Annotated in this window: 61 protein-coding genes and 1 tRNA gene (1 of these 62 running past the window's edge); 29 read left to right on the top strand and 33 right to left on the bottom strand. The window is 64.7% G+C overall.

All coding sequences use genetic code 11. The features are described 5' to 3' along the window. Positions 1–206: 206 nt before the first annotated feature. The 3 genes from M1248_RS25380 to M1248_RS25390 form a co-directional block, all read right to left on the bottom strand. The gene (locus M1248_RS25380) at positions 207–773 is read right to left on the bottom strand and encodes a recombinase family protein (RefSeq protein ID WP_317150157.1); all 567 of its coding nucleotides are present in this window, start codon (positions 771–773) and stop codon (positions 207–209) included. Positions 774–1,034: 261 nt separating this feature from the next. Beyond that, on the bottom strand, positions 1,035–1,559 hold the full coding sequence (locus M1248_RS25385; protein ID WP_317150082.1) for a hypothetical protein: 525 nt from the start codon (positions 1,557–1,559) through the stop codon (positions 1,035–1,037). A 100-nt stretch (positions 1,560–1,659) separates the two neighbouring features. Continuing rightward, the gene (locus M1248_RS25390; protein WP_317150083.1) at positions 1,660–2,022 is read right to left on the bottom strand and encodes a hypothetical protein; all 363 of its coding nucleotides are present in this window, start codon (positions 2,020–2,022) and stop codon (positions 1,660–1,662) included. A gap of 324 nt (positions 2,023–2,346) precedes the next feature. Here M1248_RS25390 and M1248_RS25395 point away from each other — a divergent pair, with 324 nt between their 5' ends. After that, positions 2,347–2,751 (top strand): hypothetical protein, encoded by a 405-nt coding sequence (locus M1248_RS25395; protein ID WP_317150084.1) that lies wholly within the window; start codon positions 2,347–2,349, stop codon positions 2,749–2,751. 88 nt (positions 2,752–2,839) lie between these two features. On the opposite strand, the gene M1248_RS25400 is transcribed toward M1248_RS25395, so the two are convergent. The 7 genes from M1248_RS25400 to M1248_RS33430 all read right to left on the bottom strand — a co-directional run bounded on the left by M1248_RS25400 (position 2,840) and on the right by M1248_RS33430 (position 6,254). Then, positions 2,840–3,355, bottom strand: coding sequence for a hypothetical protein (locus M1248_RS25400; RefSeq protein ID WP_317150085.1), 516 nt, complete (start codon positions 3,353–3,355; stop codon positions 2,840–2,842). 323 nt (positions 3,356–3,678) lie between these two features. Beyond that, entirely contained in the window at positions 3,679–3,870 is a 192-nt protein-coding gene (locus tag M1248_RS25405; protein ID WP_317150086.1) for a DUF2510 domain-containing protein, read from the bottom strand. A 20-nt stretch (positions 3,871–3,890) separates the two neighbouring features. Beyond that, positions 3,891–4,190, bottom strand: coding sequence for a hypothetical protein (locus M1248_RS25410; RefSeq protein WP_317150087.1), 300 nt, complete (start codon positions 4,188–4,190; stop codon positions 3,891–3,893). 19 nt (positions 4,191–4,209) lie between these two features. Beyond that, positions 4,210–4,752 (bottom strand): hypothetical protein, encoded by a 543-nt coding sequence (locus tag M1248_RS25415; RefSeq protein WP_317150088.1) that lies wholly within the window; start codon positions 4,750–4,752, stop codon positions 4,210–4,212. 358 nt (positions 4,753–5,110) lie between these two features. Next, on the bottom strand, positions 5,111–5,389 hold the full coding sequence (locus M1248_RS25420) for a hypothetical protein (protein WP_317150089.1): 279 nt from the start codon (positions 5,387–5,389) through the stop codon (positions 5,111–5,113). A gap of 2 nt (positions 5,390–5,391) precedes the next feature. Then, a complete protein-coding gene (locus M1248_RS25425) occupies positions 5,392–5,667 on the bottom strand; it encodes a hypothetical protein (RefSeq protein WP_317150090.1) in 276 nt (91 codons plus the stop codon). A gap of 173 nt (positions 5,668–5,840) precedes the next feature. Continuing rightward, positions 5,841–6,254, bottom strand: a complete 414-nt coding sequence (locus M1248_RS33430; protein ID WP_410506730.1) for a DUF732 domain-containing protein — start codon at positions 6,252–6,254, stop codon at positions 5,841–5,843. A gap of 203 nt (positions 6,255–6,457) precedes the next feature. On the opposite strand from M1248_RS33430, the gene M1248_RS25435 reads away from it, so the two are divergent. Beyond that, the gene (locus tag M1248_RS25435; RefSeq protein WP_317150092.1) at positions 6,458–6,811 is read left to right on the top strand and encodes a DUF732 domain-containing protein; all 354 of its coding nucleotides are present in this window, start codon (positions 6,458–6,460) and stop codon (positions 6,809–6,811) included. A 124-nt stretch (positions 6,812–6,935) separates the two neighbouring features. On the opposite strand, the gene M1248_RS25440 is transcribed toward M1248_RS25435, so the two are convergent. Further along, the gene (locus M1248_RS25440) at positions 6,936–8,834 is read right to left on the bottom strand and encodes an ATP-binding protein (protein ID WP_317150158.1); all 1,899 of its coding nucleotides are present in this window, start codon (positions 8,832–8,834) and stop codon (positions 6,936–6,938) included. 259 nt (positions 8,835–9,093) lie between these two features. Between M1248_RS25440 and M1248_RS25445 the strand changes: the two genes are divergently transcribed. After that, the gene (locus M1248_RS25445) at positions 9,094–10,302 is read left to right on the top strand and encodes a hypothetical protein (protein ID WP_317150093.1); all 1,209 of its coding nucleotides are present in this window, start codon (positions 9,094–9,096) and stop codon (positions 10,300–10,302) included. Positions 10,303–10,460: 158 nt separating this feature from the next. Here M1248_RS25445 and M1248_RS25450 read toward each other — a convergent pair whose 3' ends face one another. Beyond that, complete coding sequence (locus M1248_RS25450; protein WP_317150094.1) at positions 10,461–10,790, bottom strand: hypothetical protein; 330 nt, start codon at positions 10,788–10,790, stop codon at positions 10,461–10,463. A 384-nt stretch (positions 10,791–11,174) separates the two neighbouring features. Beyond that, positions 11,175–11,309 carry a hypothetical protein gene (locus M1248_RS25455; protein ID WP_317150095.1) on the bottom strand — a complete coding sequence of 45 codons (135 nt, stop codon included), beginning with the start codon at positions 11,307–11,309 and terminating at the stop codon, positions 11,175–11,177. An 823-nt stretch (positions 11,310–12,132) separates the two neighbouring features. On the opposite strand from M1248_RS25455, the gene M1248_RS25460 reads away from it, so the two are divergent. Then, complete coding sequence (locus M1248_RS25460) at positions 12,133–12,657, top strand: LppP/LprE family lipoprotein (protein ID WP_317150096.1); 525 nt, start codon at positions 12,133–12,135, stop codon at positions 12,655–12,657. A gap of 8 nt (positions 12,658–12,665) precedes the next feature. Continuing rightward, entirely contained in the window at positions 12,666–13,118 is a 453-nt protein-coding gene (locus tag M1248_RS25465) for a hypothetical protein (protein WP_317150097.1), read from the top strand. A 35-nt stretch (positions 13,119–13,153) separates the two neighbouring features. Here M1248_RS25465 and M1248_RS25470 read toward each other — a convergent pair whose 3' ends face one another. Beyond that, positions 13,154–13,570: a hypothetical protein gene (locus M1248_RS25470; protein WP_317150098.1), complete on the bottom strand. Its 417-nt coding sequence runs from the start codon at positions 13,568–13,570 to the stop codon at positions 13,154–13,156. A gap of 255 nt (positions 13,571–13,825) precedes the next feature. Here M1248_RS25470 and M1248_RS25475 point away from each other — a divergent pair, with 255 nt between their 5' ends. Beyond that, entirely contained in the window at positions 13,826–13,999 is a 174-nt protein-coding gene (locus tag M1248_RS25475; RefSeq protein WP_317150099.1) for a thiazole synthase, read from the top strand. 59 nt (positions 14,000–14,058) lie between these two features. Here M1248_RS25475 and M1248_RS25480 read toward each other — a convergent pair whose 3' ends face one another. Continuing rightward, positions 14,059–14,898, bottom strand: coding sequence for a hypothetical protein (locus M1248_RS25480; protein WP_163729529.1), 840 nt, complete (start codon positions 14,896–14,898; stop codon positions 14,059–14,061). A 131-nt stretch (positions 14,899–15,029) separates the two neighbouring features. Continuing rightward, positions 15,030–16,952: an acyl-CoA dehydrogenase gene (locus tag M1248_RS25485; RefSeq protein WP_317150100.1), complete on the bottom strand. Its 1,923-nt coding sequence runs from the start codon at positions 16,950–16,952 to the stop codon at positions 15,030–15,032. Positions 16,953–17,053: 101 nt separating this feature from the next. Between M1248_RS25485 and M1248_RS25490 the strand changes: the two genes are divergently transcribed. Both M1248_RS25490 and M1248_RS25495 read left to right on the top strand, forming a co-directional pair. Then, positions 17,054–17,767, top strand: coding sequence for a VIT1/CCC1 transporter family protein (locus tag M1248_RS25490; protein WP_163729526.1), 714 nt, complete (start codon positions 17,054–17,056; stop codon positions 17,765–17,767). Then, positions 17,767–18,876, top strand: coding sequence for an esterase-like activity of phytase family protein (locus M1248_RS25495; protein ID WP_163737305.1), 1,110 nt, complete (start codon positions 17,767–17,769; stop codon positions 18,874–18,876). The genes M1248_RS25490 and M1248_RS25495 overlap by 1 nt, the downstream gene beginning before the upstream one ends. Before the next feature lie 6 nt (positions 18,877–18,882). Here M1248_RS25495 and M1248_RS25500 read toward each other — a convergent pair whose 3' ends face one another. Together M1248_RS25500 and M1248_RS25505 are read right to left on the bottom strand one after the other, a co-directional pair. Then, the gene (locus M1248_RS25500; protein ID WP_163729524.1) at positions 18,883–20,088 is read right to left on the bottom strand and encodes an MFS transporter; all 1,206 of its coding nucleotides are present in this window, start codon (positions 20,086–20,088) and stop codon (positions 18,883–18,885) included. A gap of 81 nt (positions 20,089–20,169) precedes the next feature. After that, a complete protein-coding gene (locus M1248_RS25505) occupies positions 20,170–20,607 on the bottom strand; it encodes a MarR family winged helix-turn-helix transcriptional regulator (protein ID WP_163729521.1) in 438 nt (145 codons plus the stop codon). A gap of 110 nt (positions 20,608–20,717) precedes the next feature. On the opposite strand from M1248_RS25505, the gene M1248_RS25510 reads away from it, so the two are divergent. From M1248_RS25510 to M1248_RS25545, 8 genes are all read left to right on the top strand, one after another. After that, positions 20,718–22,766, top strand: a complete 2,049-nt coding sequence (locus tag M1248_RS25510) for a DUF2232 domain-containing protein (protein ID WP_317150101.1) — start codon at positions 20,718–20,720, stop codon at positions 22,764–22,766. Then, on the top strand, positions 22,763–23,611 hold the full coding sequence (locus tag M1248_RS25515; RefSeq protein ID WP_163729516.1) for an energy-coupling factor transporter transmembrane component T family protein: 849 nt from the start codon (positions 22,763–22,765) through the stop codon (positions 23,609–23,611). The genes M1248_RS25510 and M1248_RS25515 overlap by 4 nt, the downstream gene beginning before the upstream one ends. A 25-nt stretch (positions 23,612–23,636) precedes the next feature. Further along, positions 23,637–25,154, top strand: coding sequence for a TldD/PmbA family protein (locus M1248_RS25520; RefSeq protein ID WP_317150102.1), 1,518 nt, complete (start codon positions 23,637–23,639; stop codon positions 25,152–25,154). A gap of 3 nt (positions 25,155–25,157) precedes the next feature. Further along, positions 25,158–26,534, top strand: coding sequence for a TldD/PmbA family protein (locus M1248_RS25525; protein WP_317150103.1), 1,377 nt, complete (start codon positions 25,158–25,160; stop codon positions 26,532–26,534). A gap of 7 nt (positions 26,535–26,541) precedes the next feature. Beyond that, a complete protein-coding gene (locus tag M1248_RS25530) occupies positions 26,542–27,387 on the top strand; it encodes a carboxymuconolactone decarboxylase family protein (protein ID WP_174262057.1) in 846 nt (281 codons plus the stop codon). A gap of 30 nt (positions 27,388–27,417) precedes the next feature. Further along, positions 27,418–27,494: transfer RNA gene (locus M1248_RS25535), tRNA-Ile, on the top strand. A 244-nt stretch (positions 27,495–27,738) separates the two neighbouring features. Further along, complete coding sequence (locus tag M1248_RS25540; RefSeq protein ID WP_317150104.1) at positions 27,739–28,206, top strand: glucose-6-phosphate dehydrogenase; 468 nt, start codon at positions 27,739–27,741, stop codon at positions 28,204–28,206. A gap of 177 nt (positions 28,207–28,383) precedes the next feature. Then, the gene (locus M1248_RS25545; RefSeq protein ID WP_163729507.1) at positions 28,384–29,004 is read left to right on the top strand and encodes an antibiotic biosynthesis monooxygenase family protein; all 621 of its coding nucleotides are present in this window, start codon (positions 28,384–28,386) and stop codon (positions 29,002–29,004) included. 134 nt (positions 29,005–29,138) lie between these two features. Here M1248_RS25545 and M1248_RS25550 read toward each other — a convergent pair whose 3' ends face one another. Further along, positions 29,139–29,354, bottom strand: coding sequence for a hypothetical protein (locus tag M1248_RS25550; protein ID WP_163729504.1), 216 nt, complete (start codon positions 29,352–29,354; stop codon positions 29,139–29,141). 165 nt (positions 29,355–29,519) lie between these two features. After that, positions 29,520–30,188, bottom strand: a complete 669-nt coding sequence (locus tag M1248_RS25555) for a LuxR C-terminal-related transcriptional regulator (protein ID WP_163729502.1) — start codon at positions 30,186–30,188, stop codon at positions 29,520–29,522. 132 nt (positions 30,189–30,320) lie between these two features. Here M1248_RS25555 and M1248_RS25560 point away from each other — a divergent pair, with 132 nt between their 5' ends. Next, on the top strand, positions 30,321–30,602 hold the full coding sequence (locus tag M1248_RS25560; RefSeq protein ID WP_163729501.1) for a GlsB/YeaQ/YmgE family stress response membrane protein: 282 nt from the start codon (positions 30,321–30,323) through the stop codon (positions 30,600–30,602). 93 nt (positions 30,603–30,695) lie between these two features. Beyond that, a complete protein-coding gene (locus M1248_RS25565) occupies positions 30,696–31,055 on the top strand; it encodes an STAS domain-containing protein (protein ID WP_317150105.1) in 360 nt (119 codons plus the stop codon). Positions 31,056–31,568: 513 nt separating this feature from the next. On the opposite strand, the gene M1248_RS25570 is transcribed toward M1248_RS25565, so the two are convergent. Next, complete coding sequence (locus M1248_RS25570; RefSeq protein WP_163729496.1) at positions 31,569–32,594, bottom strand: hypothetical protein; 1,026 nt, start codon at positions 32,592–32,594, stop codon at positions 31,569–31,571. 643 nt (positions 32,595–33,237) lie between these two features. Here M1248_RS25570 and M1248_RS25575 point away from each other — a divergent pair. Continuing rightward, complete coding sequence (locus M1248_RS25575; RefSeq protein ID WP_163729494.1) at positions 33,238–33,930, top strand: HAD family hydrolase; 693 nt, start codon at positions 33,238–33,240, stop codon at positions 33,928–33,930. Here the strand turns inward: M1248_RS25575 and M1248_RS25580 are convergent, their stop codons facing one another. Beyond that, positions 33,931–34,881, bottom strand: a complete 951-nt coding sequence (locus M1248_RS25580) for a lytic transglycosylase domain-containing protein (RefSeq protein WP_163729480.1) — start codon at positions 34,879–34,881, stop codon at positions 33,931–33,933. 99 nt (positions 34,882–34,980) lie between these two features. On the opposite strand from M1248_RS25580, the gene M1248_RS25585 reads away from it, so the two are divergent. Then, positions 34,981–35,301 carry a hypothetical protein gene (locus tag M1248_RS25585; protein ID WP_163729478.1) on the top strand — a complete coding sequence of 107 codons (321 nt, stop codon included), beginning with the start codon at positions 34,981–34,983 and terminating at the stop codon, positions 35,299–35,301. After that, on the top strand, positions 35,298–35,867 hold the full coding sequence (locus tag M1248_RS25590) for an alkylhydroperoxidase AhpD family core domain-containing protein (RefSeq protein ID WP_317150106.1): 570 nt from the start codon (positions 35,298–35,300) through the stop codon (positions 35,865–35,867). The genes M1248_RS25585 and M1248_RS25590 overlap by 4 nt, the downstream gene beginning before the upstream one ends. Positions 35,868–35,897: 30 nt before the next feature. Here M1248_RS25590 and M1248_RS25595 read toward each other — a convergent pair whose 3' ends face one another. Beyond that, entirely contained in the window at positions 35,898–36,059 is a 162-nt protein-coding gene (locus M1248_RS25595) for a hypothetical protein (protein WP_163724392.1), read from the bottom strand. Between the two features lie 181 nt (positions 36,060–36,240). On the opposite strand from M1248_RS25595, the gene M1248_RS25600 reads away from it, so the two are divergent. Beyond that, positions 36,241–37,521: an acyl-CoA dehydrogenase family protein gene (locus M1248_RS25600; protein ID WP_317150107.1), complete on the top strand. Its 1,281-nt coding sequence runs from the start codon at positions 36,241–36,243 to the stop codon at positions 37,519–37,521. Between the two features lie 4 nt (positions 37,522–37,525). Here M1248_RS25600 and M1248_RS25605 read toward each other — a convergent pair whose 3' ends face one another. Beyond that, positions 37,526–38,257: a hypothetical protein gene (locus tag M1248_RS25605; RefSeq protein WP_163729473.1), complete on the bottom strand. Its 732-nt coding sequence runs from the start codon at positions 38,255–38,257 to the stop codon at positions 37,526–37,528. Positions 38,258–38,505: 248 nt separating this feature from the next. Here M1248_RS25605 and M1248_RS25610 point away from each other — a divergent pair, with 248 nt between their 5' ends. Both M1248_RS25610 and M1248_RS25615 read left to right on the top strand, forming a co-directional pair. Further along, positions 38,506–38,697 carry a hypothetical protein gene (locus M1248_RS25610; protein WP_163729471.1) on the top strand — a complete coding sequence of 64 codons (192 nt, stop codon included), beginning with the start codon at positions 38,506–38,508 and terminating at the stop codon, positions 38,695–38,697. Positions 38,698–38,884: 187 nt separating this feature from the next. Next, positions 38,885–40,519, top strand: a complete 1,635-nt coding sequence (locus M1248_RS25615) for a hypothetical protein (RefSeq protein WP_163729470.1) — start codon at positions 38,885–38,887, stop codon at positions 40,517–40,519. Positions 40,520–40,576: 57 nt separating this feature from the next. Here the strand turns inward: M1248_RS25615 and M1248_RS25620 are convergent, their stop codons facing one another. Genes M1248_RS25620 through M1248_RS25640 form a run of 5 tightly spaced genes read right to left on the bottom strand, consistent with a single transcriptional unit; the run spans position 40,577 to position 46,336 of the window. Continuing rightward, on the bottom strand, positions 40,577–41,317 hold the full coding sequence (locus M1248_RS25620) for an SDR family NAD(P)-dependent oxidoreductase (RefSeq protein ID WP_163729467.1): 741 nt from the start codon (positions 41,315–41,317) through the stop codon (positions 40,577–40,579). A gap of 24 nt (positions 41,318–41,341) precedes the next feature. After that, entirely contained in the window at positions 41,342–42,949 is a 1,608-nt protein-coding gene (locus M1248_RS25625) for an ABC transporter ATP-binding protein (protein ID WP_317150108.1), read from the bottom strand. Beyond that, positions 42,946–43,848: an ABC transporter permease gene (locus tag M1248_RS25630; protein WP_163729463.1), complete on the bottom strand. Its 903-nt coding sequence runs from the start codon at positions 43,846–43,848 to the stop codon at positions 42,946–42,948. Before M1248_RS25630 ends, M1248_RS25625 begins: the two co-directional genes overlap by 4 nt. Continuing rightward, a complete protein-coding gene (locus M1248_RS25635) occupies positions 43,845–44,813 on the bottom strand; it encodes an ABC transporter permease (protein WP_163729461.1) in 969 nt (322 codons plus the stop codon). Before M1248_RS25635 ends, M1248_RS25630 begins: the two co-directional genes overlap by 4 nt. Beyond that, positions 44,810–46,336 (bottom strand): ABC transporter substrate-binding protein, encoded by a 1,527-nt coding sequence (locus M1248_RS25640; RefSeq protein ID WP_163729459.1) that lies wholly within the window; start codon positions 46,334–46,336, stop codon positions 44,810–44,812. Before M1248_RS25640 ends, M1248_RS25635 begins: the two co-directional genes overlap by 4 nt. Before the next feature lie 139 nt (positions 46,337–46,475). Between M1248_RS25640 and M1248_RS25645 the strand changes: the two genes are divergently transcribed. Next, entirely contained in the window at positions 46,476–47,012 is a 537-nt protein-coding gene (locus M1248_RS25645; protein WP_163729456.1) for a hypothetical protein, read from the top strand. A 79-nt stretch (positions 47,013–47,091) separates the two neighbouring features. Here the strand turns inward: M1248_RS25645 and M1248_RS25650 are convergent, their stop codons facing one another. Continuing rightward, positions 47,092–47,847, bottom strand: a complete 756-nt coding sequence (locus M1248_RS25650) for a 3-oxoacyl-ACP reductase family protein (RefSeq protein ID WP_163729453.1) — start codon at positions 47,845–47,847, stop codon at positions 47,092–47,094. A 699-nt stretch (positions 47,848–48,546) separates the two neighbouring features. Here M1248_RS25650 and M1248_RS25655 point away from each other — a divergent pair. From M1248_RS25655 to M1248_RS25665, 3 genes are all read left to right on the top strand, one after another. Further along, positions 48,547–49,635 carry a dihydrodipicolinate reductase gene (locus M1248_RS25655; protein WP_163729450.1) on the top strand — a complete coding sequence of 363 codons (1,089 nt, stop codon included), beginning with the start codon at positions 48,547–48,549 and terminating at the stop codon, positions 49,633–49,635. Between the two features lie 65 nt (positions 49,636–49,700). Beyond that, positions 49,701–51,452, top strand: coding sequence for an Hsp70 family protein (locus M1248_RS25660; RefSeq protein WP_163729449.1), 1,752 nt, complete (start codon positions 49,701–49,703; stop codon positions 51,450–51,452). A 28-nt stretch (positions 51,453–51,480) separates the two neighbouring features. Further along, on the top strand, positions 51,481–53,223 hold the full coding sequence (locus tag M1248_RS25665) for an acyl-CoA dehydrogenase family protein (RefSeq protein WP_163729447.1): 1,743 nt from the start codon (positions 51,481–51,483) through the stop codon (positions 53,221–53,223). On the opposite strand, the gene M1248_RS25670 is transcribed toward M1248_RS25665, so the two are convergent. Both M1248_RS25670 and M1248_RS25675 read right to left on the bottom strand, forming a co-directional pair. Continuing rightward, entirely contained in the window at positions 53,220–53,519 is a 300-nt protein-coding gene (locus M1248_RS25670; RefSeq protein WP_163729445.1) for a hypothetical protein, read from the bottom strand. The genes M1248_RS25665 and M1248_RS25670 overlap by 4 nt on opposite strands. Further along, positions 53,516–54,145: a DJ-1/PfpI family protein gene (locus M1248_RS25675; protein ID WP_317150159.1), complete on the bottom strand. Its 630-nt coding sequence runs from the start codon at positions 54,143–54,145 to the stop codon at positions 53,516–53,518. Before M1248_RS25675 ends, M1248_RS25670 begins: the two co-directional genes overlap by 4 nt. 91 nt (positions 54,146–54,236) lie before the next feature. Between M1248_RS25675 and M1248_RS25680 the strand changes: the two genes are divergently transcribed. Beyond that, complete coding sequence (locus tag M1248_RS25680) at positions 54,237–55,199, top strand: GlxA family transcriptional regulator (RefSeq protein WP_317150109.1); 963 nt, start codon at positions 54,237–54,239, stop codon at positions 55,197–55,199. A 6-nt stretch (positions 55,200–55,205) separates the two neighbouring features. Here M1248_RS25680 and M1248_RS25685 read toward each other — a convergent pair whose 3' ends face one another. Beyond that, on the bottom strand, positions 55,206–55,727 hold the final stretch of the coding sequence (locus tag M1248_RS25685) for an SAM-dependent methyltransferase (RefSeq protein ID WP_317150110.1). It continues 564 nt past the right edge of the window; the window shows 522 of its 1,086 coding nt (coding positions 565–1,086); its start codon lies off the right edge, out of view — the gene reads right to left on this strand; the stop codon is at positions 55,206–55,208.

The raw sequence follows: 55,727 nt of genomic DNA on the forward strand, positions 1-55,727 counted from the left end.
CATCAAACGGAATACGCGACTTCTGACGGCCGAGGCTCTCTCCAACGATGACCACGGGCGAGTCTTGTGAACCCTTCTGTTCCAACGCGCTCTTACCAGTCACCGGTCGTTCCACTTAGCTGGCAGCGTGCGGTACAGAAGAGCACGGCTGGTCCCGGGCGCCTCGAGGATCACGGGCATGTGCTCGGAAACGCGAACACGCAGTGTCATGCTGAGAGTGACGAGGCGTCGTTCAAGTAGCGGTACGCCGTGGCGCGGGAGACCCCCAGCATCTTGGCGATGTCGGTGGCTGCGATTCCCTTCTCCCGCAGACTGCGGGCTTTGGCGGCCTGGGCGTCGTCGATCTTTCGTGGGCGCCCACCCTTGCGCCCGTTGGCAGCGGCGGCGATGAGGCCGGCGCGGGTGCGCTCGATCATGGTGTCGCGCTCGAGCTGGGCAAAGGCGGCCATGATCGTGAGCATCGCCTTGCCCATCGGCCCGTCGGTGTGCAGGCCCTCGGTGAGGCTGCGGAACCCGATGCCTCGAGACGCGAGCTGGTCCACCACGGCGAGAACGTGTTGGGTGTTGCGCCCCAGCCGGTCGAGCTTCCACACCGTGAGTACATCGCCTTCGCGGAGATGGTCGAGGCAGTCATCGAGATGCGGTCGGGATGCGGTCGCGCCGCTGACGTAGTCGGTGAAGACACGCTTAGCCCCAGCCTCGAGGAGGGCATCAATCTGGAGCTGGGGGTTCTGGTCGGTGGTGCTGACTCTCGCATACCCGATCACCGCCACTGCCGGCCGCTCCTGTCTCATAATCTCGTTGAACTCTGGGTTTTGATACTAAAGGTTATGAGACCGGGTTTCAAGACAATCGTGCGAGTCGTTGGGCCAGCAAGCGAGTCGCTGGCCCAGGCACCGTCGCGTTCTCAACAACCCATCGTTTTCGAGACACGGGGATAGCGGCATTCTAGGGCCTTCCGGCCCGAGTCACGCCGCGGCCCGCAACGGCGGCACCGCGTCTCTATGGGCGTCGATGCGACGGCGGACGACGCCTTAGGCGTCGCCGCGATTCTCCGCTGCTGCCCCGTGAATGGCGGACTTGAGTTCGTCGTAGGCGCATTCATACGGACCGAGGGCTCTCAGCGGTCCGAGCCGAATCGTCTTCTGCTCGGGGAGTTTGCTGGTAGGTAGCACATAGAAGGTCCATTGCGCGACATCGAGCGGGTTGATGGCATCGTGGTCGTCACCTTCGAGCAGACAGAATACGTACACGTCGGCGCTTCGCCCCGCACTCTCCGCAAAGGTGTCGGTGCGGGCGTCCCAGCCCATTGCGGGGCGGACGCCGAACACGATCTTTGATAGTTGGGTTTGCTTCCACGTCTGCACGTACGCAGCCGACTTCACCTCGACACCGATGTCACCGATGACAAGGTCGTACCGGTCCCATTCCACGCGCTTCGTGTTGTGAATGCCGAGTGCTGTAGCCACGATGTACTCGGCCAGCACGCCGCGGTTGGTGTTAGACAGCAGGTCGCCGTACGCCCACTCCCAGAATCCCTGTTTGTTCAGGCGAGTCATCGTCGAGTCCTCATCGCTTGAGCAGTTCCCTTGCCCAGCACGGTCGTCACTTTGTGCCGGTCGATGTCGTCGAGGGTCAGCACCGCTTTGGGTCGAGTGCTCACCTGCCGCCCGTCCTCAGGCGGATCGCCTCAGCGGTGTTGGCTTTAGACCGCGTTGCCGGACCGGTGCGGAATACATTGACCAACTTGCGCTCCTGCTTCGGCTTCGGCTTCGGCTTCGGCTTGTCGCACTGGAAGTCGTCCTTCTTAAGCCCTTTGGGTTGGTGCGACGGCAACTGCACGTGCCCCTCCCAGTTCGGATTCTGCACCGGGGCTACGGACTGCACACGGAACGGGAATCGTCCCCGGTTGTACTGCAATGCCGCACGGATCACCGTGCGGTCGACTCCGAAGCGATGGGCCATGCGCCCCTCATACAACTCGGCCTGATCGTCGGGGAGACTGCGGTATTCGCGCCGCATCGCCGATCGCTGGCTCGGGTCAAATACGTTCTTACGTCCCATTTTCCTATTTTCTCACGTAGGCGTTGCCGTCATGGGCGTAGGCGTGGACGTTCTAGCGCCGCGCAATACGTGCGCCATCGGGCACTCCAGCGGGCATGGTGATGCGGCTGTCGATACATCCATGCGCAACCGCGCTTTCTGGGCAAACGAATTGGGTGCCAATCTCAATTCAGTCGGCCCCTCATGCGCCGGCGCTAGTGGGTGGTTCGCGTCGCGGGTATCGGAGGCGTCAGGTGAATGGGGGCGGCAACTTGTCCGACGGTTTTTGGCGCGAGACGCTTCATGCTGAAGTTCAGTGCCCGCGATGGAGAGGACGCAGTGAAGTTCGACGACCTGATCGCTGAGATCGACCAACTCGACGCCGAGGAGGCCGACGAGATCATCGACTGGCAGCTCGCTCAGTCGCCGGCTGCCATGAACGAGCAAGGCGGGCGCCGGCAGCCGGGAGATCATGACCTGACTTGGTCACCCAGGACGGCCCGGGTGGCTGAGTTGGCTCAGGAGTTGGCGAGTTACTCCGAGGTGCGGGAACCCTATGTGGGCCGCTGCATCGAGCGAGAGGTCACCGTGGCCGGAGGCCCGCCTGCGCTTACCAATGAGAGGCACGCCGGCCACGGCCGCTTCTCAGCCGGCCTGGCCGACTCGACCAAAGACCTCGCCTCGTGGCGAATGCCAGAGCAGGAGTAGCTCGATGGGCGTCGACGTGGTGCGCTACGACATGTTCGGCCACTCCTGCTAGCGCCGGACTTGTCGCCGTCAAGTTCGTCCTCGGGGGTCAGCGATATCCCTCAGCGTAGGGGTCCCAAATGACCTGGCCCCTGAGCCTTCCCGGGTGCAGGCCGACCACGCCCTTGGTCCGTAGCAGTCGCGGTGTCTTGTTATTGCTGTCGGTCAGCCACTTCCGAACCGCCTCGACGGGATTGGCGTCCGGTCTCACCGGCAGCGCCCGGCCCAGGAGGTCGACATGCCGGCCGACGAAGTCCTTCCTCTTGCCTGGGTGGTAGCCGAACTCCGACTCACCGAAGTCCGCCACGCCGTGGCGCCGGTACGGCCACCGCGTTTTGGAGTGCTCGGAGTAGAAGGTGTACACGTCGAGGTCCTTCACCCCGTTTCTCTTTTCGACACCTCGCTGGCAGTCCACGTAGTGGAGGCCCCCGCCCTGGCACAGGGCGACAAGCAGTAGTCGGTCGCGGTAGACCGCGAGGTGTGGGTTGCGCTCGAAGAGTCGCCGCTCGTCCTCTCGGGCGATCTTCAGGAGCCGCTTCAGGTGCGCGTCGGTGAAGGGCGCCATGCTGCGTACCTGACGGCTTGCCACTCCTGGGAGTCTATAGGTTCGGCCTTCACCGCACGTGCTGTTGTAGCGCGAGCGGACAACCCCGTTGGGTCGCTGTCGACGGTATTTTTCCCGATGCCGTTAGCGGACGGGACGAAGTTCGCCGAGTACATAAATCATGCGCCGCTTGCGCTTTGGCGGGATGTACAGCCAATCAAGTCACCGCCGGCGGACGCGGGACTCCCAGGATTCTTTAAGCGGTCGAGGAGTTCCCAGAGTCGGGCTATCGGCCATCCGTACAGCGCCTTGGTTGCGAGGCACGTGCGGCGGCATGGAATGGGCTAGACGAGAACGATGACGGCTATGACAATCACGGTAAGGACCAACATGCCGACAACGATCTTCGTCAGAGATGCGTGGGGATCCGCTAACTGCCGTCCTGGCGCGAAACCAGTCCACTCTTCGCCGTTCCAGTACCGCTGCCCCTCCGGCTGGGCGGGGTCGGGGTACCAACCGATAGGTGGTTCGGGCATGGGATTGAGCTAGCGAGCCGTCACTGCGAAGCGCCTGTATCGCGCCAGTCGATGCGTGTGAGTTCGTAATTGCTGCCAACCCGTTGTGCGCGAGCCTCCACCTCAGAGACAGTACGACAGTCTGGCCAGAAAGCTTCCGCGGCTCCCCATTTGACGGACGGCCCACGCGAGAAGATTCGTCCGTTGTCGAGCAACAGAATTTCCCCGTAACTGACGAACGGGTAGTTGTCGTCGTCGCTTGTATCGAGGATGTAGGTCCACCAGCCAAGGATCTGGTGGCCGGCAGTCAACTTCACAGTCTCCTCGTCTAGCACATCCATCGCTTGTTTCCCTTTCCTGTCATAGGCATTCGCCGGCGTGGACTGTGTAGCACCGTGGGCAGATCGCCGTCGCGGCAGCGCCGACCACCCCAGCCTGGCTCGGCGCCTCAGAGCGCGGGGGTGTCTCGACTTGCAGGAAATTCAATTCTGGTTCGCCGAGGGCTGTCAAAGCCTGGTCGATCGCCTGGCGCACCTCGGCGACAAACTCAGCTCTGCGCTCCGGTACGGCTAGGTCGGGAAACCGCCAGGTTCGCAGCACCTGCACGCCTGGACGGACGTGGAACTTAATGCCCGACGACTTGGTGACCAGCCAGTCGTCGAGCGTCGACAGCTCGTCGTCTGCTGCGCAATTGCGCTCTACGAGCCACCGGCGAAAGCTCAGCTCCCTTAGTTGCTCACCGCTGCGACCCCGAGCGCGGTCCTCGTGAAAGTCGTCGATCCATTGGCGGATGTACGCCGGCCCTGCGAGATGTCTTCGCGGATACCACCTCTGCTCTGGGGCGGCGAACCGGTGAGCTAGATGGAAGTTGGCGTTGAGTTCCCAGCCCGACTCACACCCCAAAGCGATAAGGGCTTCAACTTTTTTTGGATCGGAGTAGACGCGCTTGTATTGAGGCTGGAGCTCGCAGGGCCAAATACTTGCGCAGATAGTGCCGCTGTCGTTCCACATACTCACCCGGTCGGCGGCGACTACCTGGCCCTCTGGGAATTTGACCACGGCTCCGGAGAAGACGGTTCGGCCGGACGGAAAGGTTACCGAGTCCGTCGGGTAGACCTTTCCAGCGATGCCGGTAGCTTCTTCCAGAATCGCTAACATCTCATCGCAGCAGCGCGTTGCTGTCATAGCTTGCCCCTAAGTCGCCGCCCGCCGCTGTGACGTAATAACCCTTATCGCGGCCGCTCGATGATCTTGTGGATCGTCACGTGCCATGGTTTTCGCAGCGAAAGTCCTGATACACGTTGTTGATCAGGTTATTGAGTTGATCCGGTGTCAAGTCCGTTGCTAGATACGGGTACCTGTCCAGCAACCATTTCTGGGTAGCCGGTCCATCGGGCCACTGGTCGCCGAGACTGTAGAGGTACGCGCACAGACTGTTATATGGGGTAAGAATGTCCGGGTCGGCCTGGGCGACCGGGGAAGGCAAGATTGCCGCCGCGGTGAGTGCGCCGATCATTGCTGCGGTGAGTTTACGTGCCATGGCTAGTAGCTCGCCTCGCACTCATCGATGTACTTTTCAGCCTCGACGTAGGTAATGCCGAACTTACCCATCAGTTCGTATACGCCGCGTTCGTGGGCATCGGGGTCATATGGATCGCAATGCGCGTACTCCCAGATGTCGGGGTCACCGTAGAAGCAATTGCCTGAAACCTGTGAGCAGATTTCCCGCGGCGGGTCTGCGGACGCGGCAGGACTGAAGACGAAAGCCGCTGCGCCGACTGTCAACGTCAACAGTCCTGCTGTGAACTTGTCTTTCATACCGTCCTCACATCAATTCTTCAGTGGCAGTGCTTGTTCCTCAAAACCAATGACGCGGCCTCATCTGGCGCACGCCCAGTTGAAGTCGGTTCAGTCCGGGTGACCTCGCTGATCTGGTGTGCTATTTCTGCAGCCGAGCGCACGCCGTATTTGCCGAACCCGATGGCGCCGGATCATTTTGGCAGGGTTGTTCCGTTGCCGGCGACGGTGAATCCTGGGCAGGCGGTGTCCATCGCAACCGCCAACACCTGGCCCGCTCGCTCCTCAGACATCCCCGTATATTCGGCAATGTCCGCAACCATGCTGTTGGTTGTCACTTCGCCCTGACGGACCAAGTAGCAGGTGCCCCTCCCGATCTTCAGGAGTTGGACATCGCTACCGGGAAAGTAACCCCGCGCTCGCTCGATGAATGCATCTTCACCAGGTGTGGGAGAACCTGTCGACGCACAGACGATGGCACTGTCATGAGCCCCGCAGTCCGATCCCGGACCCCCCTGTTCTGGGGGGCTTGCTGACGCGAGTCCAGAGCCCAATACACCAACGAGGCAGGCCGTCGTGATTTTGGCGGCAACAACCAATCGGAACATCCCCCACCTCCAGCGCGACCGACCCCCCGGTCGTTTGCCAGCGAGACTAACAGGATCGCCAGGTCGGCAGAACCAATTCCGAGGGCCGACCCATCGTCGACTGATGTACGTCGCCGATTCGGGTTTAGTGGCGACTCTGCCTGACGGCTAACCATTCGGCATAGCACATGTGTGTTCAATGCAGCCGATTTACTATTCATCTTATGGGGGAGCTGTTCGGGGCAGGTGTGTCCATGCTTGCCGCGCTGGGCGCTGCGGTCGCACTCGCCGCACCGGCCTCCGCCGACACCGAGAGCTACATCAGGACGCTGGAGTCGGCCGGCCTGATCGACCACGACTCTGACCCGTGCAACATGATCGACGGGGCGTGTCACGGGCAGTTCCCGAACTCTGCCGCAGCGTTGCGGACGGGCACATGGGTATGCGATCAGGTTCGGTACGAGGGCCGCTCGGAGGCTTCGCTGGTGGATTGGCTGAGTCACGGTGAAGGATTGATGCCGTCGTCTTACAACGCGCCGATCATCGTTGACGCTGCCACCACCTACCTTTGCCCCTGAGCACGGTTTGCCTTTCGGCAACTCCGCTGACGAAGGCAGCCGCGCCTCAAGCTATTACGAGACCGCGCTCGTCATGCGAGTACGCGGTGCGCTTCGTCAGACAAACACCTCGCCATAACTCGCGCTACTCGTTGGCATTGGCAGGTCGCGTCGCCCAGTCCACGATCTGATCAACGAGTGTCCGCAGTGAAGGTAGTGGTACTCCGGCGAGGTCTAGTTTGCGAACGACTCTCCTCACTCCATCCGCACTAGCGAGCGGCAATCCGTAGTGGTCGTTCGCGAAACTTTTCCAATTGACTGAATCCGAGGGGCCAGCACCTGTCGCTACGCGACATTCCTCTCGAAGGTTCAGCCAGCCTGGGAACGCGCTGGCCGTCTCCGGATAGCACATTCGGATGCCCTCTGCGGGGAGGGCGAACAACAGGTCGTCCTCTTCTACTCCGAACCAGTCAGGTGGGGGTAGTCCGTGGTCTTCAAACCTCTCGATGAGTCTGATGACCTTCTTTTCTTCGCCCGTGCGCTTTTTCTTCGAGCGGTCTGCGATGGTCGAGGTGACCGTGTTGTCGGTCAATATTCCAGTCTTCATGCCGAGGCGAATCGTGAACTCGCCGTCGATCAGACCTTCAAGGTTCTTGGTTCCGTGTATGGGAATAATGGTGACTCCGGCGGTATCCAATTCGCGGCTGGCGTACTCATCGAGCACGGCCTCGTCAAGCGGTCCTTCGACGAACAGGACGGCGCGATGAAGGGAGAGTGCCGCGGCGGGGTGCATCCCTATCTCGCGAGCTAGTTCCTGGAGAGTCGAACTATCTGCGGTTGGAACCGTGCGCGCTCTTGTGTCGATATATGAAGAGTTCTCGAAAGACATGACCTCGCGGGTGACTTCGACGAATGTGACCTCATCACCCGGTGCTCGCAAAAACTCTTCATGATGCGATGCCGCAATAACGTGGAACCCGCAGCCCACCATGCGCTGACACCACCGCACGACACTAGCCACAGCGGATGGGTGCAGGTGGGCTTCGGGTTCATCTATAAAAAGCACCTGACCGGAAAATGCATTTTGTTCCGTGACGCCAAGAGAGGTGAGCTGCCGATCGTCTTCCATGAGGCGTAAAGCCACCTGCACCGCGATGGCCAGCCAACGCAATGTCCCGCGACCGAAGTCGTCCAGGGAGTGCCGATCGCCGCTACCGCGCTCTTCGAACCACAGCCGCACCTGCGGAGAACCCTCCCAATCTCTCGGGACGTGGGCGTCGGCCTGGATTGAGCCGTCGAGGAAATCTGGCAACAGATCAGTGGCAAGCATCCCGAGCTGGTTGAGGTGAAACCGAACTTCGGGCCGAACCCGCCAAGCTACGACTGGTTCTTCGTCATACACGGGTTCTAGAAAGATCGGTCCGTAGCCGGTGGTCGTCAGTTCGGCGATCGCCGATGTCACCCACTGGTCGATGTTGTTGAACTCCCAACCAAGGAACAGTGGCCGCACTCGTTGCTCGCTGCCCACTATTCTGGTCTGTTCGCTCAGCTCAAGGACTTCGTCGCTAACCGGATCGTAAATCAACCCGGATGCCTCGAAGCCGTCGAAATAGTCGGCCACATCGACGAACCACAGCTCTGGTTCATCGGGGTCGGAGCTTTCGTCCTCAACAGCCCTAGCGGCGAAACACACGTGGCCCGACGGTAGTTCGCGAAACTCGAGAATCCGTCCATCCCCGTGAGTGAACTGCAGAATCCCGAGCGCGGCCCGATCCGGTACCAAAGCTAAGACAGCGTCATCGAAGGTAAGCCCCGGCTCCATTTCGACATAAACCGCCCCCATCGGGTAATCACCTTTGCGCAACCCGCGAGCAAGTACCGCTCCGCCTACAGGCATGTCCTGTGGTGCAAGCAAACCGTAAATGGCTTCGAGGAGATTCGTCTTTCCGGCGTTGTTCTTGCCAAACAGCACGGTGAACGGCCCAACGTCGAACTCTTGGCCGTGACGCACAGACTTGTAGCCGACCAACTTCACTTTGTACATGCGCACACGCCGAACCTAGCCGGTCGGCAAACCCACCGTTGGTCATGCCGTCGTAACCTCACCCGGAAATGCCACCGGCCGCCCGTGTCTCGAGCCGCCCGTCGCATCGCAATCGAGTTAGCGCCCCGTTCGTCTCTCCGCTACTCGACGAGACGACGGTACGACGCCGTGGGACCTCATGAAACAATCCAAACAGGCGGACGGGAAGGCCAGGGTCAGTGATCCTTCGCTCGCGAAGAAGGCAGGGTCACCGGGCCAAGTGTCCGTGGAAAGTGACATTCTCGACGGCATGCGCAGCGAAAGGACTCCAGTGCGCCTCGTCGAGTGGAACGTCGCGATGTCGCTACACACCAAGGCCCACTTGCTGGCGGCTCTGAACCCCACCGTCGCGGTCCTGCCCGAATCTGCCGGCACCGCCCCGGCGAGAGACGCACTACAGGCGGTCGGGGCGACATCCGTGGAATGGGTAGGCGGCAATCAAAATAAGGGGCTCTGCGTCGCCGCGTTCAACGGCTGGCAGCTAGCCATCGACGACTGTTACGACTGCGGATACCAGTGGGTGATGCCAGTCCATGTCACCGGCCCAGGGCATGTCCGGTTGCTGGCGGTATGGGACATGAACCACCGAGGTACGGGCCACCTCTCCGCTCGGCAGCGCGGCGCTTGCCGTGCCTCGATCGACCGCTACGAGCAATTCCTTCGTGGGCCCGCCGATCTAGTGATCATTAGCGGTGATTTCAACAACTCTGTGCGCTGGGACAAGCCCACCAAACGTGAAAAGTTCGGGGACTTCATGGATGAGCTGGAAGCACGCGGGTTCGTGAGCGCCTACCACCACACCCATGGTTGCGAACGGGGCGCAGAGCCAAACCCGACACTGTGGTGGACCAGAAACGCCGACAAGCCGTACCACATCGACTACACCTTCGTGTCCCGCCCGGAAGCCATAGAAGCCGTCACAGTCGGCACGCATGCCGATTGGCTCGCCTACAGCGACCACAGCCCCATGACCGTCGATTTGCGGGTGACTTCACGCGCCCACTCCGCCGCTGCTCCGACAGCACGAACGGCACCGCCGGCGGACGCGGTGAATACCATGATTCCAGAGCGGTCCACCGACCCACCGAGTCGCGGGCTGTCCGCCAATCCGGACCTACCGGCGCGACCTTCAGGTAACAAACTGACGCGCTTCCAACTCGAACCCGGCAGCCTGCCCGACATGCTGTGTGGGGTGAACGGCGAAGGGTTCGTCCAGGAGTTCCGTCCGACATCGTTCACTGCCGAGTGGGCCGGAGGAGTGCTTGTCGAGGTCAGAATCTGGGGACCACGAGTGCTGCAAAACGGTTCACTCGGCAAACGCGACCTCGATCATCGCTGGAAGAAGGCCAAGACGGCTGGTGGGATCGACATCGCCGACCTGCCACCGCTGGTCGCTGACCGACTCCGAGCGACTCACCTCCGCTATTGATGTCGAACAGGCAGGAACAGCATCCGACTCGTTGAGACGAGTTCTGTGACGAGCGTGAGCGACCCGTTTCGGAAGGTGCCTTATAACGCCGGGACAGGCGGCGGGTCAGAGGCTGTAATTCTCGAAGGAGGGGAGCGCGCAGGCTGCCTCAGCTTCCGTTAGGTCTTCACGCGACTGCACGACGCATCGGAGCCGTCGCCCCGGAGCGCCGCGTCCGACCAACTGAGCACCCCGTCGATCCACATCTTGCACTCGATGTAGCTGGCCGCACCCATGATCGGGTCCAGGCCAATCTGGTCACCGGGATAGACGTTGCCCTCGGTGTAGGTGTAGCGGCCACCACAGGCCGATCTGGTCTCGGCCAGCCAAGCGTGATAGATGGCGATGCAGGGGGCACCCGTCCAGGCCACCTCGGTGCGCACGAAGTGATCGGCATCGACATTTGCCTGTGCCGGTCCTGCCAGGCTCAACGCCAGCCCTAGCGCCACGAACGACCCCGTTATCAGGCGCTTTATGGCCTCCGGTGAGGTGCGCAGGGCTAATGTAAATCTGGGAAAGTTTTTGATGTTCATTGCTCGACCCCCAGGCCCATCTTCGACTTCTATTTCGACGTTAGGCTGGTCTGGCCATTCGAGGCGCGGGTCAAAGGTCACATGGTCCCGAGGCCGAAAGTGCAAGCAATCGCGTCAATAAAGTTGAGACGGAGCGTCCGACTTTCGCGAACAACGACGCCGAGTTCTCTGCCGAACCCGCTCACTATTCTGCGGCCGGCGCGCTCTGGACGAGAGTTGCCGCCACTATCGGCTACTTCTGATAGTCAACTTTGACCACGGGTCTCAATCACGCGCCAGCGATGCAATCGCCACGCGCCGTCAATCGTCGAAGTCGGCGTCGGCGTGATCAATGTGCGATTCGAGCACCCCGGGACGCTCTTCGTAAACCGGTTCCGCGATCTCGCCGTGGTCCTCCCGCGCTGGGCGCTGCGCCGCACCGCCCTCCGCCGACACCGAGAGCTACATCAGGACGTTGGAGTCGGCCGCGCTTTTCCAGCGCAAACTTTTGTGACCGCCCGTTTCAGCGGTGACCGCGGCCCAACGTCGGTAGCCCGCCGCTGACCGCTCGAATACTTCCTTTACTTTTCAAGGCTTTGACTTTGCGGATCGGCGGGCCGCCGCTTCCGACACAGTGTCTGCCCGTTTTGCTGGACTTGTGCGGTCGTAGGTGCCCGTCTGCCTTAGTCACAAGAACCTTCGAGCAGTACGGGCATTCACCTTGGCGATTGTCGGGTTTTGCCCTCCTGCGCTGGTTCTTCTTCACGGCGCGTATTGGCTCTCGGGCCAAGAAGTTCTTGTGAATGCAGCCGGTGCAGCGTGAGAATCCGGTCGAAGCGTAGTCGTCACCGCATTGAATACACAGCTTTTGCGCCATCTCATGCCCGCTCCGCGGGTGCGCCAGCGACGACACCTTCGCAGCACGCGATCCCCAGCAGCACCGCAAAGCCCAGCGCTGGCTTCCCTGCGGACAAACCTACGATTGACATTTTTCCCTGATCTCCTCGGTCCTTTCGCGGCGTGATCTTGACCGGCCAATTCGTGCTTCAACCGGGCTTTTCCGAAAGCTAGCCTCCAACGCTTGCCGAGGAATCGGGTGTTTCCCTACAGTTTCGGAACTCGAAACGAGCAAACCCGAGAAGCGGCTACAGCCACGTTGTCACTGGTGTTAGCGTTCGCTCCGAGGGGCGGGGCGCCGGCCGTGGAAAGACTCAACAGCCACGGGATGTTGTAAGCATCGGCAAGGTGGACCCAATTTGATTTCTCAAAGGAGAAGGACATGAGAAAAGGTCGACCAAGACATCTGCACCGCCGTTTATCGCTGGCGGGATCTGGTGGGCTCGCTTGTGGAATTTTGGCCGTCGGCATCGCCCCGCACGCGACTGCCGCTCCGCCAACAGCCTGCGGAGTCAACCTGGCGTCCCAACAAATCACAGAGGCCGTCGGGTCGCTGCCGTCGTACCCAGGGACCGACTGGACATGGTCTGCTGATCCACGCACCATCTACGGCAATTACGATCCGTGCGCGACGCTGTCGACCGCGCTGGTGACGGTAGAGCGGGCGACCGGCAGCTCCCCGATCACCGCACTCATGTTCCACAACGGCTCATACGTGGGCACCGCAACATCGGAAGCCTACGCATTCACATCACTGAACGAGGCACGCACGACCGACGACACAGTCGTCCTCGACTACAAGGACGGACGCAACGTCTGTACGGCGTGCCCGGGTCCGATCAACACCGTGCGCTACCAATGGCAAGGCGACCACGTCGCCATGCTCGACCCCGCCCCACCGGCTTGAGGCGCGACGTGACCAGACGACTACCGCTGGCCGTAATCGCGATGTGCCTACTGGCGCTGCTCTTCGCCTCGCCAGCGGCTGCCGACGACAATCAAGCCGTCATCACCGAGTCCGGCAAGGTGCGGTGCTATCCGAACGCCGCTGACGAAGGCCATGGCGGCGGTCCCCTCGTGGTATGCCAGCGCCGCGGCGGCGAGCCTTTCCCTCAGTCCCCGTACTCCGCGGAAAACGGTTCGCCTCTCAACCTCGCTGTTGTGCGGGGAAACGGCGACTTCTACTGGGACATCGGAAACATCCCGTGGTCACGAGAGGCTATTGCGAACGACATCGTGCTGAGATACGGCCAGACGTACAACGTCAATGGCTGGACCATCCTCTCGACGTTCGAGGGCACACGGTTCACTAATGACCGCACCGGCCACGGCATGTTCGTCAGCGTCGACAACGTCTACTCCTTCTGAACTCGCTAGCCCCGAGCCCGTTTGGCAGGGTTTTGTTACCTTATGGTCGGGCGGCTCGGGTCCATCGACGCATGCCAAGAGCGCACCTGGGACGCTGTGAGCGCCGTCAGCGGAACACCGGCCAGCGGAGCCAACTGCCGCTGGAGCAGCCCTTCATAGTGGGTGCGGGTACGAGCCTTGAGGGAACGCTGCGCCACCCAGGTCTGCGCGTACTGGCCGATGGTGAGCACCTTGCCCTGCGGTGCGGCCCGGCGCTGCGCCGGCGGTGTCCACTCGTCGCGTTCGATCAGCCGGCGCTCGTCGGACAGCCACGCCTCGGCGTCCATCTTCGCCGTGAAGGTGGTGTGGGCGGTGTGCCTGCCGAGGTCGGGACCGACGTAGGACGCCTGCCACCGCTTCGACGGCAGCCGGCGCAGATACCCCCACCCGCGCCGATTAGAACGCCCGACCATGCCCGGCCCCCGTGCTGTCTGCGTGCTATCTATCTGTCCTCTGTAGGGTATAGGTGTCCATAGCTGTCCACTCAGTAAATGAGCGATAGACACAGCTCAGAGAGGGTTTTCACTGGTGGTGCTGGGTGGTCGTGGTTAGCGGGTCGGCTGGTTCGAGTCCAGCCGGGGGAGCAAGATCCATCGAACGGATGATGCCGTCGGGTATCGCCCATCTTGCCAAGAACTCTCCAAGGCGCGCGTCCCAATCTTTAGCGCATGTTGATACGACGCACCTCACGCTGGATCCTCGGAACCGCGATGGCCGCAGCCATCGCTCATTCCGCATACGCCACGCAAATCGCTCAGGCTTTCGCCGACGCCTTCGAACCCGACCTCGACGCATGGGAGCACATCCCGGTGGGTCATGCCACCGCGGAGCTGGCCAGTTGATTACCTACGCGTACTGAGGCTTCGCGCCGCGAAGCCTCAGTACATGCGAGGCAGTTGAGTTACCAGCAGGCTTGACGACGATCGGCCTGGAACAGGTTGTCAGCGGCGCAGGGGCCGGCATTGGCGGACACCAGCTCGCGAATCTGGTTGTACAGATCGACGGTCGCGGTGGTGGCCAATCGCGCCGCCAAATCGAAGTTGTTGATCGGCGGGTTGCTGCCCGGGACCTGGATCATGCCGCGCGGGCTGTTCCAGGCGTCCTTGTTCAGCGTGGAGTGGCATTCGACGACTCCCGGCGGCGGACCACCTGGAGGGCAGCCACCCAACAGGTCGTCGTGGTTGGCCAAAACGTCGAAGTAGCCGGTGTGCAGGCCCGGCGGGAAGGCTGCAGGGTCGCAGGTGGGCATCAGCGGGGGCGGCATCCGGTCCGGCTGGTTGATCGCGATGTTGTCTTCGACCCAATTGGAGTGGGAGTAGAAGTCCTGCACCGCGTGCGCGAGCCCGCCGAAGGCGGCGCGGGCGCCCGGACCGTCGACCAGGTCGCTGCCACCGGGGCCCGCGGGCCGGGCACCGGCCAGGATGACCGGCGTGAAGAAATTCCACGCCTCCTGCGTCATGTTGCAGATCTCGACGGGATTGTTGGCGCCGTCGATGTGGCGGAACTCGTCGGCGAAGAACGCGTCGCTACCGACCGCACCGGCGCCCGGCGGCGGGCCAACCAGAATTTGGGCGATCGCAGTCTGATCAACCCCGAGGGGTTGTAGCGCATCGCGGGTGACGCGCTCATGGTTCTGGATTTGGAAGGCCTGGGCCGGCGGCGCGAGGGCACCGACGACCGCGGTTGCGGCCGCGACGACAGCAACCGAAAGACCAAACCTGGACGGGCGGAACGAGAACATCAATTACCTCCCCTGGTGCCTGGCAGGTCCGCTCGGACCAGCGATGCTGAATTCTGTCAGCGTCTGCCATGAAGCATCTCAGAATTCGCCGGAATTGTGACGCGCAGCACCACCAATGGGGCGGATGGTGCCTATGTGTCGATGATGTTTTCCGGATGCAGCATCTCGGCGTAGCGAAGCTGCTCCGGTATGCCAAAGCCGTCGACCAGTAACTCCGCGTAGGGACGCAGGTTGCGGCACCGCTCGTTGACGCCGCGAGTGACGGCCTTGGCGCGTTCGGTCGACAGGAAACGGTGCTCCATGAACCAGGCTCTGTCTTCCTCGATCACCGAGAGCGCATACAGGTCGCACACCATGTTGAGGATCTCGCGCGCCTCGTCGTCCTCGCACGAGTCGACGCCCGCCACGAACGCCTCGAGGATGATGCGCTCTATATGCGCTCGCGCGGCGTGCAACACGTGGTCCTGCACAGAGTTGAACGCATCGAAGGCGCTCATCTCCTTGGACTTGCCCTGCAGGCGTCGGGCCACCGTCGCCAGGATGTACTGCTCGCGGTCCTCGAACATCTTGACCTGGGTGCCGCGGTTGAAGAGGCTGCCTTCTTCTTCGTTGTCCTGCCGGGTGTCGAGGATGGTCTGCATGATCGTCTCGGCCGCAGTGCGTTTGAGCACCCGCTCGCCGGCGAAGTTGGCCGCGAACCGCACCCATTCGACCGGGCTCATGCCCTTGATGTCGTCGGCGTAGGCGGTCAGCAGTTCTTTGGCGACGAGCTGGGTCAGCACGTGGTTGTCACCCTCGAAGGTGGTGAACACGTCGGTGTCGGCCTTCAACGCGATCAGCCGGTTCTCGGCGAGATAACCTGCGCCACCGCAGGCTTCACGCGCCTCCTGGATCGCTCGGGTGGCATGCCAGGTGTTGGCGGCCTTCAATCCTGCCGCCCGCGACTCGAGCTCACGCTGTTCCTCGGCGTCGGGGTCGTCAGCCGTCTGCAACTCGTGACACTTGGCGACGAGCTCGTTCTGCGCGAACTGAAGTGCATAGGACTTCGCGATCAGCGGGAACAACCGCCGCTGATGCACCAGGTAGTCCATGATCAGCACCTCGCGGTCCGCGCCGGGCGCCTCGAACTGCCTGCGTTCCAACGCGTATCGGGTCGCGATGTCCAGCGCGACGCGCGCGGCCGCGCCCGCACTCCCGCCGACGGTGACCCTGCCGCGGATCAGTGTCCCGAGCATCGTGAAGAACCGCCGGTTGGGATTTTCGATCGGCGAGGTGTACGTCCCGTCCTCGGCGACATCGGCGTACTTGTTGAGCAGGTTCTCGCGTGGGATGCGGACGTGGTCGAACTGGATGCGTCCGTTGTCCACCCCGGGCAAGCCGCCCTTGTAGTGGCAGTCACTGGTGGTCACGCCCGGCAGATCGTTGCCCTCGTCGTCGCGGATCGGCACCACGAAACAGTGCACCCCGTGCCCCTCGCCGTCGGGAGTGATCAGCTGTGCGAAAACCGCTGCGACACGGGCTGTTTCGGCGGCGCCGCCTATGTAGTCCTTGCGCGACGTGCGGGTGGGGGAGTCGATCACGAATTCTTGCGTGGCGGGATCGTAGGTGGCGGTGGTCTCCAGCGCCTGCACGTCGCTGCCGTGACCGGTCTCGGTCATCGCGAAGCAGCCCAGCAGGTCCAGGTCGATGATCCGCTGTACGTACGCCTCGTGGTGGCGTTCGGTGCCGAGGTTCTCGATGGCACCGCCGAACAGACCCCACTGCACGCCGGCCTTGACCATCAGCGACAGGTCGGACATGGCGAGCATCTCGATCTGGGTCACCGCCGCGCCGACGTCGCCGTTGCCGCCGTGCTCCTTCTTGAACCCGTCTTCGGCCGCGCCCTGTGCGGCCATGATCTTCAACTGCTCGCCCACCTTCGTGCGGGCGATGACGGTGTTCGGTGTGTAGTGCGGTTTGAAGACCTCGCTGGAGAGTTCCTCGCGCATCTGGTTCTTCACATCGCGCCAGCGGCCGTCGAGGGCGTTGCGTAGATGTTCCGCAGTGGTGGTCATTACTCGACCGTAGCCCTTTGGAGGCCCGTCGAAACTGTGATGTCAGAAACGTAGCCAAACCTTGCTAGACCAGGCGAAACCGGTGGCGTTAAATCGACCCCATGTCCGCACCGACCGGCGTTCCGCACATGTCGTCACACCGGCACGCCGATGTGACCGGGGGCTGGCTGCGCGCGGCCACGTTCGGGGCGATGGACGGCCTTGTCAGCAACACCGCCCTCATCGCGGGTGTCGCCGCCGCGGCCAGCGCGCACACCGTCGTGATCAGCGGCGTGGCCGGGCTGTTGGCCGGCGCGTTCTCGATGGCGCTGGGGGAGTACACCTCGGTGGCGACGGCCAACGAGCAGATCGAGTCCGAGGTCATCGTCGAGCGACGCGCGTTTGAAAAGCACCCGCAGGCCGAAAAGGCCGAGTTGGTGGCGATGCTGATGGACATGGGGATGACCCGCGAAACCGCGAGCAAGGCCGCCGAGGAGGTCCACCGCGACGAGAAGGTCGCCCTGAACTTCCACCTCGTGCAGGAGCTCGGCGTCGACCCGCGTGAGAAGCCGTCGCCCTGGGTGGCCGCTGGCTCGTCGTTCGTCATGTTCGCGATCGGTGCGATCATTCCGCTGATCCCGTACCTACTCGGAGTCGAATCGCTGTGGCCGGGGCTGTTGTGTGGTGGTCTGGGGTTGCTCATTGCCGGTGGGCTGGCGGCCAGATTCACCAAGAGGCCGCTGTGGTTCGGGTCTTTGCGGCAGCTGGCATTCGGCGCTATAGCGATCGCGGCCACCTACGCAGTGGGAAGCCTCGTCGGTACAGTCATCGCGTGATGCGACTGCGGTGCAGCCTTTTGGCGGCCGCCCTGTTCCTTTCCGCCTGCAGTCCCGCATCCACGCTGTCGACAGGCTTGACCTACCTCGGGCAGGTCGACTTTCCGGCCAGCTACCTTTTCGATGACACGACGGTCGGGGGACTTTCGGCGATCACCTATGACCCGGGCCGTCAGCTCTACTACATCATCAGTGACGACCGCTCGGCGAGAAACCCCGCAAGGTTTTACACCGTCCGAATCACATTGAGCGACAACAGATTGATTGGTGTCGAGTGGCTCGATACCACCTCACTGCTGGACCGGTCCGGCGCACCTTTTCCCCCGCTGTCGCCCGATGCCATGCCTCCGGTGATCCCGCCGGACCCCGAGGGCATCGCGTTCGACGAGCGCCGCCAACAGCTGTACTGGTCCAGCGAGGGCGAGCGGATCGTCAAGGATCCGAACCGGCCGCTGCTGTTGGATCCGTGGGTTCGCGTCGCAGGACTCGACGGTGCGTTCCGCGGTCAATACGACCTGCCACCCGTGCTGTGGATATCGCAGCAGGACACGGGCCCCCGCACCAACAATGGTCTCGAGGGGCTGACGTTGACGCCGAGCGGCAACTATCTGTTCGCGGGAATGGAAGACCCAGGTTTCAACGACGGCGGTTTGCCGACCGCCGAGGCCGGTGCCCTCACCCGCGTCACCAGGTTCGACGTCTCGACGGGCACCGCCAGCGCGCAATACGCCTACCCGCTCGACCCGATCACCGCGCCGAACGGCGATGCGAACGGGCTGTCGGATCTCGTGGCGCTCGACGACGACAACTTTCTGGTCATCGAACGCTCGCACGGCGCCCACAATGTCGCGCGCATCTACCGGGCCAGCACCGCCGGCGCCGACGACATCTTGGACAGGCCGTCGCTCGCGGACGCGCCGCCGACGGCGATGACCAAGATTCTGGTGGCCGATCTGTCGACGATTCCCCAGGTGCAGAATCTGGACAACGTCGAGGGAATCACGTTGGGCCCCAGGCTGTCGGACGGCAGGCAGGTCGTAGTGCTCGTCACAGATGACAACTTCTCGGATGACCAGACGACGCAGTTCTATGCGTTCGCCATGGAGTGATGGATCTCAGCTGTCGCTGCCGACGGTGATCGCGGTCGCCTCACTGACCTCGTCGAGTTTCTCCTCGGCGTCGATACCCGTCAGATGGGAGCGGCTGATTGCCAGGACACCCGCTGCCAGCAGCACCGCCGCCGCACCGACCCAGTACGGGGCATGGACGTTGACCCGTTCGCCGAGCACGCCGGCGAGCCACGGCGCCAATGCGGCACCGGAGAAGCGTACGAAGCTGTAAGCCGCTGAGGCGACGCCTCTTTCGACCGGCGCAGCCTTCATCACGGTCTCGGTGATCAACGTGTTGTTGACACCGATGAACAATCCCGCCACCACCACACACGTCGCCAGCACGGTCTTGTTCTCGGTGGCGACGGCCATCGCCGCCAGAGTCGCGGTCATGGCCAAGAGATTCACGAGCAGCGTCGGCACGGTCCCGAAGCGGCGTTGCAGCCGCGGCGCGACGACCACCGACGTGAACGCCAGCGCGACACCCCAACCGAAGAAGATCAGCCCGATCTCGTGCGCGCTCATGTCGAGCGGAAACGGTGTGAAGGCCAGCAGCGTGAAGAAGCCGAAGTTGTACAGCAGCGCGGTGATTGCGACGCCGAGCAGACCGCGGTGGCGCAGCGCACGGAACGGGTCGGCCAGCGTCGTCGCACGTCCGGCGGGCGGTGTGGACGGCAGCAGGAATGCCGTGACGACGACGGCGAACGCCATCAACGCCGACACCCCGAAGAACGGTCCGCGCCACGAGATCGATCCGAGCAAACCGCCGACCAGCGGGCCGACCGCGATGCCGACACCCAGCGCCGCCTCGTACAGGATGATCGCCTGCGCCACCGAGCCGCGCGCGGAGTTGACGATCGTCGCCAACGCCGTCGCGATGAACAGCGCGTTACCCAGGCCCCAAAGTGCCCGCCAGCCAACGATTTCGGTTACCGTTTCCGACATGCCGGCCAGGCCGGCACCCGCGATGATGACCACGAGCCCGAGCAGCAGAGTGCGTTTGGGGCCGATGCGGCTCGCCACTACGCCGGTGATCAGCATCGCGACGCCCATCACCGCCATATAGCTGGTGAATAACAACGACACCTGCGACGGCGACGCGTTCAGGTTGTCGGCGATCGGCTTGAGAATCGGGTCGACCAGACCGATACCCATGAACGCGACGACGGACGCGAAGGCAACGGCCCAAACAGCTTTGGGTTGACGCCACATATGGGCAAGTGCTCCTTTTGGTCGAGTGATTTCGGTGTAGGTGGTCGCGCTCTGCGCGACTCAGCACACCGAAATCACGAATTATTTGGCGGCGGTGGGTGAGGCCGCGTCCGCGAGAAGCCCTCGCAATATACGGACTGCTTCGCTGAGCGCCTGCCGATCCGACGCGTCCAGACGCTCCAGGTACGGCTCGATGGCGGCCTCGCGGTCCACGCGCACCTGCCTCAGCGTCTCGACTCCCTTGGACGTGATCTGGACCAACACGGCCCGCGCATCGTCGGGGTCGACGGTGCGTGACACATAACCCCCGTCCTCGAGCCTGCGCACCTGGGTCGTCATCGTCGGTTGCGAGCAGTGATCCAGCACCGCGAGATCCGATATCCGGGTCGGCCCCTTGTCTTCGATCGTCGACAGCAGCCGCGCCTGCGCGAAGGGCAGGGGTAGCCGGGCGCGCTGCGTGGCCAGTCGGTTGATCCGGGCGACCACATGCAGCAGGTCGGCGCCGAGGGTCTGAGTCATGACCCCACTATTACATAGCCTTGCTATGCAGTTCAAACGAAGCGGCAGGCCGATTGCTGGTCGCAGCAAGGCGACGACCGCTCTTAGAATTCGACTGGCAGAATCGTGCAATGGCCGTGACCGGGGATTCGGGCGTGACTCGACGTTCCGGCGCGCTGAGCCCGGGTGAACTGGCCCAGGCGTCGGTCATCGCGGCGCTGTCCGCGGCCACGGCGATCATTGCCGTCGTCGTTCCGTTCGCCGCGGGTCTGTCGTTGCTCGGCACCGTCCCGATGGGTTTGCTGGCCTACCGCTATCGGCTGCGCGTGCTGCTCACCGCCACTGTGGCCGGTGCGATCATCGCGTTTCTGATCGCCGGCATGGGCGGCTTCATGACCGTCATGAACTGCGCCTACATCGGTGGCTTGACCGGCATCATCAAGCGCCGCGGACGCGGCACGCTGACCGTCTTCCTGTGTTCATTGGTCGCCGGGGCGCTCTCTGGCGTATTCGTCATCGCGGCGCTGGCGATCCTGACGCGCCTGCGCCATCTCATCTTCGAATCGGTAACCGCCAACGTCGACGGAGTCGCCGCGATCATCGCGCGCATCCCCGAAATGGAGGGTTTGGCCGAGCAGCTCAAGCGCGACTTCGCCACCGCGCTGGACTATTGGCCGTTGCTGTTCTTCGCATCCTCGGTGTGGTCCATCGTCTTCGTCACGCTCATCGGGTGGTGGGCGCTGTCGCGGGTGATGTCGCGACTGGTCGCCATCCCCGACGTGCACAAGCTCGAATCCTCCGCCGACACCGGAACCATCGCCCCTGTACCAACGCAGTTGCACGACGTCCGCTTCCGTTATCCGAACGCCGACCACGACGCGCTGGGTCCGGTATCGCTGAACGTCGAACCCGGTGAGCATCTCGCGATCACCGGCGCGAACGGTTCGGGCAAGACGACGTTGATGCTGATGCTGGCCGGCCGCGAACCGACGTCGGGCACCATCGACCGGCCCGGCGGCGTCGGGCTCGGCCGGCTCGGCGGTACGGCGGTGATCATGCAGCACCCCGAGAGTCAGGTGCTCGGCACCCGGGTCGCCGACGACGTGGTGTGGGGCCTGCCGCCGGGGACGACCACGGACATCCCCAAGCTGCTCGGCGAGGTCGGGCTGGACGGGCTCGCCGAGCGCGACACGGGCGGTCTGTCGGGCGGTGAGCTGCAGCGGCTCGCCGTCGCGGCGGCGCTGGCCCGTGAACCGTCGCTGCTGATCGCCGACGAGGTGACCAGCATGGTCGACCAGGAGGGTCGGGGCGCGCTGATGTCGGTGCTATCCGGGTTGACGAAGCATCACGACATGTCGCTGGTGCACATCACCCACTACAACGACGAGGCGGATGCCGCGGACCGCGCCGTCAATCTGACCGGCAACGGTGGCGCCGCCGACAACACCGACATGGTGGAAACCGCGTCGGCGCCGCCGGCTACCGTCACCGGCTACCACCACGCCGACAAGCCAGTGCTCGAACTCCGTGGGGTCAATCACGAATACGGCAGCGGAACACCGTGGGCTGCAATGGCGCTGCGCGACATCACCTTCACCGTCAACGAGGGCGACGGGTTGCTGATCCACGGGCTCAACGGATCCGGGAAGTCGACGTTGGCATGGATCATGGCGGGACTCACCGTCCCGACCGGCGGCAGCTGTCTGCTCGACGGTGCGCCGGTGTCAGATCAGGTTGGTGCCGTTGCCATCTCCTTCCAGGCGGCCCGCCTGCAGCTGATGCGCGGCCGGGTGGATCTCGAGATCGCATCTGCGGCCGGGTTCTCCCCGCGTGACCGCAAGCGGGTGAGCGAGGCGCTGGCCACCGTCGGCCTGGACAAGGCGCTGGCGAAGCGGCGCATCGACCAACTGAGCGGCGGCCAGATGCGCCGTGTGGTGCTGGCCGGGCTGCTGGCGCGCCAGCCTCGTGCGCTCATCCTCGACGAGCCGCTTGCCGGGCTGGATGCGGCGAGTCAGCGTGGGCTGCTGCGGCTCCTGGGTGAGCTGCGACGCCACTTCGGGCTGACCATCGTCATCATCTCCCACGACTTCTCGGGCCTCGAGGACGTGTGCCCACGCACTCTGCATCTGCAAAACGGGGTGGTGGCGGCGACGCCGACGGTGGCGGGAGACAGATCGTGACCGCGCCGATCGCGAACAAGCGGCAACGCAGGCCGGTGGTGCTGCTGCGCCCCGTACCGGGTAACAGCGCCATCCACCGGCTCTGGGCCGGAACGAAACTGCTCATGGTGGCGGCAATCGGCATCCTGATGACCTTCTATCCGGGGTGGGTTCCCATCGGTGCGGTTGCCGTGCTGGTGCTCATCGCCGCGCGAATCGCTCGGATACCCCGCGGCGTGCTGCCGTCCATCCCGGGCTGGCTCTGGATTTTGTTGTTCTTCGGCGGTCTCACAGCGACTTTCGCGGGTGGCAGCCCCGTGATCGACGTCGGTTCGGTCGAGATCGGACTGGGTGGGCTGTTCAACTTCCTGCGGATCACGGCGTTGTCGATCGTTCTGCTCGGCCTAGGCGCCATGGTGTCGTGGACGACCAACGTCGCCGAGATCGCCCCCGCCGTAGCTAAATTGGGCCGGCCGCTGAAGGCGCTGCGCATACCGGTCGATGAGTGGGCGGTGGCGCTGGCGTTGGCGCTGCGCGCATTTCCGATGCTGATCGACGAGTTCCGTGTCCTCTATGCGGCGCGCAGGTTGCGCCCCAAAGAGCAGGCGGCCACCAGGCGAGGGCGCTTCCGCGCCGGGATGCTCGAGCTTGTCGACCTGCTCGCGGCGGCAGTCACCGTTGCACTGCGACGGGCTGACGAGATGGGCGACGCGATCACCGCCCGCGGCGGCGTGGGACAGATCTCGGCGTCGCCGTCGGGCCCGAAGGCGATCGACTGGTGGGCATTCATGATCGTCGGTCTGGTGTGCGCGACGGCGCTCGCGCTGGAGTTGACGATTCTGGGCACCAGCGCCGTCACGAGGTGAGACCGGCCGCTATTACGGTGGTGGCGTGACCGCGCAACGCCAAGTCGACCCCGACTTCCTCGAGCTGCCGCGCCATGAGCTGGCCGATGCAGCGTTATCTGCGGCGAAGGCCGCCGGAGCCAGCTACGCCGACCTGCGCATACACGCGATCACGACGGACCACATCCAGCTCCGCGACGGTGAGCTGGAAGCGGCCGTGGTCAACCGCGAGATCGGGCTGGCGGTGCGGGTGATCGTCGACGGCACGTGGGGCTTCGCCTCGCACGCCGAGTTGCATCCCGGCACGGCCGCCGAGACCGCGCGCCGCGCCGTCCACGTCGCGGCCACGCTGAAGCCGCTGAACGCGGAACACGTCGAGCTGGCGCCCGAGCCGGTGTACTCGGACGTCAGCTGGGTGTCCGACTACCGCATCGACCCGTTCGCCGTCTCCGCGTCGGACAAGATCGCGGTGCTCGGAGAGTACTCCGGCCGGCTGATGGCCGCCGACGGTGTGGATCACGTGTCGGCCGGGCTCCATGCGATGAAGGAGCAGACCTTCTACGCCGATACGTTCGGCTCGTCGATCACGCAGCAGCGGGTGCGGTTGATGCCGACGCTGGACGCCGTCACGGTGGACGCGGCGGCCGGGTCGTTCGAGACGATGCGCACACTGGTGCCGCCGATGGCGCGGGGCTGGGAGGTCGTCGCGGGCGACGACGTGTGGAACTGGACCGACGAGCTGGCGCAGCTGCCGTCCTTGCTGGCTGAAAAGGCAAAGGCGCCCAGCGTTTCGGCGGGGCCGACGGATCTGGTGATCGACCCGACCAATCTATGGTTGACGATCCACGAGTCCATCGGGCACGCCACCGAATACGACCGCGCGATCGGCTACGAGTCCGCGTACGCGGGCACGTCCTTCGCCACCCCCGACAAGCTGGGCACCATGCGCTACGGATCGCCGGTGATGAATGTCACCGCCGATCGCACCGTCGAATATGGTTTGGCCAGTGTCGGTTACGACGACGACGGGGTGGCCGCGCAGAGCTGGGATCTGGTGCGCGACGGCATCTTCGTCGGCTATCAACTGGATCGGGTGTTCGCGCCCCGGCTCGGTGTTGCGCGCTCGAACGGCTGCTCGTATGCCGACTCGCCGCATCACGTGCCGATTCAGCGGATGGCCAACGTGTCGCTGCAGCCCGGTACCGATGAGCTGAGCACCGACGATCTCATCGCCCGGGTGCAGGACGGCATCTACATCGTCGGCGACAAGTCATGGTCGATCGACATGCAGCGCTACAACTTTCAGTTCACCGGACAGCGGTTCTTCCGGATTCGCGACGGCCGTCTCGACGGTCAGCTGCGCGACGTCGCGTACCAGGCGACCACGACCGACTTCTGGGGATCGATGGAAGCCGTCGGCGGGCCGTCGACATGGCGCCTCGGCGGTGCGTTTAACTGCGGCAAGGCGCAGCCCGGCCAGGTGGCGGCGGTCAGTCACGGCTGCCCGTCGGCGTTGTTCCGCGGGGTGAACGTGCTCAATACGCGCGACGAGTCGGGGCGGTAGTCGGTGATCGGAGCACAGCAGGTGGTCGATACTGCGCTGGCCGAGGCCGACCGGCTCGGCAAGGCCGACGAGACCATCGTCCTGGTGACCGACCGCGCGGACGCTTCGTTGCGCTGGGCGGGCAATTCGATGACCACCAACGGCGAATCGATGAGCCGGAGTACCGCAGTGATATCGATTGTGCGCCAAGGGAAGACGGCACGAGTCGGGTCGGTGCGGTCCGGTGATGTGGACCCGTCGTCGATCGCCGGTCTGGTGGCGGCATCGCAGGAGGCGGCGCTCTCGGCGCTCGAGGCTCCAGATGCCGCGCCACCGTTACCCGCCGGCGATGCATCCGCCGATTGGGACGACCCGGTGGCGGGCACGAGCGTGGAGGCCTTCCTCGGCGTGGCGGGCAGTCTCGCGGCGCGGGGATTCAGTGGGGCGGATCAGCTGTACGGGTTTGCCCGGCACGACGTCGAGACGACGTTCCTGGCCTCCTCGACCGGGCTGCGGCGGCGCCATACCCAGCCGACCGGCTCGGTGGAGATCAACGGCAAGCGTGACGACGCCAGCGCGTGGGTGGGTTTCAGCACCCCCGACTTCGATGATGTGCCAACGGATTCGATGCTCGAGCGGCTGTCCACGCGCCTGGGCTGGGCGCGGCGCAGCGTCGAACTGCCTGCTGGGCGGTACGAGACGATCATGCCGCCGTCGGCGGTGGCGGACATGATGATCTACCTGTGGTGGACGATGGACGGCCGCGGCGCCGAGGAGGGCCGCACCGCACTCTCGGCTCCCGGTGGTGGGACGCGGGTAGGGGAGAAGCTCACCGATCTTCCGCTGACGCTGTATTCCGACCCGTTCGCCGACGGGTTGGGGTGCACACCGTTCGTCACGGCGTCGGCGTCGTCGGAGCGCGCGTCGGTGTTCGACAACGGGATGGACATCGGGCGTGTGGACTGGATCCGCGACGGCACGATCAGCACGCTGGCGTATCCGCGAGCGTCGGCCGCGGAATTCGGCGCGCCGGTCGCGGTGCCCGCGGACAACCTGCTGATGACCGGCGGCACCGCCAGCCTGGCGGACATGATCGCGAGCACCGAGCGCGGCCTGCTGTTGACGACGCTGTGGTACATCCGCGAGGTCGACCCGGCGGTGCTGCTGCTTACGGGTCTGACCCGTGACGGCGTGTACCTCGTGGAAGACGGTGAGGTGACGGCCGCCGTCAACAATTTCCGGTTCAACGAGAGCCCATTGGACTTGCTGCGGCGGGCCACCGAGGCCGGTGCCACGGACCGTACGCTGCCCAGGGAATGGGGCGACTGGGTGACGCGGGTGACGATGCCGCCGCTGCGGATCCCCGACTTCCACATGTCCTCGGTGAGCCAGGCGCAATAATCCTTGGGTGAGTGACGAGAATCTGGCCGAGCGGATCGGCGGTCTGGTGGCGATGTCGTCGGGGGACGGGCGACTCGACACCCTGATGCGGCTGACATGCGGCAGGGCGCTGGGTTTGCATCCGCTGCCCATGGAGGTCGATCTGGTCGACGGGGCAGCCGAGCACGAGCCACTGGTGTGCGCGTTCGCCGAGCAGTTCGCCGTCGACGTATCGGGCATCACCGACAATCAGCGCAAGCTGTTCGCGACAGCGCTGGGTGACAACGTGTTTCGAACCGTGGTGATGATCTTCGTCGCTGATTTCGTCCCGAGGGTGTGGGCGGCATTCGAGGCGCTAGGGCTGCGCAGGCACGGCAACGGCGGCACCGTCGAGTGGGATCACGATTCCGATCCGACCGACGCCCTGCTCAACGGGTTCCTGCCCGCAGTGGCACGGCTGCGCGGGCTGGACCCGGTGACGACGGAGGTCGTGCGGCTGCGGGGTGCGACGCAGCACAACTGCCGACTGTGCAAGTCGCGCCGGGAGACCAACGCGCTGGACGCCGGCGGATCCGAGGACTTGTACGGCGACATCGAGCAGTACGAGTCGTCGGAGAAGTTGACCGATGCGCACAAGGCGGCGCTGCGGTTCGTCGACGCGATGATCTGGTCACCCTCGCAGATCAGCTCCGACCTCGCCGCGGAGATTCGCCAGCACTTCTCGGAGGATCAGGCGTTCGAGTTGACACTGGACATCATGCGCAACGCCGCCAACAAGATCATGGTGTCGCTGGGTGTGGATGCCCCGCTCGTGACGGACGGCACGGAGTTGTTCTCCGTCGACGAGGACGGGCAGACGGTCTCTGCGGGTTAGCGCATGCGAATATAGGTGCCGCATTAGCTGGGGGCGGTAGCTCAGTTGGTTAGAGCCGTGGACTCATAATCCATTGGTCGCGGGTTCGAGCCCCGCCCGCCCCACCATGACAGGTGTATGACGTCGGCTGATGCTTGACGTTTGTGCTTCGGGTGATGGGCGACAGTGTTTCGGCTGATGCTTTACACCTGCTTCGGTTGATCCTTGACACTCCCTGGATGAGGGAGTTGAGCGTGGCAGAGGTATCAGGCCGCGTTGGCGGTGATCGGCGTCCATCACTGACAAAAGTCGTGCTCACCAGACGGTTCGGGCGCACAATAGAGGAGTACGTCTGAAACCTGGGGAGCCGCGATGAGCGAGCAGCTGTACGACTATTTCGGTGCGATCTTCCAGCGGTACTTCAGACCCGCCCTCGATGCATATCCGGGTAAGGGTGGAGCACTCGTCGAACGCTTGTTCACGCTGACTGATGACGTCCCGGATCGATTGGCACAGAGCCGGCGCGCGGCAGTCGCATGGGGCACAGCGGAGAGCCCGGACGCCAGGGTCACCTCGGAACTCTTCGTGATCACCCAACACGGGCTGATGTATGCCGCCGGGTTCAACCAGTCGCGCCGGGCGCTGTATTACTTGGCGACGCCGCCCGCACTGTTCGACCCGTTCGTCGATCAGGTCGACACCGCCGAACTGCCGTCGGGCGCGGTAGTCGTGGTGGACAGTCGGCTCGGCCGCGATCTCGCATCCGCGCATCCCATGGACGCCGCGCTTCGCCGGATACTCGATGACCACCTGGCCCTGCGGGTGGATCTGCCCGCGTAGCTATTTGCGTGACGCGAATCGTCTGCGGCTGCGGCGGGATGAGTCGCCGTTTGGTGTACCGCGACATGTTTACGGTTTTTGGTTCGATGGCACCTTGCCGCACCCTACCCAGCGGAGGACGATGTATACCGACGGCAGCGCCGTCGTGACGCTGCCCCGTCATCGAGGAGGCAGATTATGTACGCGCGAACGACCACCCTTCAATCAAACAAAGATTCCATCGACGCCGGCATCGCCAATGTCCGTGACAATGTGATGTCCGAGCTGCAGGGCATCGACGGCTATGTCGGTCTTTCGTTGTTGGTCGACCGGGATTCCGGGCGCTGCATCGCCACCACCGCCTGGGAGACCGAGGAGGCGATGCGCGCCAGCGACGAGGCGGCACGGGAGATTCGTCAACGCGCCGCGGAGGCGTTCGGCGGCGAACCGGACGTCGCCGAATGGGAGATCGCTGTCCTACACCGTGATCATCAGAGCCGTGAGGGCGCCTGCGTCCGCGCCACCTGGGTCAAGGTGGAGCCCGACCAGATCGAGCGGGGCATCGACATCTTCAAGATGGGTGTGCTGCCCGCACTGGACGAACACGAAGGGCTTTGCAGCGTAAGCCTGTTGGTCGACCGTGCGACCGGGCGCGGAGTGTCTTCGGTGGCCTACGACAGCTCCGAAGCGTTGCAGCACAACATGGGCAAGATCGAGGAGCTGAGGTCCGCGAGCGCCCGGGAAGCCTCCGCAGAGATCCTCGACGAGTGCAACTTCGAGTTGGCGATCGCCCACTTGCACGTTCCCGAGATGGCCTGACGTCCGACTGCCGCATAGCTCCCGTCACTCACGAAAGGAGCATCAGAAAGCCAAGAACCCCCGCCCGAATGCGTTGCGGGAGAAGTTCATCTAGCCGCAGCGAGCCTGGGCGCGACAGGTCGATGAGTCGTGCATCAGGCAGCAATCACCTGCGGCGCGGGCAGATAGGACGCCGTCCAGGCGATGAAATCGCCTCGGGACTCGCGGGGAGCGCCGATCCGCACGTTGGCAACGGCTTCTCCGGCCCGGCGGGCACGGATGTGAATCTCGGCGGTGATGAAATTGTTGATGTGCACGGGATGCATGTGGACCGGTACCGCGACCTCGACGGCCTTCCAGTGACCATTCATGACGATGTCCTCTCGCCTCGGTGAGCAGCGATCGGATTACCGTGACGACGCTGCTCGTAGTTTTCGGTGGCTCTCCAATGCGGGAACCGTTACGAGCAGTGTTGGTCGGTGATCTTGGAGGTTTCTAAACGCGAGAGGTCGACTAGTACGTCGCGAGGATCGAGCCTAGGGGCCGCCCTTCCAGTGTTCGATGCGGTTGTGGTCGGGTGTGAACCCGTGACGGACACCCCATAGGACGGCTTGCGTGCGGCTGGACACGCCGATCTTGCGGTAGATCGTCCGAATGTAGGACTTGATGGTGTTGGGACTCAGATACGTCAACGCCGCGACATCGGCATTGCTCTTGCCCTGCGTGATGAGGGCCAGAATCTCTGATTCCCGGTCGCTGAGCCCCTCGCCACGACCTGGCCAATCAAGCCCGACTGCGCTACGGGCCCGCGGCGGGACGTCGCTGATGATCGTCTCTCCGGCGTGCACCGCCTCGAGCGCCGCGACCAATTCTCGCGCGGGCAACGTCTTGGAGAGGTAGCCGTCGGCGCCGTGTTGTCGAGCGCTCTCGATGAGTTCAGGGTGAAAGTTCCACGTGTAGACCACAACTCGGCGTGCCCTCGGGTTGGCAACCAGATGTGCGATCTCCTCGTGATCGGATTCAGGTTGGGCGAACGAGTCGTACAGAACGATGTCCACCGCGTCTTCCAGACCCATGTTGGAGTCGATCTCCGCGACGACCACACGGTCGCGGTATCGGTCGAACATGTTGGCCACGCCCATCAGCACGACGTCGTAATCGTCAACGAGGGCGACGGTGATCGGGGAGCTGGGGGTCGGTGCCACCGGTCTGAGATTACCTACTTAGGGGTGTAGCTGCACCCCCCTTAGGGGTGTTGCATTGGTAGCAGCGTCGGGCACCCGCTCGACCGGCCGGTCCAAGCGCGCAGTCAGCGCTCAATAGAAAGGCTCATCGCCATGATCGGACTCATCCTGAGCATCATTGTCATTGGACTCCTTGCCGGCGCTTTGGCGCGCCTGCTGGTCCCCGGCAGACAGAACATATCGGTCGTGATGACCATTGTCCTCGGTGTCGTCGGCTCCTTCGTCGGCGGATTCCTCGGTTACCTGCTCTTCGGCAAAGACAGCTCAGAGGGCTTCCTGCAACCCTCAGGGATCCTCGGTTCCGTCATCGGTGCCGTTGTCGTCTTGCTGATCTGGATCAGCGTCGGACGACGCAGCTCGGTTCGTAGCCGCTAAAGCTGTTCATGCACAACAGAGGTCGGCTCCGAAGCACTCCGGGGCCGGTCTCTGCTGTCGCTATTCCTTTACTCGAGTTTGGAGAGGGTAACCGTGAATCCATCGACGATCGACTTCGGCGTCGCCGAGCACTGGGTCGAGTGTGGTGTCGTAGTGGCGGTGTGGGGAGACCTGGACCTGGCCACCGCGCCCAAACTGGCCGACGCGATCGAGGCCGCTGTCCGAAAAAGGCCGGCGGCGCTGATCGTAGATCTGACGCGGGTTGACTTTCTGGCCTCAGTGGGAATGACTCTGCTGATCACCGCGCACCGAGAGATCGCACCGTCAGCGCGATTTGGCGTCGTCGCGGATGGTCCTTCGACCGGTCGTCCGCTCAAAATGACGGGGATCGACACCATCGTCGACGTGTACCGCAGCCTCGACGAAGCGTTGGACAAATGCGCATCGAGCTAGGCGGGAGTGCTGCGTCTGTGCACAGGGCGGTTCGACGGCGGCCAGCCTGGTGCTGGCTGCTTAACACCACAGTTGCACCAGCGGCCGTCTAACAGGGGACAGCGGACCGACTCGAAGTCCATTGGACGCAACCTGCCCCATCCCGTGCTGTGTTCAAGGCTAGCGTCTGGCAGGCCAAACCACAGGGGGTAGCACCCCGTTTTCATCGGATTTCGACAATATTCCAAACCCTGTGGAGCGCACCTGCCCTGTCGCTCATCAGCTGAAGGCCTTTTGCGCCCGCCGCGCGGTAGTCAACAGGCCAGCCCCTATGTGTGGCTGCACAGTTTCCTCGACGACTCGGCGATCGCGGTCGAGGACTGCTGGGTCGGCCAGATGTCCGCGCTACCCGCGATGCTCGCGAGGAGTTGCCGCAGATCGCCGGCCGCTGAGGGCCTTTGATGGTTGCTGGACACTGCGGATGGTAGGCCAGGTAGGCGTGAACGCTCCAGGCGGAGGAGCTCAGGACGATACTTAGTCCGTGCGGCGAAAGCGTTTCCTGCCTTCGGCTTCCAGCCGCAGCTGCAGAGCCCGAGCCCGCGCCTCGGCCGCCCGCTCACGGGCCTCGGCGGCTTCCGACGCCGCCCACACCTCGGCGACGCGGGCCTCGGCTTCGGCGGCCTCGGCTTGCTTCCTGGCCTCGGCGGCGCAGGCTTCGGTTCTGGCGGCTTCTGCTTGCGTCTGCAAGCAGGCACCCACCTCGGCGGCGCGGGCTCGCGCTTCCGCGGCTTCTGCTTGTGCCCAGGCCTCGGCGGCGCGAGCTTGCGCTTCGGCGGCGTCGGCTTGCTTCCTGGCCTCGGCGGCGCGGGCTTGCGCTTCGGCGGCTTCTGCTTGTGCCCAGACTTCCGCGGCGCGGACCTGGGCTTCGGCGGCTGCTGCCTTTCTCCTGGCTTCAGCGGCACGGGCTTCGGTTTCGGCGGCTTCTGTCCGTGCGCGCGAGTGAGCCTTGGTTTCGGCGGCGCGGGCTTGAGCTTGGGCGGCCTCTGCTTGCGCCTTGGCCTCGGCGGCCAGCGCTTCGGTTTCGGCAGCGAGGGCTTCGGCCTCGGCGGTTTTTGCCTGCGCTCGCGCCTCGGCGGCCAACGCTTCGGCTTCGGCGGCGAGCGCGTCGGCTTCGGCGGCCAACGCTTGAGCTTCGGCGGCTTCGGCCCGCTCCCGCGTCTCGGCAGCCAGGGCTTGGGCTTCGGCGGCTTCGGCCCGCGCCCGCGTTTCCCGTTCGCGCTGGGGCAGATTCGGTTTGGCTCGCCATCCTCGGTCGCCGCGACGCTGCTGTTGCCGACCCCCGACCCGCTTACGGTGCTTCCGGATCCTTTGCTTGTCCACGATCATTTCGCTGACGACCAAGAGAACCGCGGCCAGCGCGAGCAGAGGCGCGAACAGCGATGGGCGCGTGGCCATCCCCCCGAAACCAGCAATCGCCAGCGGCACCGCGACGATCATCGCGGCCGAAGAAGACCGCTCGCTGAGATCTGGCCTAGTAGCGGCCATCCTGGAAGACCCCACGATCCGATCCCTCCGGGGGAGACGTTGGCCTTCGTATTGTGACGTACGTCGTCGCAGCGTGCTCGGTATAACGCCCCTTTTTGGGCAGCAATCTCGCAGCAGGCGCGTTCGCCGCCGCGAGGCTGACGACGGTGGGGCCATGCCCACGCTCGGTGACGACGTAGCTCAGGAAGGGGTAGGCGAATCCCAACGCGCGCATCAGAAAGCTGCCGGCGAGCAGCAGCCAGGTCTGCGGCGGATAGTTGGCGAATCAGAAGCGACCAACGCGGGGCGCCGTGCAGCCACTCGTCATCGATGGTGCGTCAAAAGTATGCGGCCGCGAGCTTGGCGGATATCCGCTGATCGGCCGTCGCGACGGAGAGGGCCCGTGTCCACCGATTGGGGGACAACGGTTTCACCAGGCTGACGGGCCGATCGGCCTATACCGACGTGATCGCAACGTTCATAGTGTTCTACCCCATGACGGAACAGCACACCGACGTGATCTTCACGCCGCCACCGAATCCCAACGATGGTGTGCACGTCACCGACGTGCGGCAAGCAGTGACCGAGCACAGAGCCAAATACGAGCGGTACGCACATCGACATCGGTGCGCCCGCGCTCGTCTGAGCATCCATCAACTAATAGAAATTTGGTAATGACATGAGCAACTATTCCGATGTTGCCATCCTCTTCGAACTGGACGGCACTCTCGTCGACTCCCAGGACGCGGAAGCGCTTGCGATGCAATGCTTCGCCAGACAGCTGGGAGGCACAATCCTCGCGCCGGACATCAACGACCTGGTCGCCGATCGGCGCATGCAGGAAGCGATCGACATGCTGTGCGCGCACATCGGCGTCAACGTGCCTGCGGACGCACTGCCTCGTGTGCGCCAGCTCGCCGAGTATTTTTTGGAGCGACGTCTGCGATGCGTCCCCGGTGTCGGCGCCGCGCTCGGCCGGATCGATCACCCGAAATTCGTGGTGTCGAACTCGCCGGTTGACACGATCGACGACCGACTGTCACGCACAAAGCTGTTGCGCCACTTTCCTGGAGCGCATTTCTCTGCCTACGAGTACCAAACCTGGAAGCCCGCTCCCGATCTGTACCTTGCCGCGATCCAGGACCTCGGACTCGAGCCGGATGCGGCGATCGCGGTCGAAGACAGCAGGGTCGGTGTGCAAGCCGCTGTCGAAGCAGGACTGCGGGTCTACTGGTATCAGCCGAGCTTTCGCGGCTCGAACTGCTGGGTTGGGCAAGTACGACTGTTCGGCAAGATGTCCGCGCTACCAACGATGCTCGAGGGAGACCTGCCGCTCCCCGCGCATCGGCGGCGGCCGTTGATGGTCGTCTAGTTACTGCGGATGGTCGGCCAGGTAGGCCTGAACCGGGATAGGCGCCGTCGAGATGTAGCCGATCGGCAGGAGGACGTCGCCGGCGGTCGTGCGGTAGTAGACATCCCATCGGTAGTAGCCGGCGAACGCGCCGGGGTCGGCCGCCAAGACCTCGGCGTAGTCATGAACCGCTTGCACGTATCGATCCGAGTTGTTGTACCGGAAGATCGCGTTGTCGGGATTGCCGGCGAAGTTGTTAGCGGCGAGGTAGCGGCCCGCTGCCATGATGCTGTCCCGAAGTGAGTGGATGTCGCCGCCGTCGCCGTAGGCCTCGAACGTGGACGGCAGGAATTGCATAGGGCCTTGTGCGCCAGCGGTGCTGGTGCCTTCGATGCTGCCGAAGCGGGTCTCGATGAGATGTATCGAAGCCAGGTAGTTCCAGGGGACGCCCGTGGCCGCCTCGGCTTCGCGATAGTGAGCCATCAACGCGTCCGCGGGAGCGGGGGCGACGATCCGCCACGCCGGAACGGTGTCTCTCACCTCGGTCATCGGATACAGCTGACGCCGAGCGTCGACGTTGCGGTCATACGTCGCGACGAGCTCCGGCGGAATCCGAGGACGGATGATCGGATCCCAGTCGGGGTTGCGTCCGATCGCCCGATAGGCGGCCTGCTGACGGCGGGCGGCCGAGGTGAGCGCCGGCTCCGCCGTCGACGGGTTACGCAGCGAGCGCTCATCGGCCACCAGGTCGTCGGCCAGCTGCGCCGGATCGGACGAGATCTTCGGTTGTGCTCCGGAGGAAGTTGCCGGCGGACCAGGTGACGTCGGCTGGTCCATCGGCTGCACGGGGGCGGTGGTGGGTGCGGACGTCGGTGCAGGTGACGGTTCCGGTGGAGCACTCTGCGTGCAGCCGGCGAGTACGCACACCGCGGCCGCAATGCTGAGCAACGCCCGCAGCTGTTGTCGGCTCACCGCCCGAGTCTGTCAGGAATCGACTCCGGCCGTGTCGGCCCGGCGGAGTCCGGCTGCGCCTTGTTCCCCGCACCACGGAATCCTGAAAGACTGGGCTCGATGACCGATATCGACCGACTGCATCGCGAGCTGATCGCCCGCGTCCTCGGCAGCGGCGGGACGGCGCCGCTCCAGATGCGCCGCGCGGCGTTCGAGGCCGCCGGCCTTGATGAGCCGTTGCAGTCCCTGGTCGACAAGGTGGCTCGTCACGCCGACCAAGTCAGTGACGACGACTTCAACGCCGCCTGCGCCCACGGTCTGAGCGAGGACCATGTTTTCGAGATCGTTGTGTGCGCCGCGGTTGGTGAGGCGGACCGCCAGTACACCGGCGCGCTCGCGGCGTTGGCAGCCGCCACCGGCGAAACCGGCGGCTCCCGATGAGGCTCGAAATCCTCGATCGCGGCCACCGCCTGCCCACGAAAGCCCTGCTCGCCATCATCCGGGTGGTCAGTGGTCATCCCGTGGTCGACGCCGTCAAGCTGGCGTTCTACCGACCCGACTTCTACGGTGCCGGGGCCCTAACCCATGAGGCGATGCGCGGGCCGTCGGACTGGTCGGTCGGCGACCGGGAGCTGATGGCGGCTGTAGTCGCCAAGGGCGTGGATAGTCCGTTCTGCGTCGCCGCGCACTCTGCTACGTCGACCCTGTGGTTCGGCGATGCCACGAAAGTCGCTGCCACCCTTGCGGATCTGGACACCGCGCCGATCGACGGACAACTTCGCGCCACGCTGCATATGCTCGCCAAGCTGAGCTGCGGGCAGGCGATCGATGTCGACGATATGCGTGGTGTGCTCGACGCCGGCGTCACCCGGGCGCAGATAGAAGACGCATTGGCCGTCGGTCTGGCTTTTGGAATCACCGCCCGACTGGCCAATGCGTTCGACTTCGATATGGCGACGCAGGCCGCGATGAATGCCGGCGCCAAACATCTCCTGCGGCGCGGATAATCGATAAGCGCCGCCGCTGAGCCTCCTGCGCTAGAACCAGACTTTTCGCCCGCCGACCGGACGGCCGACTGCGCCAAGGATCCACAGCACGACACCAACCACAATGAGGATTCCGCCGATGGTGTAGAGGATCGACAGGCTGGTGAAATAGCCGATCAACAGCAGGATGATGCCGAGGATGATCATGGTCACGCTCTTCTCTTGTATGTATTGCGTTGGAACTAACGGACATGTGATTTGCCCGATCCGTCAAATTCAAACCTCCGGCCGTGCCGGCACGTGTGCGCCTTCGGTAAGCCCGAGGGGTGCGGCGTAGCGTCTGGTGGACAACTACTGATGTCGGCGGCACGGGACAGATGTCAAGGGGATCTGAATGGCCTGGGATTTCAGCACCGAACCGGAGTTTCAACGCAAACTCGACTGGGTCAAGGAATTCTGCGAGGAAAAGGTCGAGCCGCTCGACCACATCTTTCCGCACGCCGTGCGTTTGCCTGATCCCGCGATAAAGGCCTATGTGCGCGAACTGCAACAAGAGGTCAAAGATCAGGGCCTTTGGGCGATCTTCCTCGACGAGGAGCTCGGCGGTCCCGGCTTCGGTCAGCTGAAGCTCGGTTTGCTCAATGAGGTGATCGGTCGGTACGCCGGAGCCCCACACATGTTCGGTGCCTCGGCACCAGACACCGGCAACATGGAGATGCTCGCCGCCTACGGGACCGAGGAGCAGAAGGAGCGGTGGCTCAAACCGCTGCTCAACCAGGACATCTTCTCGGCCTACTCGATGACCGAACCGCAGGGCGGCAGCGACCCCAACCTGTTCAGGACGACCGCAGTCCGTTACGGCGACGAATGGGTCATCAACGGCGAGAAGTGGTTCACCTCAGCCGGCCGGGTGGCCGACATCCTCTTCGTGATGTGCACCAACGGCATGTTCGTCGTTCCCCGTGACACGCCGGGTGTGGAGATCATGCCCGAGCCGCGCAACCACAATCACATCGTCTACCGCGATGTCCGTGTGCCGCTGGACCACCTTCTCGGTCCCGAAGATGGCGCAAAGACGTTGGCGCAGAGACGACTTGGTGGCGGCCGCATCCACCACGCGATGCGCACCATCGCGCAGTGCAACCTCGCCTTCGACATGATGTGCGAGCGGGCACTGTCGCGGGAGTCGCACGGCAAACTCATCTCCGATCACCAGATGGTGCAGGAGAAGATCGCCGAGTCCTACGCGATGATCAAGATGCTGCGCCTGTTCGTCCTCGAGACGGCTTGGAAGATCGACAACACGTCCACCCAGGAGGCCCGCACCGAGATCGCCGCCGTCAAGTTCACGATGGCCAAGACGCTGCGCGAAGTGTCGTTCAACGCGCTGCACATCCTCGGATCGCTGGGAACCACCGACCTCACCCCGATTCAGGCCATGTACGCGGCCGCGCCGACGATGGGTATCGCCGATGGCGTCGACGAGGTGCACAAGGCGACCGTCGCCCGCCGCGTGCTGGGCGGTTACACCCGCCACGAAGGCAACTTCCCGACCGAGTTCCTGCCCTACAAGCGGGAAGAGGCACGCAAGAAGATGCAGCCGCTGCTCGACGCGCGTCCTGAGTTGGCCGCGGCGGCCGAGGCATACGCGAAGTACTTGGGGCGCCGCCGCTGACGGCCTACCCGCCGGTTCTGACGTTGAACGGTAATCGCGCCGTTCCCAACTGGTTCAGCGATCCATCGGCGTTCATCGCGTACGCCGCGACGCCGCCCTCGCCGTTGGTCATCGACGGGTCGAGCGTGAGCCGGTAGCGCAGTGAGACGGTCTTGCCCTTCGGGAATTCCTGGACGTTCTCGTAACCGCCCATGAAGTCCGTACCCGTGCCCGCAGCGGGGTGCTCCAGCGGGGTCCAGCTGCCGGCAGCCGGATCGAAATAGTCGACGGTGCCCTTGGCGATAGGGAGCCCGTCGGGCACGCAGCTGCAATTCTCAAGCACCACAACAACACCCACCGACGGGTAGGAGACCGGGGAGGTGTTGCACAGCTCCACCTCGAATTCGACTGGTGCTGCGCCGGGGGTGACGGTGCCCGACGGTATGCCGCTGATCGAGACGTCGATCTGGTCGGCCTCTGACACCGCGTCATACCGTTCGACGACGGGCACGGGCCTGTTCGCCGGGTTGATGGCGCAGTCACCTGCCGCCACGGTCGGCGTGCTCGTCGTGGTCGGCGACGGCTCGGGCGCGACCGTCGTCGGCGCGGTCACCGTCGTTGTCACCGTGGTTGTCGCGGCCGGCGCGGTCGTGCCGGCACCGGTATCGGTCGTACTTGTCGAACACGCGGCAACCCAGGTGGCCGTGGCCATCGCGGCCGCCGCGAACAAGACGCGTGTGGCGGGGTTCGCTGTCATCGAATGTCCTCTGCGTGCTGGGCCGCGGGCAGGATGCACCGTGGTCGGTGCTGTCAGCCAATACCGGCGGAGTCCCTACCGATCCCAATTCGGCCGACTGCGGCTGCGCAGACCGGGCAGAGTCACCTGGCCAGGGCGGCGACGACCAGTCGCGAACCCGGCTGAATGGTCTCCTCCGCTGCCGGCCGGTCTGCGCCGCCTTGCGTACGAGCCACCGATAGATCGTTGGGAAACCGTAGGGTGAAGTCATGCGGATCGCCATCATCGTGCTGGGTTTGCTCGTCGCGTTCTTCGGCATCGTGTTCACCTTGCAGGGCTTCGGCGTCATCGTCAGCGACAGCCCGATGACCAACACCACCACCTGGTCGGTGCTCGGGCCGATCATCGCGGTCATCGGCATCGCCCTGGCCGTCTTCGCCGCGCGCCGCCGCCGTCCCTAACCGCAGGCCACGAGGGTCTGCGCGGCATCCAAAGCCCGACTCGTTCCGATGCTCGGGGTCCTCATCGTCCGCCGTCTCGGTCTGTGTGTAACACCTGAGTCTGACTAGCGATGAACCTTCTGAGATCAGCGCAGCGACCGCTCCTGGTCCAGGCAACTCGTCGGGGGAATTGAAGGAGTCGATAAACGTGGGTGCACCCCTCGAATTTTGCTCGAAGCGAGGCGTCGTCGCAGTTCTGGCGACCGGCGTCGTTATTTCACTGACCGCACTGACTGGGGGAATGGCCCCGGCGATCGCCGCTCCCGGCGACGACAGCGGGGTGACCACCACCGTGGTCGCCCCAGCGCCGGAGGTCTCGGCTCCCGAGCCCGTCGAGGAGGCCCCGCAGGCCCCCGCCGAGGCGCCGGCGCCCGTGGTGCCGCAAGCACCGCAGACCCAGGCTCCCGCTGAGGTCGAGCAAGCGCCCCAGACGCAGGCACCGGTGGAAGCCCCGTCAACCGCAGAGGCTCCTCCGGTGACGACCGTCGCGCCGGCCGAGCCCAGCGAGGCGGACGTGACGACGGCCTCGCAGGCTCCCATCACGCCTGCGCCGGGCACCGCGACGCCCGAGACATCGGCCGAGGCCACCACCGCGGCCGAGTCGCCCGAGTCCTCGACCGCGGCTACCACCGCCACCAGCCCGAGCGAGGCGGCGGAGTCGTCGGCGTCGACCTCCACTCCGTCGTCGGAGGCAGCGGAGTCGAGCACAGAGACCAGCGGAACGACCTCGCCCAGCGAGACCTCGACGAGCGAGTCGGCCGAGACGTCTGCGTCCGAGACGAGCAGCAACGAGTCCGAGACGCCGACGGTGTCCATCGAGCAGACCGCCAAGGAGATAGAGACCATCGAGCCGCAGACGCTCGAGGCCCCCGAGGAGGACGTCCAGCTCGCCAGCAAGGCAGCGCCCGTCGACGAGAAAATCCCCGCCCCGGCGCAGGAGCAGGAGCTCGCATCGTTCTCGAGCGAGATCTCGACGAGCCTGAAGCTCCCCGGCCTCGAGGTGAACACCAGCGCGACGACGAACTTCGCCGTCGATCCGCCGGTCGAGCTGATCAGCCCGGTGCGGCAATGGCGGCCGGACTGGGTGCAGTACGACGAGTACTACCGGCCGATCATCCTGAACCCGTATCGGAACCCGGTGCGCATCGTCTACATGTACGAGATGACGCCGCGGATCATGATCGTCCCGCCGCTGGGCAGGATGGTCTTCGAGGCTGCCCAGTACGCGGCTTACAGCTTCACCGCCGCCCTGCTGGCCCCGGTCATCGCGGCCGCCAACGTCGCACAAGCCGTGTCCAATATCGCGGTCGGTAGCTTCTTCGGCGGTGGCTATTACCCCGGTGTCGGAATGCCTCCGCCACCGCCCCCGCCGCCGGTGATGCGCTACGACAACGTGCCGGTGTTCGTGAACTACTCGAACGCACGGTATGAGCCGTTCCGGGTCAACCGCATCGTCGATGTGGGCGACGACCCGCAGTTCGGTGAGCGCAAGGTGCTGCTCGACGGCGTCACTCCCGCGTGGGGTGTCTGGAACCAGTCACCCACCGGTGAACGGCAATTCGAGGTGCACCGTACCCAACAGTTCCCCGGTCTCGAGGCGCCCGCCGAGGGTCCGCTGCCGGGTGACTACCGCCTGCGACTGGCGTCCGACGACACGTCGACGGGAGGCCTGTCCGGCCGCGACATCTTCCTCATGGTGTCGGCCGGCGTCATCGGGACACTGGGCTTCGGCGCCATCGGGTTGGCGTTCTTCCTGGGCCGCCGACGCAACCAAGGGATCTAACGTCCGCTCGCTGACCCGGTGCCCCCGCACCGGGTCAGCTTGCGTCAAGGCGCCGGCTCAGCCGGCGCCTTTTCCGTTGTCGATCCGATACACCGCACCGTGGATGGCGGCGGCGTCGTCGCTGGCGAGGAACGCGATCGCCTTCGCGACGTCGGAGGGTTCCATGAACCCGCGCGGGGAGGCGATCCGCATGATCAGATCCCAGTCGGCGTTCTCGGGAGCGGTGAACTCCGTCGCCTGCGGGGTCGGCATGCCGCCCGGGCAGAGCGCATTGACCCGGATGTTCGATTTGGTGTACTCGACGGCCAGCGCACGGGTCAGCCCGACCAGTCCGTGCTTGGCCGCGCAGTAGCCGGCGGAGTAGACCTCGCCCTCCACGCCGGCGATGGACGTGACGTTGACGATGTTGCCGCCGGTCTCCAACAGGTGGGGAAGCGCGGCGCGGCAGAGGTAGAACGGCCCGTTCAGATTCACCGCGAGATCGAGGTTCCACTCCTCGTCGGTCATCGTCGTCGTGTGCCGCATCTGGTGGAAGCCCGCGACATTCACCAGCACGTCGAGCCGGCCGAACTCCTCGACGGTCTGCGCCACAGCCCCCCGGCAGGCTTCCGGCGACGAGATGTCGACCGACGCATACTTCCCGCCGGGCACCGTTTCGAACACCGTCGCCATCTCGTCGGCCCGGCGCGCAATGCCGAAGACTTTCGCTCCCCGCTCCGCGAAAACCTGCGCCACGACGGCGCCCAATCCTGACGAGACGCCGGTGATCAATGCGACCTTGTCGCTGAGCTGAGTCATGGCGACACCTTAGGCATAGACGGGTCAGGTCCAGGCCCGGGGTCGCTCCGGAGGCACCGCGGCAAGTAGCTTTCGGGTGGAGTCGTGTTCGGGCGCGCTGAACAGCTCGGCGGCGGAACGGTACTCGACGGCCTCGCCGCCTCGCATCACCAGGACGTCGTGGCTGACCTGCTGTACGACGGCGAGGTCGTGGGCGATGAACAGGTAGGTCAATCCCAAGTCGCGTTGCAGCCGCGCCAGCAGATCCAGTACCCGCGCCTGCACCGAAACATCCAGCGACGCAGTCGCTTCGTCGAGGACGAGCAGTTCGGGTTCGCCGGCCAAAGCCCGCGCGATGCTGACCCGCTGGCGTTCACCACCGGACAGCTCGTGCGGATACCGGGACGCGAACGACGTTGGCAGACCGACGAGTTCGAGTAGCTCGTCGACACGTGCCCGGCGCGCCTTCTTGCCGTTCACCACCCGGTGCACCCACAGTGGCTCCTCGATCGCCGTGCCGACCCGGGTGCGGGGATTCAAGGTCGAGAACGGATCCTGGAACACCAGACTGATCCGCCTGCGCAGTGCCTTCTCAGCGGAGCCACGCACACCGAAAACATCGGCGTCGCCCAGTTTCGCCGCGCCCGCATCGGGTTTGACGAGGCCGGTGAGCGTGGCGGCCACCGTCGATTTACCCGAACCCGATTCGCCGACGAGCCCGAGGGTGGTGCCGCGGCGGATCGTAAACGACAGGTCCTTCACCGCATGGACGACCGACGAACCGAGCGGCGTGCGCACGTCGAAACGCACAACGAGGCCCTCGACGTCGAGCAACGTGTCGGCGTCATCGGCAGGCGGTGGGGGACCGTCGGCGCCGACGACGGGGCGGGCGTGCAACAGTTCGCGCGTATAGGGATGCTGGGGGCGATCGAATACATCGAGGACGGGCGCCTGCTCCACGGCGTGGCCGCCCTGCAGCACGGTGACCTCGTCGGCAATCTGGCCGATCACGCCGAGGTCGTGGCTGATCCACACCACAGCGGTGCCGAAGTCGCGCTGCAGATCCCGCACCAGGTCGACGATCTGCGCCTGCGTCGTCACGTCCAGCGCGGTGGTCGGTTCGTCGGCGACCAACAGTTCTGGGTCGCACGCCATGGCGATGGCGACCATCACGCGCTGCTTCTGTCCGCCGGACAGCTGATGCGGATAGGCGTGCAGACGCGTCTCGGGGTCCGGCAGTCCGACCGCCTCCAGCAGTTCGAGGGCCCGGTCGCGGGCCTGCCTGCGCGTCATCCGACGATGTGTCTCAAGGGATTCGGTGATTTGGCGTTCGAGCGTGAGCAGGGGATTGAGCGACGTGCCCGGATCCTGGAAGACGAAGCCGATGCGGCCGCCGTGCACGCTGCGCAACAGCCGATCAGATGCGCCGACGAGTTGGACGTCGCCGGCCAGCGTGCTCGTACCGGACACCGATGCGCCCGGTGCGTCCAGCAGTCCGGTCGCCGCGAGCACCGACATCGTCTTGCCCGATCCGGACTCGCCGACGATGCCCAGCGTCTGCTCGGGCGCCACGTCAAATGAGATGCCGTGCACGATCTCGCGTTGGCCGATGCGCACCCGTAGGTCGCGCACGCTCAGGGTCGGGTCACTCACCGCTGTCGCTCCTGCGCATTTCGCTCCTTGCGTGCGCGGGCCTCGATCATGGTGCGCTGCTTGGGATCGAGGACGTCACGCAGACCATCGCCCAGCAGGTTGAACGCGAGCACCGTCATGAAGATCGCGGCGCCTGGAAACACCGCCATCCACCACGCCATGGTGACGAACCCCTGCGAGTCGAAGATCATCCGACCCAGCGACGGCTGCGGCGGCTGAATGCCGAGACCCAAGAACGAGAGGGCCGCCTCCGACAGGATCGCGAACGCCAGCGACAGTGACGTCTGCACCACCAGCGGTCCGGCGATGTTCGGCACGATGTGCCTGCCGAGAATGTAGAGGTGGCCGGTGCCCATGCTGCGGGACACCGAAACATACGGTTCGACCCGAACACTCAGCGTGCTGGCGCGCGAGACGCGGGCGAAGATCGGTGTGTAGACGATGCCGATCGCGAGGATAGTGGTCGTCATGCCGGGGCCGAGAATCGCGACCACCGCGAGCGCCAGCAGCAGGACGGGGAACGCGAACATGACGTCAACGACGCGCATGAAGATCGTGTCCAGCCAGCCGCCGCGGTAACCGGAGACGACGCCGATCGTCACGCCGACGACGACAGCGAACGCCACGCTGATCACCGCAACACGTAGCGATGCCTGCGTCGCGACGAGCACGCGGGAGAACACATCGCGACCCAGTTCGTCGGTGCCGAACCAGTGCGCGCCGCTGGGACCCTGTAACGCGTCGGGCACGTTGACGTCGTTGACGCCAAAGGGCGCAATCCAATTCGCGGTGAGCGCCACGACGGCGATGACGATGAGGATCGCCCCGCTGACGACGGTGACGGGGTTGCCCAGCAACAGGCGCCACGAGGACACCCGCGTATCGGTGTCGGCGGTCATGACAGCCGGATCCTCGGGTCGACTACCGCGTACAGTGCGTCCACGATCAGGTTGATGAGCAGGAACAGCGCGGCGATGAGCAGCACCGCGCCTTGAATCACGGGATAGTCGCGAGTCGCCACCGAGTTGTACACGAGGCGGCCAAGGCCGGGCCACGCGAACACCACTTCGACGACGATGACGCCGCCGAGGATCGTCGCGAGCTGGATGCCGGTGATCGTCAGCACCGGGATGAGCGCGTTGCGCACGGTGTGCCGAAATGTCACGACCCGCGGCGACAGACCCTTCGACCGCGCGGTGCGGACGTATCCCATCGACGCGACCTCCAGCACCGCCGAGCGCACATACCGGGTCATGATCGCTCCGGCGACGAGCCCCACTGTCAGCGCGGGCAGCACGATGTGGCGCAGCCAGCCACCCGGATTGTCCAGCAGCGGTTGATATCCCGACGTCGGAAGCCAGCCGAGCGTCGTCGCGAACAGCGCGATCAGCAGGATGCCCATCCAGAAGTCCGGCACCGACACGCCGAACTGGCTGGCGACCCGGATGATCGCGTCGCTGACGCGACCCTCATGCAGCGCCGACCAGATGCCCGCCGGCACTGCGATCAGTAGCGCGACGACGATGCCGACCACGGCCAGCGATACCGTCGCGGGCAGTCGCTCCAACAGGATCACCGTCACCGGATCACCGTTGCGGAAGCTCACGCCGAGGTCTCCCGTCAGCGCCGAACCGACGTAGCTGAAGAATTGTTCGACGATGGGTTTGTCGAGACCGCTCGCCGACCTCAAGGCTTCGTACGCCTGCGGGCTGTAGCGCGTGCCCAATGCGATGCGCACCGGGTCTCCCGGTACGAGGTGCACCAACGCGAAGACGACGATCAGCACGCCGAGCAAGACGACCGCCGAATAGGCGAGCCGGCGCGCCAGGAAGCGCGCGATCGGATGAGTCACGAAGCGGGTCACTGTGACTGGCCTTGATCGAGTTGGACGTGGCGGAACCGGACTGCGCCGTCGCGCCGAGACTCGAAGCCGGAGACGTTGGTGCTCCACGCCTGAATCACGGACGGGTTGTAGAGGTAGATGTAGCTGACCTCGTCGGCGATCTTTGTCGCCGCGCGGGCGTAAACATCGCCGCGCGCTTTGCGATTCGTCTCGACCCGTCCGGCATCGAGCAGTCGGTCGACCTCCGGATCGGAGAACTTCTGCGCATTGCTGGTGCCGCCGGTGTGGTGCTGTGCGTAGTAGAAGTCGTCGGGATCGATATTGCCGAGCCAGCCCATCATGAGCATGTCGAAGTTGCCGTTATTCTGCTCGTCCAGCCAGGTGGCGAAGTCGACGGTGCGGATGTTCACCGTGATGCCAAGTGGTGCAAGGTTATCCGCGATGACCTGCGCGGCCGTCACCGTCTCCGGGTATTCGCTGGTGACCAGCATGTCGAGGTCGGCGTTGGTCACCCCGGCTTCCTGCAACAGACCCTTGGCCTTCTCGATGTCGTAGCCGTATCGGTGGTAGTCGGTGTACCAGGGATTGCCCTCGGGGATCGCGAGCTGGTTGGCCGCAGCAGTGCCGTAGCTGGTGGCGGTCACGATCGCGTCCCGGTCGATGCCATAGGCGACGGCCTGACGGACCCGCACGTCGTTCCAGGGTTTACGCGCCTCGTTGAGTGCGAGATACCAGTAGTCGTTGCTAGGGGTGACTGCCAGGTTCACCGAGTCGTCGTCGCGTAGCTGTGTCACTCGTTGGGGCGGGATCGAGTCGGTCCAGTCGACCTCGCCGGCCTGCAGCGCCGACAATGCCGTCGTCGGCTCGGAGATGAAGCGGTATGTCACCCCCGAAACGCTCGGCGGGCCATCCCAGAACGACGGGTTCGCTTTGAGGGTGATGGAATCGCCGCTCTTCTGACCGCTGAACGAGAACGGGCCGGTGCCGATCGGATGCGTGGCGATCTGGCCACTCTCGACATTGGCACGTTGCACGATCGCCATGCCCTTGAAGCCGCCGATGTTCGTCAACAGGTTCGGTGTCGGCTGCTCGAGACGGATCACCACGGTCTCGGCGTCAGGGGCGCTGACATCGGTGACGGCGCTGAACTTGTCGACGTTGGTCAGCTGCTCGTCAATGATGCGGCGATACGAGTACACGACGTCGTCCGCGGTGAACGGGCTCCCGTCGTGAAACGTGACACCCGGCCGCAGGCGGAACGTCCAGGCGAGCTGGTCCGGGCTGACGGTCCACGACTCGGCCAGTGCCGATCGCATCTCGAGGTTGGCATCCGGTTCGACCAGCGTGTCGAAGACGTTTTCGAGCACCTCGAACGAGAAGTATGCGCTGGTCTTGTGGGGGTCGAGCTGATCGGGTTCGCCTGCGATCGCGGCGATGAGATTGCCTGACGACTCGCCGCCGAGGTCCACCCGCTGGCCGGTCGAGCACGCAGTGAGGCCGGAAAAAAGGGTGACGACAGCGACCAACACCGCCAGTCGTCTCATCGCCATCACCCCGAACGCATCTACCCGCTCGGTCAGGGGCTTGAAACGCCGGGCGCGGTCAAAGGGGTGACGGACCAGGCTGTGCACTGGAATACTGCACGGGATTCAAGGTCTTCTGCCGGGTGAATGGGGTGCCATCGTGAGGTTCGTCAAGGGGTTTGTCGTGGCCCTCCTCGGGATTGCCACCGCTCTCGGGGTCGTTGCATCGGCTCAGGCGCAGGGCCCGGCCGCCAGGGCGCCGGGTACTCCGGAAGGCGTCTATGACGTCAACATCGACGGTCAGGCGCAAAGCACTTGGGAGATCTGGCCGATCTGCGTGCCGACGGTGGGTGACCTGCGTGATCCGCTGCTGTTGCCGGTCGCGTGCTCGTTGAAGGTGGGGCCGTCCAATCTGGCCGGCCGTGATGCGCGCATGGTCGACGGAATGTGGCAATTCGTCTACAACGACGCCAAGCGCACATGTCCCGACGGCACCACAGCCCCGCAACAGGTGATCTTCCGATTCGACGGGTATTCATTGACCGGCCAGATGAAGGTGCTGCACGGCGATGAGTGCGGCGATGCGCCCGCAATGGTCGTTGCGCCGCTGACTCTGAAGTTCAACCGGCCGCTGTCGATCCCCGTCACCCAGTACCCGCTGCAGTGTGAGCCGGGCGGGTTGCGCCGCTGTTTCTGAGTTGCCTGGCGACTCCTCGATCGGGAAGGTCGACGGGTGGCCGTACCGCGCGATGCAGTTCAAGATAGGACTGCGGGCCCTAGACGGTGAATCCGCCGTCGACGTTCCAGTGCGCGCCGGTGATGTATCCGGTGTCGGGGCCCGCCAGATAGCTGACCACGCCAGCGACGTCACTGGGCTGACCATAGCGACCGCCGGCCATGACTTTCTTTGCCATTTCGGCGAATTCGCCTTCGTCGGGGTTCATGTCGGTGTTGATTGGGCCCGGCTGGACGTTGTTGACGGTGATGCCGCTGGGCCCGAGGTCGCGAGCCAGGCCGCGCGTCAATCCCGCGACGGCGGCCTTCGTCATCGCGTACACCGCCAGGCCGGGACCCGGGACCTGGTCGGCGTTGATGCTGCCGATGTTGATGATGCGTCCACCCTCGCCGAGGTGGGCGAGTGCTGCCTGGATCGCGACGAACACGCCGCGGATGTTGATCGCCACGATCTTCTCGAACTGGTCGGCCGGGAAGGATGCGACGTCGCCCAGGATCGCGATGCCTGCGTTGTTGACGAGGATGTCGAGGCCGCCGAGCTTGGCGACGGTTTCCTCGACGGAGTGGGTCACCTGTTCGGGGTCGGCGGCGTCGGCCTGGATCGCCACGACCGTCGCACCGTCGGCGGCGACTTCGGCGACCAGCTTCTCGGCCTCGGCCGTCGACGCGCCGTAGGTGAATGCGACAGCGGCTCCGTCGGCGGCCAGCCGTCGCACGATCTCGGCCCCGATTCCCCGTGACGCCCCGGTGACCAGTGCCCGTCGTCCCGCGAGTGGCTTTCCGCTTGCTGTTGTCATGGCGTGGATAATGCCGCAGAAGCGGTAAACATTCCCGGGCTTGCCGACCGTGCTTGTCAGACGTGGCAGGCACGCTCTCTGGAATGGATAGTGATGAGACGTCGGCGTCATCAATTGATGACGCGGCTGGGGCGGATAGTGCCTGGGGTGGGGTCGGTCCGAAGCCGTGGTGGTTAGACCATCCGGAGTTGGAGGCCGCTCGTCAAAGGGTGCTCGATGAGTTGGGCTGGGCGCCGGGCGAATGCGACGAGCCCGAGCCAGTGCCCTGCGACGAGTTGGCGGGGGATAGTGCCGACGCAACGGCGTCATCAATTGATGACGCGGCTGGGTCGGATGGTGCCTGGGGTGGGGTCGGTCCGAAGCCGTGGTGGTTAGACCATCCGGAGTTGAAGGCCGCTCGTCAAAGGGTGATGGACGTGATAGAGCGTGCGCCTGACAGGCCGGGCGACGACGCCGGGCCCGACCGAGTGCTGAACGACATGCTCTCCGGCGCGAGCGTGCGCGAGCTTCGTGAGGCTCGCGATGATCTCGCTCGCGCGCAGGCTCGCTACGCCGAAGCCGTCCGGTCCGGCCGTGATTGTGGACTCTCATGGGGCGAAATCGGATCCGTACTCGGCGTTCCCAGGCAGCTCTTACACCGTCGGTTCGCGCGGCGGCTAGGGTCACGACGGGGGCCGAGCGAAAGGTAACGGATACCGCGTGACTGTTGACTCTCAGAAGAAGCGGATCGTCGTCTTCGGCACTGGCTTCGTCGGCCAGATGGTGATCCCCGAGATCGTCAAACATCCGCTGTTCGAACTGGTCGGCGTCGGAGTCAGCAACCCCGACAAGGTCGGCCGCGACGTCGGAGAGGTCTGCGGTCTCGACACGACGCTGGGAATCACCGCCACCGACGACATCGACGCGCTGATCGCGCTCAAACCCGACGCCCTGGTGCACTACGGACCCACCGCCGCGCACGCCGAGGAGAACATCAACCTCATCACCCGGTTCCTACGGGCGGGGATCGACGTCTGCTCGACGGCGATGACCCCTTGGGTGTGGCCGACCATGCACCTCAACCCGCCCAACTGGATCGAACCCATCACCGCGGCCTGTGAGCTCGGCGAGGCGTCCTGTTTCACCACCGGCATCGATCCCGGCTTCGCCAACGACCTGTTCCCCATGACGCTGATGGGGCTGTGCTCCGAGGTGCGTACGGTACGTGCTTCCGAACTGCTCGACTACACGAACTACACCGGCGACTACGAGCGTGAGATGGGAATCGGCAGGCCCCCCGAGAAGAAGGCCATGCTCGAAACCCCCGACATCCTAGTCTTCGCCTGGGGCGGAACCGTTCCCATGATCGCGCACGCGGCGGGCATCATGCTCGACGAGATCACCACGACCTACGACAAGTGGGTGACCCCCAACGAACGCAAGTCCGCCAAGGGCGTCATCCCCGCGGGGAACGTCGCGGCCGTGCGGTTCACGATCAACGGCCTCTACCAGGGCAAGACCCGCATCCAGCTCGAACACGTCAACCGGATCGGCGACGACGCCGCACCCGACTGGCCGACCGGCAACCAGAACGACGTCTACCGCGTCGACATCGAGGGGACGCCGAGCATCTTCCAGGAGACCGCATTCAGGTTCACCGACGGCTCGGGGCGCGATGCCGCGGCCGCCGGGTGCCTCGCGACCGGCCTGCGCGCGCTGAACGCGGTGCCTGCCGTCAACGACCTGTCCCCGGGCTGGGTCACCGCGCTCGATCTACCACTGATTCCCGGGTTCGGGACCATCCGCTGAGTAACGTTTTCGCCGTCTGATCAGATGGACATCTCCGGACAACAATCTGATCGAGACGGGAAGACATGTCAGAGGGGCTAGGGCTCTCGATAGGTGCCACACGCCTGACCGCGGTGGTCGTGGGCCGAGCGGCGCTGTCGCGTACCGCGGTGCTGACGCGCTTTGGGCACCGGCCGCCCGAGGTGGGGGTGCCCAGCGAGAATCCCAACCTCAACGAGCGTGGACTGATCCTCACCGACTTCGTCGACCGAGTCGGTGACCCGGTCGGCATCGTCGCGGCCGACGGTTCCACCCACCTCGCCGACGGTGTGCTCGCCGATGCGCTGCGCGCCCTGTTGCTCACCTTGACGGGCGGCCGGCCACCGGTCGACCCGGTCGCGGTCACCTATCCCGCACACTGGCGTCCGGCGGCCGTCGAAAGCCTGCGCAATGCGCTGGCCGCGTTGCCGGAGTTCGGCACCGCGCCGCTGGTGTCCGACGCCACCGCCGCCGTACGGGCGCTGCAGGACGACCCGGGTGTGCCGACGCGCGGCGTCATCGCGCTGTGCGACTTCGGCGGCACCGGGACGAGCGTCACGCTGCTCGACGCCGACGCGGGCTACGCGCCGCTTGCTCCCACCGTTCGCCACACCGATCTCTCCGGTGATCTCGTCGACCAGGCCTTGCTCACCCACGTGATCAACGATCTGTCGGCGGCGGGAAACATCGACCTGTCGGGTACGTCGGCGATCGGCTCGCTGACGCGTCTGCGGGCCGAGTGCCGCAACGCCAAGGAGCGGCTGTCCACCGCCAGCGTCACCTCGTTGATGGCCGACGTGCCCGGACACCGTGGCGAGGTGAGGCTGACGCGCAACGAACTCGACGACGCGATCCGTCATCCGGTCACCGACTTCGCTGGCGTGCTGCAGGAAACGTTGGAGCGCAACGGCGTTCGCGAACTTGCTGCGATTGCCACCGTCGGCGGAGGAGCGCGAATCCCGATCATCACAACAACGTTGTCCGACCGCTTCCGGGTACCGATAATCACCAACGGTCAACCCGAGCTGACCGCGGCCATCGGCTCCGGCCTGACGGCCGTGCGCGGAACCGTCGACGACGACCAGACAGCCATGGCCGCTGCCGCCGCTGCGGCGGCGCCCGCCACGCAGATGGCACCCGAGGTGGTTCCGGCGGCCGACGAGATGGCTCCGTCGGGCCAGTTCGGGGCACTGGCATGGTCGGACGCCAACGACGTTCCCGACGTGGCGCCGACCGGTCACTACGAGTACGACTCGCCTGCCGACCCCGACGACGTCCGGCCGCAGATCCAGTTCCAGCCCGACCCGCATGACGACGAGCGCTCGGCGAAGGCGCTGCCCTGGTACCGCCGGCCCGAGGTGGCGCTGGGGGCAGGCGTGTTGGTGGTGCTGGTCGCACTGGCGGCGGCCCTCATCTTCGTGATGCGCGACGGCGATACCCCGCCGGAGACGGCGTCGACCACGGCCCCCTCACAGCCTCCGGCCACGAGCGCGGAGGCGCCTTTGCCGCCGGAGACGCAGGCCCCGCCACCCGAGACCGCCACGCAGGAGGCGCCACCGCCGCCGGTGACCGAGACGGTGACCGCATCCCCGACCGAACCACCCCCGACCACTCCGCCGCCCCCGGAGACGACGACCGCGCCTCCTCCGCCGACCAGCGAAGCGCCGCCACCCACGACCACTCAGCCGCCGGCAAGCACGCCACCGCCGCCGCCGACCGTCCCGACGCTGCCCTACGAGACGATTCCCGGTCTGCCCTTCGTCCCGAACCCGATCCAACCGCCGCAACCGGCGCCTTAGCGTCGGCGGCGGTTCTAGGCTGGCGGCCATGACGACCGATGGCTTGCTTTTCGACCCCAACACCTACGACCCGCCGCAGTTCGATGCCGAAACGCGCAGGTTGTTGCGTGCGACCATCGACTGGTTCGAAAGTCAGGGCAAGAAGCGCCTACTGGATGACGATCTGGCCGCGCAATGGCCGGCCGACTTCGTCGACTTCGTCAAGCGCGAGAAACTGTTCGCGACGTTCCTCACCCCGTCGGAATTCGCCGCGGGCGACCCGGACAAGCGCTGGGATGCCGCGCGCAACGCCGCCCTCTCGGAGATCCTCGGGTTCTACGGGCTGACGTACTGGTACACCGAACAGGTCACCATTCTCGGCCTGGGACCCATTTGGCAGAGCGAGAACAAGGACGCCAAGCTGAGGGCAGCCGACGACCTCGACGCCGGCGAGGTGATGGCCTTCGGGTTGTCCGAACGCTCCCGCGGCGCCGACGTCTACAACACCGACATGGTGCTGACGCCGGCGAGCGAGGAGGACCGCGCGAACGGCATCCTGTACCGGGCGACGGGGGAGAAGTACTACATCGGCAACGGCAACGTCGCCAGCATGGTGTCGGTATTCGGACGGCGCGGCGACGTCGAGGGCCAAGACGCGTACATGTGGTTCGTCGCCGACAGTCAGCACGACGACTACCACCTGATCGACAACGTCGTGCACATGCAGATCTACGTCAGCACCTTCCGGTTGGACAACTATCCGGTGCGAGAGGAGGACATTCTGCACACCGGCGTGGAAGCCTTTGCCGCGGCGCTGAATACGGTCAACGTCGGCAAGTTCAACCTGTGCTCGTGCTCCATCGGCATGTCAGAGCACGCCTTCTACGAGGCGATCACCCACGCTCAGAACCGCATCCTGTACGGCAACCCGGTCACCGAATTCACCCACGTACGAACCAACTTCGTCGACGCGTACTCGCGGCTGATCGCGATGAAGCTGTTCAGCCAGCGCTCCGTCGACTACTTCCGTGCCGCGAGCCTCGATGACCGCCGATATCTGCTGTTCAACCCCATGACCAAAGCCAAGGTCACCATGGAGGGCGAAACCGTGCTGCGGGCGTTGCACGACGTGATCGCCGCCAAGGGATACGAGAAGGACACGATGTTCCGCGAGGTTGCACAGTTCATCGGCACCCTGCCGCGACTGGAGGGCACCGTGCACGTGAACGTCGGCCTGGTGCTCAAGTTCATGCCGAACTACATGCTGAATCCCAAGGAATATCCGCCGATCCCGATGCGCAACGACGCTGCGGACGACACATTCTTCTGGAACCAGGGGCCGACGCGGGGTGCTGGAAAGGTGCAGTTCGCCGATTGGACTCCGGTGTACGAGGCACATGCTGGCATTGCGAATGTCGCGGTGTTCTACGACCAGGCCAAGGCATTCCGTGAGTTTCTCCTGACCGCCGCGCCCGACGCCGACCAGCAGAAGGATCTCGACTTCCTGCTCAACGTGGGACATCTGTTTTCGTTGATCGTGTACGGACAGCTGATCCTGGAGCAGGCCGCGCTGACGGGCCTGGACGCCGACATGCTCGACCAGATCTTCGATTTCCAGATCCGCGACTTCAATATGTATGCCGTTGCGCTGCATGGTAAGCCGACCGCGACGACGGCCCAGCAGGACTGGGCGCTGAGCGCGATCCGCAAGCCCGTTCCCGACGCGGAACGGTTCCATCGGGTCTGGGAACGGGTCAAGGCCTACGACGGCGCCTACGAGATGGCGCCCTAGCGGCGGCGCACACCCGTCACCGCCGACCGCGGTAGGCGGCCCGCGCGAGAATGGCCGACGAGTCGGTCGCCGTCGACGATGACGTCGAAGTCGAGGTTCAGCCGCATCGGCTTACGCACCGACTGGCTCCACGTAATCCGTTGTCCATCAACCACGATGCCCTGTAGCGCAACCGTCTCGTCCTTGCCGGTCGCGGAACCGGTGAGGGCGCCGTCCTGTTCGGTGAAGGTGTAACGCACGGCGAGCGAGCCGATCGGTGTCTTGATCGTGACGTCCCAGTCTCCGGCAATGCTCATGCTGTCCACACCGTCCCTCGTCGTTCGTAGGCGAACAACTCCTCGACCGCGAGGGCGACCGTCGCTCCGTAGAAGCGGTCGAGCAGATGGAGTGCGAGGTCCAAACCGGAGGTGACGGCTCCGGACGTCACCAGGTCGCCGTCGTCGACGACCCGGGCGTGCACTGTGGTCACGCCGGTAGCCTCGAGCAGGTCCATGCCGAGGTGGTGGGTGACCGCGTTACGGCCCTCCAGCAGCCCACCCATCGCCAGCGCGAGCGAGCCTCCACACACCGTGGCCACGGTGACATCTGGATTCTCCATCGCCTTGCGCAGCAGCGGAATGGCTGCGGATTCCGCGAACCGTGCGAGCAGGACGGGGATGGTGTCGACCTCGTCAGGATCGCCGTCGATCGGCCCGGACGCGCCGGGCACGACGATGAAGCCGGGCTTCGACGGGTCGAGCTGCGCGGTGGCATGCAAGACCATTCCCAGGGTCCCACCGAGCACCTCCCTAGGCCCCTCGGCAGACACCAGTTCAACCTGGAGTTCGCCTCCGGCGAAGTCACTGCCGGCGGCAAGCACTTCGAACGGTGCGGTGGCGTCGAGCGGATCGAACCCGTCGAACAACACGATCTGTGCGTACACACGGTGATCGTCGACCCGTTTCGGCGCGGTTGCCAGTGGCCAGATCGCCACATATCGCCAAGATATTGCCAAGTCCTGTTATGGTGCCGGTATGCATGTCGTCGCTGTGCTGGCGCTGCCAGACACCATTGCTTTTGATCTGGCAACCGCGGTCGAAGCCTTCGGTCGGGTCCAGTTGCCCTCTGGCGCACCGGGATACCGCATCGTGGTGTGCGGGTCACAACCGGAGATCACCGCCGGGCCGCTCCGCATCGCCACCGACCACGGCCTCGAAGCGATGGCCGATGCCGACACCATCGTCGTCCCCGGACGTAACGACCCCACCGTCGATACCTCCCAGGAGGTGTTGTCGGCCCTGACCGCCGCCCATGCTCGCGGCGCGCGGATCGCATCGATCTGCTCAGGTGCCATCACCCTGGCCGCCACCGGATTGCTGGACGGTAAGCGCGCGACGACCCATTGGATCGCCACCGAGTACTTTCGCGCGCGCTTTCCCGCCGTCGACCTCGACCCCGATGTCCTCTACGTCGACGAGGGCCAGGTGCTGACATCGGCGGGCGCATCGGCCGGTTTGGACCTGTGCCTGCACATGATCGCTCGCGACTACGGAGCCGCGGTGGCGGCCGACGCGGCCCGACTCGCCGTGGCACCCCTGCATCGCAGCGGGGGACAGGCGCAGTTCATTCTCCGAAATCAGGCGGCTGTCAAACACATTGCCGAGCGCACCGAACTCGACGACGTACTCGCGTGGATCGAACAGGAAGCACACCGCGATGTGACGTTGCACGACATCGCGGCCCGCGCCGCGGTGAGCGTGCGAACTTTGAACCGGCGATTCCAGTCCGAGACGGGTCAGACGCCGATGCAATGGCTGACCGGAGTGCGGGTCCGCCATGCTCAACAGCTGCTCGAGAGCACCGCATACGGTGTCGAAAGGATCGGCCGTGAGGTCGGCTTCACCTCCCCGGCCAATTTTCGCGAGCAGTTCCGGCGGCTGACCGGAGTAGCACCCCTGAACTACCGCAACACCTTTCGTGAGCGGATGGCAAGCTGATGGCTACTACTTCGATTGTCGCTTCACCAGCACCACATGCGCCATCGGAATCTGCGTCTGCTCCGGCGATGCCGCCAGCCGACTGACCACCCCGGCCTCGAGCCGATCGAAGAACTCCGTCTTGCGTGGGTCGGCGTGGCCTCCTCCGAGCGAGCTTGCGAACGTGGGGAACGCCGCGGCTCGGCAGAACGCCCCCCACTGAGCACCGAAAGCCTTGGCATCCTTGTCGATTTGGTACTGCTTGAAGAAACGGTCTTCGGCGTCGAAAAGGTCGAGTTGCTCGATCTCGAGATTCTCGAACCGCCCGGAGGGCGCAAAGCACGCGCGGAAGTCGGCAGCGTTGCGTCCGGCGATCGGCAGTACCATCCGGTGTTTCTCGTCCTCGGTGATCAGCCCGGCCGCGGTGAGTTCGGCCACCGCGTCGTACATGCTGTCGAGGAGCGGGTGGTACCCGAAGTCGCCGGACTCATCGATACCCGGCGTCATCACCACTATCCGTCCGCCGGGCGCCAACTCTCTGCCACGGAA

The organism is Mycobacterium sp. 29Ha (genome assembly GCF_032883055.1).
Classification (GTDB): Bacteria; Actinomycetota; Actinomycetes; order Mycobacteriales; family Mycobacteriaceae; genus Mycobacterium; species Mycobacterium gallinarum.

Excerpts from the sequence above, each read along its gene's own strand:
- M1248_RS25385 (WP_317150082.1), bottom strand. The coding sequence starts at position 1,559 with ATGACTCGCCTGAACAAACAGGGATTCTGGGAGTGGGCGTACGGCGAC.
- M1248_RS25390 (WP_317150083.1), bottom strand. The coding sequence starts at position 2,022 with ATGCGGCGCGAATACCGCAGTCTCCCCGACGATCAGGCCGAGTTGTAT.
- M1248_RS25395 (WP_317150084.1), top strand. The coding sequence starts at position 2,347 with ATGCTGAAGTTCAGTGCCCGCGATGGAGAGGACGCAGTGAAGTTCGAC.
- M1248_RS25400 (WP_317150085.1), bottom strand. The coding sequence starts at position 3,355 with ATGGCGCCCTTCACCGACGCGCACCTGAAGCGGCTCCTGAAGATCGCC.
- M1248_RS25405 (WP_317150086.1), bottom strand. The coding sequence starts at position 3,870 with ATGCCCGAACCACCTATCGGTTGGTACCCCGACCCCGCCCAGCCGGAG.
- M1248_RS25410 (WP_317150087.1), bottom strand. The coding sequence starts at position 4,190 with ATGGATGTGCTAGACGAGGAGACTGTGAAGTTGACTGCCGGCCACCAG.
- M1248_RS25420 (WP_317150089.1), bottom strand. The coding sequence starts at position 5,389 with ATGGCACGTAAACTCACCGCAGCAATGATCGGCGCACTCACCGCGGCG.
- M1248_RS25425 (WP_317150090.1), bottom strand. The coding sequence starts at position 5,667 with ATGAAAGACAAGTTCACAGCAGGACTGTTGACGTTGACAGTCGGCGCA.
- M1248_RS33430 (WP_410506730.1), bottom strand. The coding sequence starts at position 6,254 with ATGTTCCGATTGGTTGTTGCCGCCAAAATCACGACGGCCTGCCTCGTT.
- M1248_RS25435 (WP_317150092.1), top strand. The coding sequence starts at position 6,458 with ATGGGGGAGCTGTTCGGGGCAGGTGTGTCCATGCTTGCCGCGCTGGGC.
- M1248_RS25440 (WP_317150158.1), bottom strand. The coding sequence starts at position 8,834 with ATGTACAAAGTGAAGTTGGTCGGCTACAAGTCTGTGCGTCACGGCCAA.
- M1248_RS25460 (WP_317150096.1), top strand. The coding sequence starts at position 12,133 with ATGAGAAAAGGTCGACCAAGACATCTGCACCGCCGTTTATCGCTGGCG.
- M1248_RS25470 (WP_317150098.1), bottom strand. The coding sequence starts at position 13,570 with ATGGTCGGGCGTTCTAATCGGCGCGGGTGGGGGTATCTGCGCCGGCTG.
- M1248_RS25475 (WP_317150099.1), top strand. The coding sequence starts at position 13,826 with ATGTTGATACGACGCACCTCACGCTGGATCCTCGGAACCGCGATGGCC.
- M1248_RS25480 (WP_163729529.1), bottom strand. The coding sequence starts at position 14,898 with ATGTTCTCGTTCCGCCCGTCCAGGTTTGGTCTTTCGGTTGCTGTCGTC.
- M1248_RS25485 (WP_317150100.1), bottom strand. The coding sequence starts at position 16,952 with ATGACCACCACTGCGGAACATCTACGCAACGCCCTCGACGGCCGCTGG.
- M1248_RS25490 (WP_163729526.1), top strand. The coding sequence starts at position 17,054 with ATGTCCGCACCGACCGGCGTTCCGCACATGTCGTCACACCGGCACGCC.
- M1248_RS25495 (WP_163737305.1), top strand. The coding sequence starts at position 17,767 with ATGCGACTGCGGTGCAGCCTTTTGGCGGCCGCCCTGTTCCTTTCCGCC.
- M1248_RS25500 (WP_163729524.1), bottom strand. The coding sequence starts at position 20,088 with ATGTGGCGTCAACCCAAAGCTGTTTGGGCCGTTGCCTTCGCGTCCGTC.
- M1248_RS25505 (WP_163729521.1), bottom strand. The coding sequence starts at position 20,607 with ATGACTCAGACCCTCGGCGCCGACCTGCTGCATGTGGTCGCCCGGATC.
- M1248_RS25510 (WP_317150101.1), top strand. The coding sequence starts at position 20,718 with ATGGCCGTGACCGGGGATTCGGGCGTGACTCGACGTTCCGGCGCGCTG.
- M1248_RS25540 (WP_317150104.1), top strand. The coding sequence starts at position 27,739 with ATGAGCGAGCAGCTGTACGACTATTTCGGTGCGATCTTCCAGCGGTAC.
- M1248_RS25545 (WP_163729507.1), top strand. The coding sequence starts at position 28,384 with ATGTACGCGCGAACGACCACCCTTCAATCAAACAAAGATTCCATCGAC.
- M1248_RS25550 (WP_163729504.1), bottom strand. The coding sequence starts at position 29,354 with ATGAATGGTCACTGGAAGGCCGTCGAGGTCGCGGTACCGGTCCACATG.
- M1248_RS25560 (WP_163729501.1), top strand. The coding sequence starts at position 30,321 with ATGATCGGACTCATCCTGAGCATCATTGTCATTGGACTCCTTGCCGGC.
- M1248_RS25575 (WP_163729494.1), top strand. The coding sequence starts at position 33,238 with ATGAGCAACTATTCCGATGTTGCCATCCTCTTCGAACTGGACGGCACT.
- M1248_RS25585 (WP_163729478.1), top strand. The coding sequence starts at position 34,981 with ATGACCGATATCGACCGACTGCATCGCGAGCTGATCGCCCGCGTCCTC.
- M1248_RS25590 (WP_317150106.1), top strand. The coding sequence starts at position 35,298 with ATGAGGCTCGAAATCCTCGATCGCGGCCACCGCCTGCCCACGAAAGCC.
- M1248_RS25600 (WP_317150107.1), top strand. The coding sequence starts at position 36,241 with ATGGCCTGGGATTTCAGCACCGAACCGGAGTTTCAACGCAAACTCGAC.
- M1248_RS25605 (WP_163729473.1), bottom strand. The coding sequence starts at position 38,257 with ATGACAGCGAACCCCGCCACACGCGTCTTGTTCGCGGCGGCCGCGATG.
- M1248_RS25610 (WP_163729471.1), top strand. The coding sequence starts at position 38,506 with ATGCGGATCGCCATCATCGTGCTGGGTTTGCTCGTCGCGTTCTTCGGC.
- M1248_RS25620 (WP_163729467.1), bottom strand. The coding sequence starts at position 41,317 with ATGACTCAGCTCAGCGACAAGGTCGCATTGATCACCGGCGTCTCGTCA.
- M1248_RS25630 (WP_163729463.1), bottom strand. The coding sequence starts at position 43,848 with ATGACCGCCGACACCGATACGCGGGTGTCCTCGTGGCGCCTGTTGCTG.
- M1248_RS25640 (WP_163729459.1), bottom strand. The coding sequence starts at position 46,336 with ATGAGACGACTGGCGGTGTTGGTCGCTGTCGTCACCCTTTTTTCCGGC.
- M1248_RS25650 (WP_163729453.1), bottom strand. The coding sequence starts at position 47,847 with ATGACAACAGCAAGCGGAAAGCCACTCGCGGGACGACGGGCACTGGTC.
- M1248_RS25660 (WP_163729449.1), top strand. The coding sequence starts at position 49,701 with ATGTCAGAGGGGCTAGGGCTCTCGATAGGTGCCACACGCCTGACCGCG.
- M1248_RS25665 (WP_163729447.1), top strand. The coding sequence starts at position 51,481 with ATGACGACCGATGGCTTGCTTTTCGACCCCAACACCTACGACCCGCCG.
- M1248_RS25670 (WP_163729445.1), bottom strand. The coding sequence starts at position 53,519 with ATGAGCATTGCCGGAGACTGGGACGTCACGATCAAGACACCGATCGGC.
- M1248_RS25680 (WP_317150109.1), top strand. The coding sequence starts at position 54,237 with ATGCATGTCGTCGCTGTGCTGGCGCTGCCAGACACCATTGCTTTTGAT.